This is a genomic window from Pseudomonas sp. RIT-PI-S (assembly GCF_025642975.1).
In the GTDB taxonomy this organism is placed as follows: domain Bacteria; phylum Pseudomonadota; class Gammaproteobacteria; order Pseudomonadales; family Pseudomonadaceae; genus Aquipseudomonas.
In genome coordinates, this window is the sequence record NZ_JANZKJ010000002.1 from 399,075 (window position 1) to 446,126 (window position 47,052).

38 protein-coding genes, 1 tRNA gene and 1 pseudogene (1 of these 40 cut by a window edge) are annotated in these 47,052 nt (G+C 63.0%); 12 read left to right on the forward strand and 28 right to left on the reverse strand.

Going from position 1 to position 47,052, the window contains the following annotated elements:
• The 4 genes and pseudogenes from tcyN to OGL93_RS05855 all read left to right on the forward strand — a co-directional run.
• On the forward strand, positions 1-143 hold the final stretch of the coding sequence (gene tcyN, locus OGL93_RS05840) for an L-cystine ABC transporter ATP-binding protein TcyN (RefSeq protein ID WP_263261441.1). It extends 601 nt beyond the left edge of the window; the window shows 143 of its 744 coding nt (coding positions 602-744); its start codon lies beyond the left edge, outside the window; it ends in the stop codon at positions 141-143.
• Positions 144-679: 536 nt separating this feature from the next.
• Positions 680-1,489: a MetQ/NlpA family ABC transporter substrate-binding protein gene (locus OGL93_RS05845; protein ID WP_263261443.1), complete on the forward strand. Its 810-nt coding sequence runs from the start codon at positions 680-682 to the stop codon at positions 1,487-1,489.
• Positions 1,490-1,585: 96 nt separating this feature from the next.
• Positions 1,586-2,614 (forward strand): annotated as a pseudogene (locus tag OGL93_RS05850) (methionine ABC transporter ATP-binding protein); the annotation flags it as partial.
• Positions 2,604-3,248 (forward strand): methionine ABC transporter permease, encoded by a 645-nt coding sequence (locus tag OGL93_RS05855; RefSeq protein WP_263261448.1) that lies wholly within the window; start codon positions 2,604-2,606, stop codon positions 3,246-3,248. The pseudogene OGL93_RS05850 and the gene OGL93_RS05855, both read left to right, overlap by 11 nt.
• A gap of 95 nt (positions 3,249-3,343) precedes the next feature.
• Here OGL93_RS05855 and OGL93_RS05860 read toward each other — a convergent pair whose 3' ends face one another.
• The 6 genes from OGL93_RS05860 to OGL93_RS05885 form a co-directional block, all read right to left on the reverse strand.
• Positions 3,344-6,385, reverse strand: a complete 3,042-nt coding sequence (locus tag OGL93_RS05860) for an efflux RND transporter permease subunit (protein WP_263261450.1) — start codon at positions 6,383-6,385, stop codon at positions 3,344-3,346.
• Entirely contained in the window at positions 6,382-7,446 is a 1,065-nt protein-coding gene (locus tag OGL93_RS05865; protein WP_263261452.1) for an efflux RND transporter periplasmic adaptor subunit, read from the reverse strand. The genes OGL93_RS05860 and OGL93_RS05865 overlap by 4 nt, the downstream gene beginning before the upstream one ends.
• A complete protein-coding gene (locus OGL93_RS05870; protein WP_263261453.1) occupies positions 7,443-8,516 on the reverse strand; it encodes an efflux RND transporter periplasmic adaptor subunit in 1,074 nt (357 codons plus the stop codon). Before OGL93_RS05870 ends, OGL93_RS05865 begins: the two co-directional genes overlap by 4 nt.
• A 213-nt stretch (positions 8,517-8,729) precedes the next feature.
• Positions 8,730-9,515, reverse strand: a complete 786-nt coding sequence (locus OGL93_RS05875) for a MetQ/NlpA family ABC transporter substrate-binding protein (RefSeq protein WP_263261455.1) — start codon at positions 9,513-9,515, stop codon at positions 8,730-8,732.
• Positions 9,516-9,609: 94 nt separating this feature from the next.
• Positions 9,610-10,557: a sigma 54-interacting transcriptional regulator gene (locus OGL93_RS05880; protein WP_263261456.1), complete on the reverse strand. Its 948-nt coding sequence runs from the start codon at positions 10,555-10,557 to the stop codon at positions 9,610-9,612.
• Positions 10,558-10,591: 34 nt separating this feature from the next.
• Entirely contained in the window at positions 10,592-11,173 is a 582-nt protein-coding gene (locus OGL93_RS05885; RefSeq protein WP_263261457.1) for an alpha/beta hydrolase, read from the reverse strand.
• A 106-nt stretch (positions 11,174-11,279) separates the two neighbouring features.
• Between OGL93_RS05885 and OGL93_RS05890 the strand changes: the two genes are divergently transcribed.
• The gene (locus OGL93_RS05890) at positions 11,280-11,762 is read left to right on the forward strand and encodes an Mpo1-like protein (protein ID WP_263261458.1); all 483 of its coding nucleotides are present in this window, start codon (positions 11,280-11,282) and stop codon (positions 11,760-11,762) included.
• A 106-nt stretch (positions 11,763-11,868) separates the two neighbouring features.
• On the opposite strand, the gene OGL93_RS05895 is transcribed toward OGL93_RS05890, so the two are convergent.
• From OGL93_RS05895 to oscA, 5 genes are all read right to left on the reverse strand, one after another.
• Positions 11,869-12,840, reverse strand: coding sequence for a sulfate ABC transporter ATP-binding protein (locus OGL93_RS05895; protein WP_263261459.1), 972 nt, complete (start codon positions 12,838-12,840; stop codon positions 11,869-11,871).
• Positions 12,841-12,843: 3 nt separating this feature from the next.
• Entirely contained in the window at positions 12,844-13,716 is an 873-nt protein-coding gene (gene cysW, locus OGL93_RS05900; protein ID WP_263261460.1) for a sulfate ABC transporter permease subunit CysW, read from the reverse strand.
• Between the two features lie 11 nt (positions 13,717-13,727).
• The gene (gene cysT, locus OGL93_RS05905) at positions 13,728-14,546 is read right to left on the reverse strand and encodes a sulfate ABC transporter permease subunit CysT (RefSeq protein ID WP_263261461.1); all 819 of its coding nucleotides are present in this window, start codon (positions 14,544-14,546) and stop codon (positions 13,728-13,730) included.
• A gap of 69 nt (positions 14,547-14,615) precedes the next feature.
• A complete protein-coding gene (locus tag OGL93_RS05910; protein WP_263261463.1) occupies positions 14,616-15,626 on the reverse strand; it encodes a sulfate ABC transporter substrate-binding protein in 1,011 nt (336 codons plus the stop codon).
• Positions 15,627-15,759: 133 nt separating this feature from the next.
• Complete coding sequence (gene oscA / locus OGL93_RS05915; protein WP_263261464.1) at positions 15,760-15,942, reverse strand: sulfur starvation response protein OscA; 183 nt, start codon at positions 15,940-15,942, stop codon at positions 15,760-15,762.
• 278 nt (positions 15,943-16,220) lie between these two features.
• On the opposite strand from oscA, the gene desA reads away from it, so the two are divergent.
• Positions 16,221-17,405 (forward strand): delta-9 fatty acid desaturase DesA, encoded by a 1,185-nt coding sequence (gene desA, locus OGL93_RS05920; RefSeq protein ID WP_263261465.1) that lies wholly within the window; start codon positions 16,221-16,223, stop codon positions 17,403-17,405.
• A gap of 151 nt (positions 17,406-17,556) precedes the next feature.
• The gene (locus tag OGL93_RS05925) at positions 17,557-18,549 is read left to right on the forward strand and encodes a sensor domain-containing diguanylate cyclase (protein WP_263261466.1); all 993 of its coding nucleotides are present in this window, start codon (positions 17,557-17,559) and stop codon (positions 18,547-18,549) included.
• Positions 18,550-18,639: 90 nt separating this feature from the next.
• Here OGL93_RS05925 and OGL93_RS05930 read toward each other — a convergent pair whose 3' ends face one another.
• The 3 genes from OGL93_RS05930 to gabD all read right to left on the reverse strand — a co-directional run bounded on the left by OGL93_RS05930 (position 18,640) and on the right by gabD (position 22,805).
• Positions 18,640-19,845 (reverse strand): response regulator, encoded by a 1,206-nt coding sequence (locus OGL93_RS05930; protein ID WP_263261467.1) that lies wholly within the window; start codon positions 19,843-19,845, stop codon positions 18,640-18,642.
• Positions 19,846-19,968: 123 nt separating this feature from the next.
• Complete coding sequence (gene gabT, locus OGL93_RS05935; protein ID WP_263261468.1) at positions 19,969-21,246, reverse strand: 4-aminobutyrate--2-oxoglutarate transaminase; 1,278 nt, start codon at positions 21,244-21,246, stop codon at positions 19,969-19,971.
• A 116-nt stretch (positions 21,247-21,362) separates the two neighbouring features.
• Positions 21,363-22,805 carry an NADP-dependent succinate-semialdehyde dehydrogenase gene (gabD, locus tag OGL93_RS05940; protein WP_263261469.1) on the reverse strand — a complete coding sequence of 481 codons (1,443 nt, stop codon included), beginning with the start codon at positions 22,803-22,805 and terminating at the stop codon, positions 21,363-21,365.
• Positions 22,806-23,150: 345 nt separating this feature from the next.
• On the opposite strand from gabD, the gene OGL93_RS05945 reads away from it, so the two are divergent.
• Both OGL93_RS05945 and OGL93_RS05950 read left to right on the forward strand, forming a co-directional pair.
• Positions 23,151-23,227 (forward strand) — tRNA-Arg (locus OGL93_RS05945).
• Positions 23,228-23,431: 204 nt separating this feature from the next.
• The gene (locus tag OGL93_RS05950; protein WP_346659632.1) at positions 23,432-24,133 is read left to right on the forward strand and encodes a DUF3053 domain-containing protein; all 702 of its coding nucleotides are present in this window, start codon (positions 23,432-23,434) and stop codon (positions 24,131-24,133) included.
• Between the two features lie 78 nt (positions 24,134-24,211).
• On the opposite strand, the gene OGL93_RS05955 is transcribed toward OGL93_RS05950, so the two are convergent.
• Positions 24,212-25,687: a YdgA family protein gene (locus OGL93_RS05955; RefSeq protein ID WP_263261471.1), complete on the reverse strand. Its 1,476-nt coding sequence runs from the start codon at positions 25,685-25,687 to the stop codon at positions 24,212-24,214.
• 224 nt (positions 25,688-25,911) lie between these two features.
• Here OGL93_RS05955 and OGL93_RS05960 point away from each other — a divergent pair, with 224 nt between their 5' ends.
• Positions 25,912-27,924 (forward strand): type I secretion target, encoded by a 2,013-nt coding sequence (locus OGL93_RS05960; RefSeq protein WP_263261472.1) that lies wholly within the window; start codon positions 25,912-25,914, stop codon positions 27,922-27,924.
• A 113-nt stretch (positions 27,925-28,037) separates the two neighbouring features.
• Here the strand turns inward: OGL93_RS05960 and OGL93_RS05965 are convergent, their stop codons facing one another.
• From OGL93_RS05965 to cydP, 6 genes are all read right to left on the reverse strand, one after another.
• The gene (locus OGL93_RS05965; protein WP_263261473.1) at positions 28,038-29,123 is read right to left on the reverse strand and encodes a beta family protein; all 1,086 of its coding nucleotides are present in this window, start codon (positions 29,121-29,123) and stop codon (positions 28,038-28,040) included.
• Positions 29,124-29,260: 137 nt separating this feature from the next.
• On the reverse strand, positions 29,261-29,566 hold the full coding sequence (locus tag OGL93_RS05970) for a cyd operon YbgE family protein (protein ID WP_263261474.1): 306 nt from the start codon (positions 29,564-29,566) through the stop codon (positions 29,261-29,263).
• The gene (cydX, locus tag OGL93_RS05975; protein WP_263261475.1) at positions 29,563-29,673 is read right to left on the reverse strand and encodes a cytochrome bd-I oxidase subunit CydX; all 111 of its coding nucleotides are present in this window, start codon (positions 29,671-29,673) and stop codon (positions 29,563-29,565) included. Before cydX ends, OGL93_RS05970 begins: the two co-directional genes overlap by 4 nt.
• Positions 29,674-29,685: 12 nt before the next feature.
• Positions 29,686-30,828 carry a cytochrome d ubiquinol oxidase subunit II gene (gene cydB, locus OGL93_RS05980; protein ID WP_263261477.1) on the reverse strand — a complete coding sequence of 381 codons (1,143 nt, stop codon included), beginning with the start codon at positions 30,826-30,828 and terminating at the stop codon, positions 29,686-29,688.
• 9 nt (positions 30,829-30,837) lie between these two features.
• Complete coding sequence (locus OGL93_RS05985; RefSeq protein ID WP_263261479.1) at positions 30,838-32,442, reverse strand: cytochrome ubiquinol oxidase subunit I; 1,605 nt, start codon at positions 32,440-32,442, stop codon at positions 30,838-30,840.
• A complete protein-coding gene (cydP, locus tag OGL93_RS05990) occupies positions 32,439-32,636 on the reverse strand; it encodes a cytochrome oxidase putative small subunit CydP (RefSeq protein ID WP_263261480.1) in 198 nt (65 codons plus the stop codon). Before cydP ends, OGL93_RS05985 begins: the two co-directional genes overlap by 4 nt.
• Before the next feature lie 159 nt (positions 32,637-32,795).
• Between cydP and OGL93_RS05995 the strand changes: the two genes are divergently transcribed.
• Positions 32,796-33,902: a GTP-binding DUF697 domain-containing protein gene (locus OGL93_RS05995; RefSeq protein WP_263261481.1), complete on the forward strand. Its 1,107-nt coding sequence runs from the start codon at positions 32,796-32,798 to the stop codon at positions 33,900-33,902.
• Positions 33,886-35,427 carry a GTPase gene (locus OGL93_RS06000; protein WP_263261483.1) on the forward strand — a complete coding sequence of 514 codons (1,542 nt, stop codon included), beginning with the start codon at positions 33,886-33,888 and terminating at the stop codon, positions 35,425-35,427. Before OGL93_RS05995 ends, OGL93_RS06000 begins: the two co-directional genes overlap by 17 nt.
• Before the next feature lie 231 nt (positions 35,428-35,658).
• Here OGL93_RS06000 and OGL93_RS06005 read toward each other — a convergent pair whose 3' ends face one another.
• From OGL93_RS06005 to OGL93_RS06045, 7 genes are all read right to left on the reverse strand, one after another.
• A complete protein-coding gene (locus tag OGL93_RS06005; protein WP_263261484.1) occupies positions 35,659-37,086 on the reverse strand; it encodes an efflux transporter outer membrane subunit in 1,428 nt (475 codons plus the stop codon).
• A complete protein-coding gene (locus tag OGL93_RS06010) occupies positions 37,083-37,982 on the reverse strand; it encodes an HlyD family secretion protein (protein ID WP_263261485.1) in 900 nt (299 codons plus the stop codon). The genes OGL93_RS06005 and OGL93_RS06010 overlap by 4 nt, the downstream gene beginning before the upstream one ends.
• Positions 37,979-38,188: a DUF1656 domain-containing protein gene (locus OGL93_RS06015; protein WP_263261486.1), complete on the reverse strand. Its 210-nt coding sequence runs from the start codon at positions 38,186-38,188 to the stop codon at positions 37,979-37,981. Before OGL93_RS06015 ends, OGL93_RS06010 begins: the two co-directional genes overlap by 4 nt.
• On the reverse strand, positions 38,185-40,266 hold the full coding sequence (locus tag OGL93_RS06020) for an FUSC family protein (RefSeq protein WP_263261513.1): 2,082 nt from the start codon (positions 40,264-40,266) through the stop codon (positions 38,185-38,187). The genes OGL93_RS06015 and OGL93_RS06020 overlap by 4 nt, the downstream gene beginning before the upstream one ends.
• Complete coding sequence (locus OGL93_RS06025) at positions 40,263-40,676, reverse strand: MarR family transcriptional regulator (RefSeq protein WP_263261514.1); 414 nt, start codon at positions 40,674-40,676, stop codon at positions 40,263-40,265. The genes OGL93_RS06020 and OGL93_RS06025 overlap by 4 nt, the downstream gene beginning before the upstream one ends.
• A gap of 762 nt (positions 40,677-41,438) precedes the next feature.
• Complete coding sequence (locus OGL93_RS06030) at positions 41,439-41,777, reverse strand: tryptophan synthase subunit beta (RefSeq protein ID WP_263261515.1); 339 nt, start codon at positions 41,775-41,777, stop codon at positions 41,439-41,441.
• Between the two features lie 112 nt (positions 41,778-41,889).
• Positions 41,890-47,052 (reverse strand): tandem-95 repeat protein (locus OGL93_RS06045; RefSeq protein ID WP_276583423.1); only part of this gene is annotated, 5,163 nt, incomplete at its 5' end.

The window sequence follows — 47,052 nt, forward strand, 5'->3', positions numbered from 1 at the left end:
AAATGGGCTTCGCCAGGGATGTGGCCAACCGGGTGATCTTCTTCGACAAGGGCCGCATCGTTGAACAGGGCGAACCCAAGGCACTGTTCGCCTCGCCGCAGCATGAGCGCACACGGCAGTTTCTGGGGAAGTTCCTGGGCTAGCACGCCCCGCCGCTACAGGTGGGCAAGCCCCCATCGCGGGCAAGCCCAGCTCCTTGCCCTGGGAGCGGCGCCTGCCGCTCCGTAGCAGCACGGCTTGCCGGCGACCCGCCGTTACACGGTGGCAAGCCCATCTCGGAAAGCCCAGCTGCTACCACTGGAAGCAGCCCCTGGCCCCGTAGCAGCACAGCTTGGCGGCAACCCGCCGTTACCCGGTGGCAAGCCCATCTCGGAAAAGCCCAGCTGCTACCACTGGAAGCAGCCCCTGGCCCCGTAGCAGCACAGCTTGGCGGCAACCCGCCGTTACCCGGTGGCAAGCCCATCTCGGAAAGCCCAGCTGCTACCACTGGAAGCAGCGCCTGGCCCCGTAGCCGCACGGCGGCCTGGCGCCAGGAATGGCAAGCCAGCCAAATCGTCTAACCAAAGCAGAAACAGTTATTTCAAAATCTATTTAAGCTCCTTTAGCTTATAACGACCGGACCACCGGACCATCACACGCCTGCCGCCTTCGAGCGGCGTTTATTTTTCGTGAGGACGGTATGGCTCGCTCTTCCCTGTTTACCCCTGTGCGCTTGCTGTTATTGAGCGCTAGCCTGCTGGCCAGCGGCGTTCATGCCGCGGACGCGCCGTTGAAAGTCGGCACCACCGCCGCTTTCGCCATTCCCCTGGAAGCCGCTGTGGCCGAAGCCGACAAGCAAGGGCTGAAGGTCGAGCTGGTGGAATACACCGACTGGATTGCCCCGAACGTTAGCCTCGCGGCCGGCGATATCGACGTGAACTACTTCCAGCACATTCCTTTCCTGGAAAACGCCAAGCAGGCGGCAGGCTTTGACCTGGTGCCCTACGCTCCCGGGATCATCAACAACGTAGGGCTGTACTCGAAGAAATTCAAAAGCTTCAACGACCTGCCCCAAGGCGCTTCGGTGGCGATCGCCAACGACCCGATCAACAGTGGTCGCGGCCTGCAGCTGCTGGCCAAGGCGGGCTTGATCGAGCTCAAACCTGGCGTGGGCTACAAGGCGACCGAGGATGACATCGTCAGCAACCCGAAGAAGCTCAAGATCCTGCAGGTCGAAGCGGTGCAGTTGGTGCGCGCCTATGACGACGCCGACCTGGTGCAGGGCTACCCAGCGTATATCCGCCTGGCCAAGACGTTCGATCCTGAGTCGGCGCTGCTGTTCGACGGCCTGGACCATCCCGAATACGTGATTCAGTTCGTGATCCAGCCGAAGAACAAGAACGACCCACGCCTGGCCAAGTTCATCGACATCTACCAGCACTCGCCGGTGGTCAAGGCGGCCTTGGACAAGTCCTTGGGTACGCTCTACCAACCCGGCTGGAAGGGGTAAACCATGACCGCACCGTCGCTGCGCTTGATTACCGACGCCCCCGCACTGGCTACCTCGCTGCCACTGGCCAGCGATGCCCAACCGCCCGCGCCGCATATCCGCCTGCGCGGGATCAGCAAGGTCTACCAAGGGGCGCAGGGGCCGGTGCAGGCGCTCAGCGACATTGACCTGGACATCCACCGTGGCGAGGTCTTCGGAATCATCGGCCGCAGCGGTGCGGGCAAATCCTCGCTGATACGGATCCTGAACCGGCTGGAGACCCCAACCCAGGGCCAGGTGCTGCTGGACCAGGTCAACCTCGGCGAAGTCAACGAAGACCGGCTGGTGGAACTGCGCCGGGGCATCGGGATGATCTTCCAACACTTCAACCTGATGTCGGCGAAAACCGTCGCGCAGAACGTGGAGCTGCCGCTGAAAGTGGCTGGTGTTTCCCGCGCCATTCGCCAGCGCAAGGTGCGTGAGTTGCTAGCCCTCGTGGGCCTTGAAGGCAAGCACAGCGCCTACCCCGCGCAGCTTTCCGGCGGCCAGAAGCAGCGCGTGGGCATCGCCCGTGCGTTAGTACATGACCCCGCGGTATTGCTCTGCGACGAAGCCACCTCCGCGCTAGACCCCGAAACCACGGCGTCGATCCTGGCGCTGCTGCGCGACATCAACCAGCGCCTACGGCTGACCATCGTGCTGATCACCCACGAAATGGCAGTGATCCGCGAGATCTGCGACCGGGTGGTGGTGCTCGAGCAAGGCCGCATCGTCGAGCAAGGGCCGGTGTGGCAGGTGTTCGGAGACCCTCGCCACGAGGTCAGCCGCACCCTGCTCGCCCCGCTGCAGCATGCTTTGCCCGCCGCCTTGCTAGCGCGCTTGCGCCCGGTGCCGGAAAGCGGTGCGGCCTTGGTGCTGGCGCTGCGCTTCAGTGGGGCCTCGGCCGAAGAACCAGACCTGTCTGGGCTGTTCCACGCCCTGGGCGGCCACGTGCGGCTGCTGCAAGGCGGCATCGAACAGATTCAAGGCCGTGCCTTGGGGCAGTTGGTGATCTCGGTCGCGCAGTCGCCGCTAGAACATTCGCAGTTGATCGAGCGTGCAGGCCGCTGGGCGCAGAACGTGGAGGTGTTGGGTTATGTGGTTTGAACGGTTGCTGCAAGGGGCGCTGGATACCCTGTTGATGGTCGGGCTGTCATCGCTGATCGCCCTGCTGGTGGGCATCCCCATGGCGGTGATCCTGGTGACCAGCGACCGCGGCGGCATCTTCGAGGCGCCGCTGGTGAACCGTCTGCTGGGCGGGTTCGTGAACCTGTTCCGGTCCATCCCCTTCCTAATCCTGATGGTCGCCTTGATCCCCTTCACCCGCTGGATCGTCGGCACTACCTATGGGGTGTGGGCCGCCGTGGTGCCGCTGACCCTGGCGGCCACACCGTTCTTTGCGCGGATCGCCGAAGTGAGCCTGCGCGAGGTCGACCATGGTTTGGTCGAGGCCGCGCAAGCCATGGGTTGCCGGCGCTGGCACATCGTTTGGCACGTGCTGCTGCCCGAAGCGCGGCCGGGCATCGTCGGCGGGTTCACCATCACCTTGGTCACCATGATCAACAGCTCGGCGATGGCCGGCGCGGTGGGCGCTGGCGGCCTGGGCGACATCGCCTACCGCTATGGCTATCAACGCTTCGATACCCAGGTGATGCTGACGGTGATCGTGCTGCTGGTTGCCCTGGTCGGGGTCATTCAGCTGGGCGGCGACAAGCTCGCGCAGCGCTTGAACAAGCGCTAGAGGCTGGACCTTGTTCGCAAGCTTTGCCCACTCCCACCGCGTGTTGCAGGCCACTGCGTCGAGCCCTGTGGGAGTAGGCGCCAGCCTGCGAATAGCTACTCCTTGATCCGGTACCACGCTACATACAACGCCGGCAGGAACAGCAACGTCAGCAGCGTGGCGCTGATGATGCCGCCAATCATGGCGTAGGCCATCGGCCCCCAGAACACTTCACGGGCGATGGGGATCATGCCCAAGCTCGCGGCGGCGGCGGTCAGCAGGATCGGCCGGCGCCGATGCTGGGTCGCCTCCACCACCGCATCCCAAGGCTTGTAACCATCGCGCTCGAAGATGTCGATCTGGGTCACCAGGATCACCGAGTTGCGGATGATGATGCCAATCAGCGCCAGCACTCCAAGGATCGCCACGAAGCCTAGCGGCGTGCCCGTGGGCACCAGCGCCACCACCACCCCGATCAGCCCCAGCGGCGCCACGCTGGCGACCAGGAACATCTTCTGCACGCTATGCAGCTGAATCATCAGGAAAGTCGCCATCAGGAACAGCATCAGCGGCACCACATGCGCGATCGGCCCCTGTGCTTTGCCACTTTCCTCGACAGTACCGCCAGTGGTGACCTTGTAGCCAGGCGGCAGCTCTTGGGAGAACCGGTCGATATCGGGCTTTAGCTGGGCAACCAGGTCCGTGGGCTGCATCTGGTCACGCACGGCGGCCTTGAGCGTCACCGTGGGCAGGCGGTCGCGCCGCCATACCAGCGGCTGCTCCAGCTCGTAGCGCACTGTGGCGAACGACAGCAGCGGGATGGACACGCCACTTGGCGTGACGATCTGCAGGTTTTGCAGGGTGTCTGGCGAGTTGCGTTCAGCGTCTTCGGCGCGGCCGACCACGTTCACCAGGTAGATGTCATCGTTTACCTGGGTGATGGGCGCCCCGGTAACGATGGTATTCATCAGCTTGGCTACGTCTTCGGAAGACAACCCCAGCTGGCGTGCACGGTCTTGCGCGATGTCGATGCGCAGCACCTTGCCCGGCTCGTTCCAGTCGAAAATCATGTCGCCCACATGGGGGTTCTGGTCGAGCAACGTGGCAAGGTCGATGGCATGCCGGCGCACTTCGTCGAGGTCACGCCCGCTGACCCGGTATTGCAGCGGCCGGCCTACCGGCGGGCCCATTTCCAGCGGCTGCACATAGGTGCCAATGCCTACGAAGTCTTTGCGCAGCCGTTCCCGCAGGCGTTCGGCCAGGGCGCCACGTTCTTCCAGGCCCTTGCTGACGATCACCAGCTGGGCGTAGTAGGGGTTTTGCAGTTGCTGGTCCAGCGGCAGGTAAAAGCGGATCGCGCCTTGGCCGATGTAGGTGCTCCAGCGCAGGATGTCTGGGTCGTCCTTGATAATGGCTTCGAGCTTGTCCACGGCGCGGGTGGTTTCATGGATCGATGCGTTCTGCGGCAGGTTCAGGTCCACCAGCAGCTCGGGCCGGTCCGAGGACGGGAAGAACTGGTTCTGCACGAAGCGCATGCAAAACAGCGCCAGGGCGAAGATCAACAGCGTGCCGATGATGGTCAGCCAACGGTGGCGCATGCACGCCACCAAGGCGCCGTTGAAGGCGCGGCCCACGCGCCCAGGCTCCTCCGAATGATGCTTGCCCGCCTTCTCGGTAAGAATGTGCACACCGATGACCGGGGCGAAGAACACCGCCACTACCCAAGACACCAACATGGCAATGGCAATCACCGCGAACAGCGTGAAGGTGTACTCGCCGGCAGAGCTGGCGTTCAGGCCGATGGGGGTGAAGCCTGCCACGGTGACCAGGGTCCCGGTCAGCATGGGGAACGCCGTGGAGGTATAGGCGAAGGTCGCCGCTTTCTCGCGGCTGTCACCCAGCTCCAATCGGGTGACCATCATCTCCACCGTGATCATGGCGTCATCCACCAGCAGGCCGAGGGCGATGATCAATGCACCAAGGGAAATCCGCTGCATGGTGATGCCGCTGTACTCCATGAACACGAAGACCATGGCCAGCACCAGCGGGATCGAACAGGCCACCACGAGCCCGGCGCGGATACCCAGGCTGACGAAGCTCACCACCATCACGATGACCACCGCCTCGAACAGCGCGCTGGTGAACCCGCCGACGGCTTTTTCCACCACCGCCGCCTGGTCGGACACCGTATGCACGCCCACGCCCACGGGCAGTTCGGCGGTCAGTTCGGTCATGCGCCCGTGCAGCGCCTTGCCGAACTCCTGGATGTTGCCACCATCGCGCATCGCCACGGCGAGGCCGATGGCGGGCTGGCCATTGAAGCGGAACAACGGCGCCGGCGGCTCGGCGTAGCCTCGGGTGATGTCTGCCACATCGGCCAGCCGATAGAAACGGTCGTTCACTCGCAGGTTGAGCTCGCGCAGGTCCGCCTCAGAATGAAACTGCCCCGTGGTGCGTACCGAAATGCGCTCAGGGCCGGCTTCGATAACCCCCGCCGGAGTCACCGCGTTCTGCGCTTGCAGTGCCTGTACCACCTGGCGTTGGTCCAGCCCAAGGGCCGCCAGCTTGCGGGTCGAGAAGTTGAGGTAGATGACCTCGTCCTGGGCGCCGATCATCTCTACCTTGCCCAGGTTATCCACCTGGCGGATGCCGGCCCGTACCTGCTCCACGTAGTCGCGCAGCTGGCGCATGCTCAGGCCGTCGGCGGTGAAGGCATAGATGGAGCCGAACACGTCACCGAACTCATCATTGAACGCCGGGCCCTGCAGACCCTGGGGGAAGTCGCCGCGGATGTCGTCGATCTTCTTGCGCACCTCATACCAGATGTGCGGAATGGCCCCGGCCTTGGTGGTATCGCGCAGGTACACGAACACCGTGGACTCGCCCGGGCGCGTGTAGCTCTTGGTGTAGTCCAGGGCATCGAGCTCTTCGAGCTTCTTCTCGATGCGATCGGTGACCTGCTTGAGGGTTTCGTCCTGGGTCGCGCCGGGCCAGCGGGTCTGGATCACCATGGTTTTGATGGTGAATGCAGGGTCTTCCTCGCGGCCCAGCTTCATGTAGGAAAACACGCCCATCAGCAAGGCGACGAACATCAGGTACCAAACGAACGACTGATGCCGCAGTGCCCAGTCCGAGAGGTTGAACTTACTGCCGCTCATTGGCCCTTCCCTTGGTCATTTTTGATCTGCTGCCCCGGTTTGAGGCTGTTGAGCCCGGCCACCACCACACGCTCACCCGGGTGCACGCTGGCGTCGACGATGGCCGTTTCGCTTTTACGCTCAAGCACCTTCACCGGCCTTGGCGCCACGGTGTGCGCCTGCTCGTCGATGACCCACACCCGGGTTTGCCCTTCAGCGTCTTGCAAGGCGCGCAGCGGTAGTTCACCACGCAGCTCAACGCGCCGGCTTACGGCAACGCTGATAGCCGTGCCCAGGCGCAGGCCGGGCGGCGTGTTGGCGAGGCTCAGGCGCACTTGGCGGGTACGGGTGGCGCTGTTGGCCTGGGGCTCGATCTCGCGCAGGGTCGCATGGGTGGCGGCGGTTGGGTCCAGCTGCGCCTGCACATAAAAGTCCAGGCCGGGGGCCAGTTCCTCGACCAGCGAAGCCGGCAGGTCGATCACCGCCTCCTTCACATCCGGCCGCGCCAGGGTGACCACTTCCTGGCCAGCGGCGACTACCTGGCCAGCCTCGGCGCTCAAGGCAGTGACGATCGCATCATGGTCGGCGCGCAGTTCGCTGTAATCGAGCTGGTCGCGTGCCTGGCTGGCGGCAGCCTTGGCCTGCTCAAGCGAGGCACGGGAGGTTTTCAGGTCTGCCGTGGCGCGGTCCAGCTGCGCCGCCGAGCCCACCCCGCGGTCGAACAACTCCTGTTGGCGCCGGCTGTTGGCCTGGGCATTGATCCACTGCGCCTCAACCCGGCTGAGGTCGCCTTCACGCGAGCGCAGCTGGTTCTGTTGATCGGTAGGGTCGAGCACCGCCAGCAAGTCCCCTTGCTTGACCTCGTCGCCTACATCCACCAGGCGGCGAGCGATGCGCCCGCTCACCCGAAAACCCAGAGTGCTTTGGTAGCGGGGTTCGATATTGCCGGCAAACCGGCCCAGCTCTTGCTGATCCACCGCCACCACAGTAGCGGACAGCACCGGGCGTATGGGCTCGGGGGGCGGTGCGTCATCCGAGCAGCCGGCGAGCAATACCAGCGGCAGTGCAAACCAGCGCTTCATTGCCCAGCCTCCTCGGCGACTTCGACCTGCATGTCTGGGTGCAGCAATTGACCACCGGCGATCACCACCCGGTCGCCACTCGCCAGGCCGTCGGTGATCACCACCTTGGCGGTGAGGTACCGCCCCACGGTGACCTTGTGCAGGCTCACCTTGTCGTCCTTGAGCAGCCACACCGCGGGGTCATGCATGTCCTTGGTGAGCGCCGACCAGGGCAGCTCCACCGCTGGCTTGGACGGCGCCGTCAACGATCCGCTGACCACTGACCCCAAGTGCATGCGCGGTGGCAGGGCGGCGAGCGCCACCTTCACCTGCAAGGTGCCGGTTTGCGCAGACACCGTAGGGGTGACTTCGCGCACCTTGCCCTGCACGGTCACACTGGGGTCTTCGAGCAAGCGCACGGTGATGGGGGCATCGCCGGCCGGCTGCACGAACAAGGCTTCGTAGACGTTGAACACGGCGTCGCGCTCACCGTCGCGGGCGAGGCTGAACATCGGCTGGGTCGCCTGCACCACCTGCCCTACTTCAGCCTGGCGGGCGGTGATGACGCCAGCAGCCTCGGCCACCAGATCGGTGTAGCCCAACTGTTCGCGCGCGTTGGCCAGCTGCGCGCGGGCCGCAGCCAGCGCGCTCTGACTGCTGCGCAACGCAGCTTGCGCGGAATCGTATTCGCTGCGGCTGGTGTAGCCCTTGGGCAGCAGCTTGGCCTGGCGGTCGAACGCCGCGCTGGCCTGGCTGACACGAGCCTGCTCAGCGGCGGCGGCAGCGACGGCCGAGTCCACATTGGTTTGCAGGTCTTTCGGGTCCAGCCGGGCCAACACCTGACGCGGGCTGACCCGGTCCCCTACGTCGACCATTCGCTGGATGATCTTGCCCCCCACGCGGAACGAAAGCTGCGTCTGCACCCGTGCCTGGACGTCGCCGGTCACCTCGACCCGTGGGGCGAACTCACTGGCCTGTACGGTTTGCACGCTCACCCGACGCCGCTCGGGCTGCGAGGCAGGCTTTTCGCCACAGCCGCACAGCATCGCCAACAGCACCCAGGCCGTCCCTTTCCTCCACGCGCGTGTCATGCACACTCCCTTTGCACGGAAAAACCAAGGTTGCGACTGTAACCGATTGTGAAGGTTTCGGGGATCAGGACGATGCAGGCGCCATGCTTTGCATGCGCGGGGGAAGTGTTGAGCGCATGCGAAGCATGGCACATACAAGCAAATGTGAAACCAGAAGGGGAAAAGCCGGGAAGACCATTGGAAAAGGGGCGATCGCTCGCCCCTTTTTACACTTTAGAACGCCGGCAATACCGCGCCGTTGTATTTCTTCTCGATGAAAGCCTTCACTTCAGGCGAAGTCAGTGCCTTGGCGAGCTTCTGGATGGCGTCGCTGTCTTTGTTGTCTGGGCGGGCAACCAGGAAGTTCACGTAAGGCGAATCGCTGCCCTCGATAACCAGCGCGTCTTTAGCAGGGTTCAGGCCGGCTTCCAGTGCGTAGTTGGTGTTGATCAGGTCCAGGTCAACTTCGTTCAGCACGCGCGGCAGCATGGCCGATTCCAGCTCCTTGAACTTCAGATGTTTCGGGTTCTCGGCGATGTCCTTGGGCGTGGCCAAGGCGTTTTTCGGGTCCTTCAGGGTGATCAAGCCAGCTTTTTGCAACAGCAGCAGGGCACGGCCGCTGTTGCTGCCCTCGTTCGGCAGGGCCACGGTAGCGCCGTCCTTGAGCTCAGACAGGCTTTTGACTTTCTTCGAGTAACCGCCGAAGGGTTCTACGTGAACGCCGATTACGGTCACCAGATGGGTGCCTTTACCGTCGTTGAAGTTCTTCAGGTACGGTTCGGTCTGGAAGTAGTTGGCATCCAGGCGCTTCTGGTCGACTTGCACGTTGGGCTGCACGTAGTCGGTAAAGACCTTGATCTCCAGGTCCACGCCTTCCTTGGCCAAGGTCGGCTTGATCAGCTCGAGGATTTCGGCGTGAGGAATCGGGGTGGCCGCGACCACCAGTTTTTCGCCAGCGTGAGTGAAGCCAGCAACAGACAGCGCAGCGGCAAATGCCGAAAACAGTAGAGCCTTTTTCATCGGTGATCCTTGTTTATCAATGTGCCAGCACTCTGGCATGCCGAGGACAATACTCAATTGGCTTATGCCAATGAAATACCTTTTTTCTAGTTGCTTATGAATTTTTGTCAGGTTGGTCGGTATAACGGCCAATAAGGGCCAGGGCTGCCTCCTTATCTTCTCCGCTAAGTCCCTCCAGGCACAGCGCCAATTGGCGCTCCAGGGCGGCAAGATGGTTGCTCACGCCTGCCTGGTTCAGATGCTCCGGCAAAATGTCTGCGCCTTCACTGACCAGCAGCGCGAAATGCACCACGTTTTCCAACTCCCGGGTGTTGCCTGGCCAGGCATGGGTGCGCAGCAAGCGGGCCGCAGCTTCGCTGAAGGTCGGCACCGGCAAGCCCAGCCGCTGGCTGTATACGCCAAGGAAGTATTCGGCCAGAGACAGGATGTCACCGGGCCGCTCGCGCAGGGCGGGCAGCTCCAGCCGGCCCTCGTCGAGGTAACGCCACAGCCGCTCGTTGAATTTCCCCGCCGCCACTGCGCGGCTCAAGTCTATGCTCGATGCTGCTACCAGGCGTACGTCCACCGGCGTGGGCTGGGCCGCCCCTAGCCGCACTACCTCATGGTTTTCCAGCGCTTCGAGCAGGGCCGCCTGGATTGGCAAAGGCAGGTCGGCGATTTCATCCAAGTAGAGGGTGCCGCCGTTGGCAGAGCCGAACCAGCCGGCGCGGCTGGCGGCCGAACCGGACCACGCACCGGGCGCATGGCCGAATAGCTCGGCCTGCGCGTAAGTCGGGCTCAGGGCGCCGCAATTGACTGAAACGAACAACCCAGGGCGGTCGCTGGCCTTGTGCAGGTGCCGCGCCAACAGCTCCTTGCCAGTACCCGTTTCGCCGTGGATCAGCACCGGTAAAGCACTAGGCGCCAGGGCCTGCATGCGTTCGCGCAAATGCTGTGAGCGCGGATCGACGAACACCAACGCCTTGGCGCGAATGCTCAAGGGGCTGCGGTCAGCATCAGGAAAGGTCAGCAGCGGCTGGCCTGAGGTGGCACTAAAAGGCATTGTCTACTCCCGCCCCGCCATCGCGAAGGCTGCTTCAGGCCCGGCGCAGCCCGCTTCGCTGCGCCCGGCCTTGCAAGCGATAAAGGTAGGCGAAGCCCTGCTCCCACCGGCGGTGGCCGGACTTCACATTGATATGGCCAGCGCCGGTAAGAATCCCGGCCTCGGCGCCCCAGTCCCGAGCCATTTCCAGCGCGCGGCCCACGCTGGCCGCCGGGTCGTTATCAGAGGCGACCACTTGGCTGGGGAACGGCAGCAGGGCCCGTGGCACCGGGGCGAAGCCGGCAAGCGCGGCGGGGCGATTCGCCCGTTCCACGTCCGCGGGGGCTACCAGCAATGCGCCCTGTACCCGCCGCAGCAGATGCACGGGAGCCTGCCCCGCCCAATGGGCGACGGTAATGCACCCCAGGCTGTGCGCGATGATCACCACAGGCTTGCTGCTTTGAGCAACGGCGCTGTCTAGCGCGGCGATCCAGTCCTCCCGGCTGGGGTTGATCCAGTCGGCCTGTTCCAACCAATGGCTATTGGGCAAGTTGGCATGCCAATGATGCTGCCAATGTTCCGCTGATGAACCTTGCCAGCCAGGGACGATGAGGTATCGAATGGAATCTGTACGCATGATGGCGTCTCCCGCCGCTGTCTGCTTTCATGAGCAAAGTATAGGGATCCGCTTTATGCGCGTTAAGGAATAAGAAGCTATTTGTTAATAACCAGGAACAATAACAATGAAGACCCTGACTCAGCATCTCGCTCAATACGCGGCCTATCACCGAGATACGCGCAATATCTTCACGCACTTCATTGGCATACCGATGATCGTGCTAGCCGTGGCTACCCTGCTATCGCGTCCTAACTGGAGTGGCGTTACACCCGCGCTGCTGCTCACGCTGTTTTCCTGCGTGTTCTATCTGCGCCTGGAGATACGTTTGGGCTTGGTGATGAGCGCGCTGCTGGGCCTGAACCTGTGGTTCGGCTATGCCATGGCTGCCTTGCCAACCGCTGCCTGGTTAAGCGTGGGGCTGGGCCTGTTCGCAGTTGGCTGGATCATCCAGTTCGTGGGCCATCATTACGAAGGCCGAAAACCTGCCTTTGTCGACGATATCAGCGGGCTGATCATCGGCCCGCTGTTCGTGGTGGTGGAAGCCGGGTTCCTTCTGGGGTGGCGCCCAGAACTCAAGCGCCAGATGGAAGGGGCGGCAAGCGCCTGAGGCAAGTGACCTGTGGGGGCGGGCGAAGCTTGCGAACTGTGCCTTCAGGTTCGCAAGCCTGCGCCCGCTCCCACGAGCCTCTGCATAACGGCCATCCGGGCGTCGGCTACAAACCCTTGGGCTTGAAGAACAGCGTATCGCCCTTGCTCAGCCCGGCCAGGCTGTCGTGGTCCTTTACCACTTCGGCCTCGATCAACTCCTCCTGGCCGTCGACCTTCAGGGTTACCCGAGTGGTTGCGCCTAGCGGACGAATGTCGCGCACCTGCGCGGCGTGATGAGCTTCCACCTCAGCCCTGGAAAGCGACACTTCATGCGGGCGGAACTGCAGCGGCTGATCGCCACCCAGGTGCAGGCGGTTGGAGTCCCCAAGGAAGTGGTACACGAAATCACTAGCCGGGCGTTCGTATACCTCGCCCGGTGAGCCGATCTGCTCGATTACACCTTTGTTCATCACCACGATGCGGTCCGCCACTTCCATGGCCTCTTCCTGGTCGTGGGTCACGAACACCGACGTCAGGTTGATCTCCTCGTGCAAGCGCGCCAGCCAACGGCGCAGCTCTTTGCGCACTTTGGCGTCGAGAGCACCGAAGGGCTCGTCCAGCAGCAGTACCTTGGGCTCGACCGCCAGCGCGCGGGCCAAGGCAATACGCTGGCGCTGACCACCGCTCAGTTGCTCGGGATAGCGGTCGGCGAGCCAGTCCAGCTGGACCATGTTCAACAGCTCGTGCACCTTCTCGGCGATGACCGCTTCACTGGGGCGCTGGTCCTTGGCTTTCATCCGCAGGCCAAAGGCGACGTTGTCGAACACGCTCATATGACGGAACAACGCATAGTGCTGGAACACGAAGCCGACATTGCGATCCCGCACGTCATGCCCGGAGACGTCTTCGCCATGGAACACGATGCTGCCCTGGTCTGGGGTTTCCAGGCCAGCGATGATCCGCAGCAGGGTGGTCTTGCCACAGCCAGACGGGCCGAGCAGAGCGACCAGCTCGCCGCTACGGATGTCCAGGTCGATGCTGTTCAGCGCCTGGAACTGGTTGAAACGCTTGCTGACGTTACGCACTTCGATCGACATGAGTTATTCCTCCGCGGCGCTATGGCGCAGGCGGTCAAGACGGCTTTCGCTCCACTGCTTGAGCAGCAGAATGAACAAGGCAAGGGCCAGCAGCAGGCTGGCCACGCTGAAGGCAGCAACGTGGTTGTATTCGTTGTAGAGAATTTCCACGTGCAGCGGCAGGGTGTTGGTCACGCCGCGGATGTGCCCGGACACCACCGACACCGCGCCGAACTCGCCCATGGCGCGCGCTGTGCACAACACCACGCCGTAGGTAAGGCCCCATTTGATGTTGGGCAGCGTCACGTGCCAGAACATCTGCCAACCGTTGGCGCCGAGCAAACGCGCGGCTTCTTCTTCCTGGGTGCCCTGCTCTTGCATCAGCGGAATCAATTCCCGCGCCACGAAGGGCACGGTGACGAAAATCGTCGCCAATACGATGCCCGGCAAGGCGAAAACGATCTGCACATCATGATCGGACAGCCACGGCCCCAGCAGGCCACGCGCACCGAACATCAGCACATACACCAACCCTGCGATCACCGGCGACACCGAGAACGGCAGGTCGATCAGGGTGATCAGCAGGCTTTTGCCGCGGAACTCATATTTACTGGCGCACCAGGCAGCGCTCACGCCAAACACCAGGTTCAGCGGCACCGAAATCGCTACCGCCAACACGGTGAGCTTCAGCGCGCTGAGCGCGTCGGGCTCCAGGATGGCGCTGAAGAAGGTACCGAGGCCGGCCTTCAGCGCCTGCGACACCACGATGTATAGCGGCAGCAACAGGAACAAGGCGAAGATGATCCACGCCAAGGTAATCAGCACCCGACGGGCTATCGGGTTGCCGCGCCGCGCTGCATTGGCGGCCTGCGCGGCCGAAAGGGTCGAACTGGACATGGCGCGTTCCTTCAAGGGGTTTCGATACGGCGCTGCAGCAGGTTGATCAGCAGCAGCAGAATGAAGGACACCACCAGCATCAACACGCCGATGGCCGTTGCCCCGGCATAGTCGTATTGGTCCAGTTTCACCATGATCAGCAATGGCAGGATTTCAGTTTTCATCGGCATGTTACCGGCGATGAATATCACCGACCCGTACTCGCCCACGCCCCGAGCGAAGGCCAGGGCGAAGCCGGTCAACCAGGCCGGGAGCAAGGCCGGCGCGAGGATATGCCGGAACACCTGCCACGGCCGCGCACCAAGGCACGCGGCAGCCTCTTCCACTTCCCGAGGAATATCCGCGAGCACCGGCTGCACTGTGCGCACCACGAAGGGCAGGGTCACGAAGGTCAATGCCAACGTAATGCCCAGCGGGGTATAGGCGATCTTGATGCCCAGCTCGGCGGCGAACTGGCCCACCAGCCCGGCCGGGGTGTAAAGCGCGGTGAGCGCGATGCCGGCCACGGCAGTGGGTAACGCGAACGGCAGGTCGATCATCGCGTCGATGATGCGGCGCCCCGGGAAGCTGTAGCGCACCAGCACCCAGGCCAGCAGGGTGCCGATCACGCCATTGAGCACTGCGGCATAAAGCGCCGTGCCGAAGCTCAGCTTGAGGGCGGCCAGCACCCGCGGAGCGCTGACGATCGCCCAGAGCTGCTCGGCGCTGAGCTGGGCGGCGTTGATGAACATAGCTGCAAGAGGTATCAGCACGATCAGGCTGAGGTACACCAGGGTGTAGCCCAGCGTCAGCCCGAAGCCGGGTATGACGGGGGAGATACGGCGCGACATATGTGTCCTTGTTTGAACGAACGGAGCCCGGGAGTAACCCGGGCCCTTTTCTTGCCAGTGCCTGACGCGTTATTGGGGCTGGTAAATCTGGTCGAACACCCCGCCATCGTTGAAGAACTTAGGCTGGGCAGTTTTCCAGCCGCCGAAGTCTTTGTCGATAGTCACCAGGTTCAGCTTAGGGAAGCTCGCTTCGTATTTCTTCGCCACTGCCGCATCGCGTGGGCGGTAGAAGTTTTTCGCGGCGATTTCCTGGCCGGCCGGGCTGTACAAGTGCTGCAAGTACGCCGTGGCGATTTCGGCGTTGCCTTTCTTCTCGGCGTTTTTGTCCACCACGGCTACCGGTGGCTCGGCGAGGATCGACAGCGAAGGCACGACGATATCGAACTTGTCGGCGCCGCCGTCTTCTTTGAGCGCCAGGTGCGCTTCGTTTTCCCACGCCAGCAGCACGTCGCCCTGGCCGTTGTTCACGAAGGTGATGGTCGAGCCACGAGCACCGGTATCCAGCACAGGAACGTGCTTGTACAGGTCCTTCACGTAGGCCTTGGCCTTGGCTTCATCACCATTGTTGGCCTTCAGGCCATACGCGTAGGCGGCAAGGAAGTTCCAGCGGGCGCCGCCCGAGGTTTTCGGGTTGGGGGTGATCACTGAAACGCCTTCCTTGACCAGGTCGCCCCAGTCCTTGATGCCCTTGGGGTTACCCTTGCGCACCAAAAACACAATGGTAGAGGTGTAAGGCGTGCTGGCCTCGGGCAGGCGCTTCTGCCAATCGGTAGGCAGCAATTTGCCCAGGTTGGCGATTTCGTCGATGTCGCCAGCCAGCGCAAGCGTTACCACATCTGCCCTCAGGCCATCGATCACGGAACGGCCTTGCTTGCCGGACCCACCATGGGATTGCTGGATCTTCACCGTATCGTCGGGGTGGGCCTGCTTCCAGAAGCTAGTGAACTCCGCGTTGTAATCTTGGTACAGCTCACGGGTAGGGTCGTAGGAAACGTTCAGCAGCTCGTAATCCTTGGCGACGGCGGAGCCTGCGAATAAAGCGGCAGTGATCGCGGCCAGCGCAAAACGGCGGGTGGACATGGTAATGCTCCTGATGGCGGCTTTTTCTATGTTGGCGTTTTTCTTATGGCGCGCTGGCGCTGCACGTCTCGTCTACGCGAGGCTGCATGGTCCTGCTGGCGCCCTCCGGAAGACCGGTCGGGAAAGCAATAACTTAGTTGGGCTTGGAGCCAGTGCTCTGCAAGCGAAACTTTTCCTTGCGCTCGATCTGTACGACCTGGGCGTTATGAACGGTGATTTCCACCGCGCCGAAACGCAGGTCGCGCAAAGCGCTCTGGATTTCCCGAAGAATCGCGGTTTCGTCCTGTCCGTCGACACTACGCAGCGGTGCGCTCATGGTTTTGCTCCTATGGAATCGGTTGCCCAGCGCAGTGCCAGGCTTGGGCCCACTATAAGAGCGCCGTTTTATTCTCAAAAATAATATTTGTGAATGTTTATAGCTTTAAAAGGCATAAGCGGTGAGCATCACCGCTCGTCTAAATAAACACATTTGCTTACCAATAAACGCCGTAAGCGAGGCCGTCTGGGCGGGAAATTCTTGTCCTATGTTTGCATGCACCGGCATTCTCGATAGATTCGTCGCAACGCTCCAGCACCCCCCGAGGCTTCTCGTCCATGTGGTACAACGGTTTGCTCGACTTCACGGCCTGGCAGGTAGTGGCCGCCACCCTATTGATGACGCACGTGACCATCGTCGCCGTGACGGTCTATCTGCATCGTTACTCCGCCCACCGCTCTCTCGAACTCAACGGCGCACTCAAGCATTTCTTCCGCTTTTGGCTATGGCTCACCACTGGGCAGAACACACGGGAATGGACAGCCATTCATCGTAAGCACCACGCCAAATGCGAAACCGCCGACGACCCCCACAGCCCGGTGATCAAGGGGCTGGGAACGGTCATGCGCACCGGCGCCGAGCTTTACCGCGAGGAGGCTAAAAACGCCGAAACGCTGCGTATCTATGGCAAGAACTGCCCGGAAGACTGGATTGAGCGCAACCTGTACAGCCGATTCACCATGGGCGGTATCGTGCTGATGGCAGTGCTGGATCTCCTGCTATTCGGGATCATCGGGATCACCGTATGGGCAGTGCAGATGATCTGGATACCCTTCTGGGCCGCCGGAGTGGTGAACGGCCTGGGGCATGCCGTGGGCTATCGCAATTTCGAGTGCCGCGACGCTGCTACTAACCTGGTGCCCTGGGGCATCCTGATCGGCGGCGAAGAGCTGCACAACAATCACCATACGTACCCCAATTCGGCCAAGCTCTCCGTGCGCAAATGGGAATTCGACATGGGCTGGCTGTGGATTCGCCTGTTCAGCGCCCTGCGCCTGGCAAAGGTGAACCGCATAGCGCCCATCGCTCACCGCATTCCGGGCAAAGGTTCGATGGACATGGACACGGCCATGGCGATCCTCAACAATCGCTTCCAGATCATGGCGCAGTACCGCAAACACGTGATTGGCCCACTGGTCAAACAGGAGCTTGCCAGAGTCGACCATTCCCTTCGCCACCGTTTGCGACGGGCCAAGCGGTTGCTCGCGCGGGAGCCGAGCCTGCTCAACGAGCGCAACCATGCGCGAATCAACACCATGTTGGAAACCAGCCAGGCGCTGAAGGTGATCTATGAAAAACGCCTGGCCCTGCAACTGATCTGGGCGCGCACCAGCTCCAACGGTCACGACATGCTGGCGGCCATGAAAGAGTGGGTGCACGAGGCCGAAGCCAGCGGCATTCAGTCCTTGCGTGATTTCGCCGACAGCCTGAAAACCTACTCCCTGCGGCCAGCTACTGCTTGACGCCAACTGCCTGGCGCAGCCTTCGCAGGGTGCGCCAAAGGGAACTTTGACCACTAAATTGGATCTGAGGCACATACTCGCTGGTTCAGCGGGCCATATCATGGCCACCTGTCGGTGGGCCAACCCTCGCCGTGTTCCAAAAGAAGCCGTGATGATGGCCAACACACATGCTCCCTCCACACCGCTCGAGCAAATCCCTGAAGCTGCCGAAACGCTGCTGGCGCTGATGCACGCCCAGGGCGAAGTAGCACGCCTGAAGGAACGCGAAGAGCTGTTCAGTGCCTTGCTGGTCAGCGTGAATGCCGTACTTTGGGCGTTCGATTGGGAAACCCAGCAAATGATCTACGTCAGCCCGGCCTACGAGCGCATATTCGGCCGCTCCGCGGGGCTGCTGCTGGCTGACTACAACGAATGGCGAGACAGTATCTACCCCGACGACCTGGACTACGCCGAGCGCAGCTTGGCCGAGGTGCTGGAAAAAGGCTCCATCGAAGACCGGGAATACCGGATCATCCGGGCCGACGGGCAGATCCGCTGGCTTAGCGACAAGTGCTTCATCAGTCATCGGCCTGAATCCGGCCAGCGCGTGATCGTGGTAGGCATCGCCGAAGACATCACCGAAAAGAAGCACCTCGAAGGCGAGCTGCAGCGGCTTGCCACCACCGATGTGCTTACCCAGAGCAGCAACCGCCGGCACTTTTTCGAGTGTGCGCATCGCGAATTCGAGCAGTCCCGGCTCAATGACACGCCCATGGCATTCCTGCTGCTGGACATCGATGACTTCAAGATGATCAACGATACCTACGGCCACCAGGATGGCGACCTGGTGCTGCAGCGCATTGCCGAGAGCGGCAAAGCGGCGCTGCGCCGTGGCGACCTGTTCGGGCGTATCGGTGGTGAGGAATTCGCCGCGGTGTTCCCGGGCTGCGCGCCAGACATGGCGCGGCAGATCGCCGAACGGCTGCAACGCGAGGTGCAGCGCCTGAGCTTCAGCAGCAATGGCAAGACCTACGGCATCACCGTGAGCCAGGGCCTGACCAATCTCAAGGTCGAAGACGAAGCGCTGGATAACCTCTATTCGCGCGCGGATGCGGCCATGTACCAGGCCAAGCGGCAGGGGAAGAACCAGATCATTATGTCCTGAGCGGCTCACGCCGCCTGCCCCGTAGCAGCTGGGCTTGCCTGCGACCTGTACCGCCACCGATCTAGGCCCCATCGCAGCCAAGGCCAGCCGCTACAGGTTCTCCCGCAGGGCCATGAGGGTAACTTTCGAGACCCCCAACAAACGCGCCGCTTTGCTTTCCACTACCGCCTGAATGTCCTCCTCCGCTGGCAGCATCGCCAGCTGCCCCGCCAGATTCATGACCAACGCCGGTTTGCCATAAACCCCCGCCAGGGAATAGACCGAGGCAATCAGCTCCCGCAGGTCCAGGGGCAGGCGCCAGCGGGTACGTAGTGCGGAACCGTAATTAGCGCCGAAGCGCTTCACTAAAGGGTCTATCTGCTCGTCCTCAAGCTTGCCCGCCGCCAATTTCCATTCGTGCAAAGTGCGCAACAGCGCAAGCTCGCCCAAGCGATGAAGCAGGCCGGCGCAATAGCACAGCTCCTGATCGATACCTTGCTGCCGAGCCAGGGTGCGCGCCAGTTCGGCGGTTTGCAGGGAGAGCTTCCAATAGGCCTGCGCATGTTCGGCCAGCGCCGGGTCATCCAAGCGGGCACTGCGCTTGAGCGCCAGGCCAAGGATCAGGTTCATGCTCTGGGTAGCACCTAGCCGTGTAAGGGCTTGCATGAGCGTGTTGACCGCCCCTTCCCGGTGCCGTGCGGCGCTGTTGGCGGCGGCCAGCAAAACGGCCGTCACCTGCGGGTCGGTACGGATGTCTTCTTCAAGCAGGCGCAGGTTGAGAGTGCGTGCCTTGAGGCTGCGCACCACGGCGTCATGCACTTCGTTCATCACCGGTGCCCCATCAGTGGCTTCCCGGCGGGTTTCCAGGAAACCGTTAAGGTCGATGTGCGGCATAACCGGCGGCACTTCACAGAACACCTCCTCGCCGCCTTCGAGCAACAAGGCGCTCAGGCGCTCGCGCAGTGCTTCGAAATTGACCGGTTTGGTGAGATAGGCGGTGGGCGCAAGAGGCACCGCCTCGCGAACGCTGGTGCTGTCGCCACGGCTGCTGAGCAGGATGAACGGCAGGCCGGGTGCTATGGTCCCGCGGCGGACCTGCCGCAACAACTCCAGGCCGTCAGTGCCTGGAAGCTCGCGGCTGGCGATGATGAGGTCGTGAGGCTGGTCCAACGCCAGCAACGCCTGCTTGCCATCCTCGGCAACCTCGACCTTGGCGTCGCAACGCACGCTGAGCAACAGCTGGGTCAGCAGGTCCCGGCTCCAGGGGTCCGCTTCGGCAATCAATATCCGGGGCACCGCATTTGACGTTCCAGTCATGCAGGCGCTCTCCACAGGCGCAACTACGGCGCGCCCCTTAGAGATATATAGGCCGCCCCGGGAGGATCTCCAAGTAAAAAACCCGCCTTTTGGCGGGTTCTTCACAGCAGACACACCAGGCGATTACAGCTCGGCGAAGCACTCTTCGAGAATGGCCAGGCCTTTCTCCAGTTGCTCGTCCGGCGAGGTGAGCGGCACCAGGATGCGCAGCACGTTGCCGTAGGTCCCGCAGGACAGCAGGATCAGGCCTTTTTCGCGCGCCTTTGCGACCACTTGAGCGACCGCAGGGGCATTCGGCTTATGGCTATCGCCGCCTTCGAACAACTCGACCGCGATCATCGCGCCGAGGCCGCGCACATCACCGATCACCGGGTACTTAGCCTGGATGGCGCGCAGCCGCGAGGTCAGGCGCTCAGCCACATCCTGGCAGCGCTGCAGCAGCTTCTCTTCCTCGAACACATCCATCACCGCCAGCGCAGCGGCACAGCCCAGCGGGCTACCGGCGTAGGTGCCACCCAGGCCACCCGGGGCAATGGAATCCATGATTTCAGCCTTGCCGCACACGCCAGCGAGCGGGAAGCCGCCAGCAATGGACTTGGCGAAGGTGGTCAGGTCTGGCACCACGCCCATTTGCTCCATGGCGAAGAAGGTGCCGGTACGGCCAGCGCCAGTCTGCACTTCGTCGGCGATCAACAAAATGCCGTGCTGGTCGCAGAGGGCGCGCAGGCGCTTCATGAAGTCCTTGGGCGCTACATAGAAGCCGCCTTCGCCTTGAACGGGCTCGATGATGATCGCGGCGATGTCACGTGGCTCGGCATCGTTCTTGAAGATCCGCTCGATGCTGGCGATGGAATCATCCACGCTCACGCCGTGCAGTTCGCACGGGAACTGGGCGCGGAATACGCCGCCGGGCATCAGGCCCATGCCGGCAGAGTAAGGCACGACCTTGCCGGTCAAGCCCAAGGTCATCATGGTACGGCCGTGGTAGGCGCCGGTGAAGGCGATTACCCCGGCACGGCCAGTAGCCGCGCGGGCGATCTTCACGGCGTTTTCCACCGCTTCGGAGCCGGTGGTGACCAGCAGGGTTTTCTTGGCGAAATCGCCAGGCACCTTGGCGTTGATTTTTTCGCACAGCTCAACGTAGGGCTCGTAAGCCAGCACCTGGAAGCAGGTGTGGGTCAGCTTGCGCAGTTGCGCTTCGACCGCGGCAACGATCTTCGGATGCAGATGGCCGGTGTTGAGCACTGCGATACCGCCGGCGAAGTCAATGAACTCGCGGCCTTCCACGTCGGTGACGGTGGCGTTTTTCGCGTGGTCGGCGAAGATCGGGTGGATCTGGCCCACACCACGGGGAACAGCGGCCATGCGCCGCTGCATCAGGGATTCGTTGGTCTTGCTCATGAAAGCTCCATTGGCCGCTCATCGACGGCGCTGATCAGGTAGGGCGCTTCGACGCTAGGCAGCATGCGATGATCGACTGCCCAGCGGTACCCAGTGCCCAGTGTGACTGCCGGCGATTAAACGCTCAGGCAGAGGTATTTGATTTCCAGGTAGTCTTCGATGCCGTACTTGGAGCCTTCGCGGCCCAGGCCGGACGCCTTCACGCCACCAAACGGCGCTACTTCGTTAGAGATCAACCCGGTGTTGATACCCACCATGCCGTACTCCAGCGCCTCGGCCACGCGGAACACACGGCTCAGGTCCTTGGCGTAGAAGTAAGAGGCCAGGCCGAACTCGGTGTCGTTGGCGGCGGCGATCACTTCAGCTTCGTCTTTGAAGCGGAACAGCGGCGCCAGCGGGCCGAAGGTTTCTTCCTTGGCCACGGCCGCATTCGCTGGAACGTTCAGCAGCACGGTGGGCTGGAAGAAATTGCCTTCGATCTGCTCGCCACCGGTCAACACGGTGGCGCCTTTGCTCAGCGCGTCGGCGATGTGTTCCTTGACCTTGGCCACGGCTTTTTCGTCGATCATCGGGCCAGTGGTCGTGCCCTCTTCCAGGCCGTTACCGATCTTGAGCTTGGCCACGGCGGCCTTGAGCTTCTCGGCGAAGGCGTCGTAAACGCCGTCTTGCACATAGATACGGTTGGCGCAAACGCAGGTTTGGCCGTTGTTGCGGTATTTGGAAATCATCGCGCCGTCGACGGCCTTATCCAGGTCGGCGTCGTCGAACACGATGAAGGGCGCGTTGCCGCCCAGTTCCAGGGACACCTTTTTGATGTCCGCGGCGCATTCGGCCATCAGCTGACGGCCGATGTCGGTAGAGCCGGTGAACGACAGCTTGCGCACGGTCGGGTTGCTGGTCAGCTCGCTGCCCACTTCGCCAGCGCTGCCGGTGACTACGTTGAATACGCCTTTAGGGATGCCGGCACGCTCAGCCAGTTCGGCGAGGGCCAGTGCGGAATACGGCGTCTGCGAGGCAGGCTTGAGCACCATGGTGCAACCGGCGGCCAGGGCAGGGCCCGCCTTACGGGTGATCATCGCGGCCGGGAAGTTCCACGGGGTGATGGCCGCGGTCACGCCAATCGGCTGCTTGAGCACGATCAGGCGCTTGTCGGGCTGGTGGCCCGGGATCACGTCGCCATATACGCGCTTGGCTTCCTCGGCGAACCACTCCAGGAAAGAGGCGGCATAGGCGATCTCGCCCTTGGCTTCGGCCAGCGGCTTGCCTTGCTCGAGCGTCATCAGGCGGCCCAGGTCATCCTGGTTTTCCAGCATCAGCTCATACCAACGGCGCAGCTTGGCCGCGCGCTCCTTGGCGGTCAGCGCGCGCCAGGCCGGCAAGGCGCGGTCGGCGGCTTCGATGGCGCGGCGGGTTTCGGCCTTGCCCATCTTTGGCACGCTACCGAGGATTTCGCCAGTGGCCGGATTGTTGACCTTGAGGGTCTGGCCACTGTCCGCGTCCGCCCAGGCGCCATCTACGTAGGCCTGCTGGCGGAACAGTTGAGCGTCTTTGAGCTGCATGTCGGCTCCCTAAGCTGGCCCCGCGTTGGCGAAGCCTGAGGTTGACTGAAGGTTGCCCATAGGCTGGGCGTTTGAAATCTCAAACGCATCCTAGGATCTGGGGCGGAAAAGGACAATAGCTGTTCGAAAAAAAGAACATTCCGTTGTGCAGCATCGCTCGGGCAGGCCCCTTCGCGCAGGTGCTGTGCCATGCACGCGCCAGGGCTGACCGTACGCAGCCAGCATTTCGATCATGACGTCAGCCCTTGGGAAGCTGCTGTTTATAAGACCGTACGCCCTCGGAAACGATGCGCAGCTTGTCAGGATAGACGGCCACCCCCGACATGGGTATCATGGCGCCCGCTTGCACTCGTAGCTCAGCTGGATAGAGTACTGCCCTCCGAAGGCAGGGGTCGTGGGTTCGAATCCCGCCGAGTGCGCCATCTTCCTGTTTCACCCTTCCCCAAGATCAGCTTAGCCCTCCCCCTCCCTGGTGGGTTCTCTCCTGCACGCCCTCCTTTTGATCGCACATCACGGCTACGTGAACCTATTTGGATCCATGCAGCAGAAACGATAAAATTGCCGCCCCCTGCACTAGGGCCCCTATGCAGATGGGCCTATATTTTCGTTCCAGGAGCTCCATAGACATGAATGTCTCGTTTCGCCCTCATTGGCTGCTTGCCCTTTCGCTCCCTCTGCTGCTCATTGCCTGCGGCAACAAAGAACCTGAACAGCGCGCCGCCTTCACGCAGTTTTTGCAAACTCGCATCGTGGACAAACCCGGGGTCCACGTGCCCAAGTTAACGCCGGATGAGGCCAAGGCCTTTGGCGACTACACCACCCACTATGCGGTGATTACCGACTTCAACGGCGCGATGGACGCTGCCGTGAAGCCCCTGGGCAGCCTGCTGCAGAAAGGGGCTGTGCATTCGCTCAGCGATGTGATTACACGCCGTGACGACATGAAGGCCGTACAAAGCGGTGTGGATGACATGAGCGCTCAACTCAAACAGCAGCAGGCTAAAACCGACAGCGCTCACGCTCAGCTCAAGCAGCCGGATGATTTGAAGGCGGTATACGACAAAGCCTACGAGCGGACCGTCACCCTACCGGCCAATACCTTTTTGGAAGTGCTGCCACAAATCAGAAAAACCTTGGATAGCAGCCTGAAAGTGGCCGATTACCTAAGTGCACATAAAGCGCAGATCGACATCAATGGCCCGCGGATGGCAGTGCAAGATCCTAAGGTGCAAGCAGAGTTGAACGGCCTGCTACAAGATCTGAACGCCAAGGCCCAAATCGTTCAGCAGGCTCAGGGCCGCCTACAATCGGTGATACTCGGGCGCTAAAAGCTTCACGCCTAGGTATGGAGCCGGCCAGTGCTCTCCCGGGAAACACCATTGGGAGGGCACCGGCCGACTCCCCGCTTAGCCCTGCCCCAGGGCACTCATCACGAACGCCGCGAACTGTTCTACGGTCATCTTCTGGCCGTTGAAGTCCACCATGCCGCCTTCATAACGCAGCGATGTCGAAATGTCTTCGCCCTCCAGCTTCGCCAAGCCTTGCAGGGTGGCCAGGGTGGCGACCATATCAGCGGCGCCGTTGGCATTTTGAGCCAAGGCGGCAACGTCGGTTTGCCCTTCGAGCTGGGCCTTGAGCGTTGCCAGATCGCGAATGGTGCCTTTGGCCAAGACCAGCTTGGCATCCAGGCGGGTGAGGATCTGGCTGGCAAGCTGTGCGGGCGCCATGGCGGTATCGGCCGGCTTGGCAAGGTCCAGCGCGACGCTCAGGTGGCTTTCGCCATTCGTGGTCTTGAACCCCAGCGGCTGCAATTCGATGTGGGGATGGCCGTCCAAAAGGCGGCCGAGAAGGACCTGTACTTCGGCCTGCTGATCAGGGGTCAGCTGGGGCTCTAAAGGCGCCTGTGCTTGAGCAGCGGCTTGGGCCTGGGGCGCCATTACCTTTTGGTAAAAGGTCATCAGATCCCGGGTTGCGGCGATATCCAGGCTATCGAAGTACCAGCGCATTTGCGCACTGCCGATTGCCTTATCACCAATGCTTGCCTGTTCGAAGCGGTAATCAACCGAACCCTTGAGCTTGCCCTCCAGTTCTTCGAGGTTGCCCAGCATCGCTGGCTTGTGCAGCTCAAACGTCTGTCGGCCGGAGCCGGCAAACCGCCAGCTCTCAGCCTGGAGCTGGTTGTTGCCCAGATAAAAGCCAGATGTGCCCTTAACGCCGCCCGTGTGAATGCTCAAACCTTGCACTTGCATGGTCAGGGGCGCCGGAGTATCGATGGCGGTGTATTCAATGCTGCCTACCTGGGCGTCCAGCTCCATTCTCTTGCCGTCTTGGGTGCCCTTGATGGTCCCCTCCAACCCGGAGAATTGCAGGGCGCCCTGCTCGCCGTGCCACAGGCCGGGCAATACGCGAAGCTGGCTGTCCAGGCCACCCCCGTAGCTGGCGGACGAACGTATCTCCATGGGTGACTGGCCAGCTGGCATACCGAGCCATTGCACAAGCTGCGGGCTGCTCGCCACAGCGATGTCTGAGGCGGCGATCACTGGCAGCAGCTTCAGCTGCTTGAGCCGCGACCAGGGGAATGGCCCATGCTCGATGTTAGCGAGCGCTTCCACTTGGACGGCTTGGCCACCGTTGAGCTCCGGGCTCTGAAGGGTGGTGACGTAGTGCGCAGTACTGCTGAACAGGCGACGTTCGAAGCTGGTCAGCTCAAGCTCGGCGGTGGCCGGGTAGCCCGTGAGCGAGGTCTTGAGCTGCTGGTTGGCTTCCACCACCTGCTGGCGTAACACAGGCTCGATCTGGGTGCCGGTGTACCACGCCACACCGGTGCTGGCAGCGGCAACGACGGCTACGGCGCCAATGGCGAATGAGAGGGCTTTGCTCATGGGTGAAACTGCTCCTTGCAAGAAAGGCGCAGAGCTTTTCATGAAACCGCGGCAAAGGCACGGCCGATGTGTGAATTAGACCCCGTTCGCATAGGGGTTCGAAAACGAATGGGCCAGCCCGACGCTAGCGCCCGACCAAACATCCGGCGCCTTGGCCCATTCCCGGCTACGTTTTCAGGCATTCACATAAAGCCCCCTTAACGGGCCCGCCCCTGGAGAACGCCATGCCCTTTTCTTCTGCCCCCGCCGCCATCACGGCCCGCACCGGCAAAACCGTTATCGATATCAGCACCTTGAACGACTCCAGCCACAGCGTTGCAGTCCTGGCCGCTGGGAGCATCCGGATGGTGGGGCTGACGTCCGATGGCGACAGCGCCGACTACGCCACGGTGCAGCTCACCGCCACCGGGCAACTGGACTTCAATTACAGCCAGGATGGAATCAGCCGGCTGCCAGCCGGCATCGCACCTGGCGAGAGCAATGACCTGACGGCGCAGGCGTACGGGAACATCCTGGCCAGCCGCATCGTTTATGACAGCGGCAGCTACAACCTCAGCATTCTTTCCGTGAGCGGCAACCCCAACGGCCGGCCGTACGAATTGGCGGCCGTGGCAATCGACGCCGAAGACTCACCGCCGTCGCATACCAGCGTGCAAGCGCTGGTTAACGGCACCCTGCTGGCCAGCGCCAGCAGCGACACCACCCTCAGCCTGGTGCATTTTTTCGGTAACGGCGTACTGGATCACACCTTTGGCGACAACGGCATCGCGACTTTCGCCTTGCCCCCGGGCGTGCGCTTCGATGGCCATACGCCACTCACCCTGCAGGAGGACGGCAAGCTGTTGCTGGCGGGCTACAGCTATACCGAGACAGGCGCGGACTTCAGCGTGACGCGCTATAACGCGGACGGCACCCTGGATAGCACGTTCGCACACAACGGCACCGCGGCATTCGACGTAGCCACGGGGGATGATTTCGCTCGGGCCGTGGCCGTGCAGGCCGATGGCAAGCTGTTGATCGCCGGCACCAGCGATAGCGGCGGCGGAAACTACGACTTCAGCGTGATTCGGCTGAACGCCGACGGTAGCCTGGATTCCACCTTCGGAAACAATGGCAGGGCCACCTTCGACTTCGAAGGCGCGCGCGATGCCGCGCAAACCATTACCGTGCTGGAAAACGGCAAAATCCTGCTCACCGGCGCGGCGTTCAACAGTGCCGACAACGCGGCATTCGCGGCCCTCCAGCTCAATGCCGATGGCACCTTGGACACAGCCTTCGGCGACCTCGCCGATGGCTCGCATCATCTGGACGGCCGCAACAGCGACAACCTGATGGTGGGGGCCGCCGCCAACGACATCATCTCCGGGCTGGGCGGCAAAGACCTGCTAGACGGTGGCGCAGGCCGCGATCAACTCAGTGGGGGCGTGCATGCAGACGTGTTCCGCTTTTCCGACCGGGATGACAGCTACCGCACCAACACCGACAGCTTCAGCGATCGCATCCTGGATTTCGACCCCAACCAGGATCGGCTCGACCTGTCAGCCCTGGGTTTCTCGGGGTTGGGCAATGGTTATGGCGGCACGCTGGCCGTGCAGGTTGACGCCCGCCACACCCATACCTATTTGAAGAGCTTCGAGGCCGACGCCAACGGCCATCGTTTCGAGCTGGTGCTCGATGGAAACCTGGCTAGCCAACTTAACGCCAGCGCCGTCCTGTTCGGCCCCGAGCGCCAGGCTGGCAGCAGCGAAACGGATCGGTTGTATGCCAGCAACGCGACGAGCGAACTGCTCGGCGACGGCGGTGATGATCGCCTGTATGGCGGCTTGGGTAATGACATCCTCGACGGCGGCACCGGCCGCGACATCCTGACCAGCTCGGCTGGCGCCGATACCTACCGCTTCACGGCGATGCAGGACAGCTACCGGGATGCCAGCCATAGCTTCAGCGACCGCATCATGGACTTCGACGTGTTCGCCGACCACATCGACGTCTCGGCACTGGGCTTTACCCGGCTGGGCGATGGCCACAACGGCACCCTGGCCGTCACCGTCAGCACCACCGGTGCCAGCACCTACCTTAAAAGCTACGACGCCAACGCCGACGGCGAACGCTTCCAGCTAACCCTGGCGGGGGACCTCAGCCATACCCTTACCAACGCGATGTTTGTGTTTGCGCAGCCGGAGGTGGCGGTTGCAGAGGTAGAGCTGGTGGGCGTGGCCCACGAGAGTACGCACTGAGAAAGGCGTACGCAGTGCTATTGACAGGCTAGTGCCTACATACAAGTGGGTCAGAGGCGATGCTGCTCGGATTCAGTTACGGCCGAACGGCCTAATCAATGTCCGGGCCTACCTCACAACGCATGAAAATTCGCCAACTCCAGCACCACCCGGGTGAGGTGGTGATTATTGCCCACGGCCGTGAACGTAGAGGCGCTTCCCGTGGAAGCGCCCAGCTCCGCGCATTGGTAGAGGTAGTCGTCGCCCCAGGAGAAGCATTCGCCGTCGAACTGCCCTGAGCCCAGCACGCGCTGGCATAGGAGTCGGTATTGTTCCCGCCCATCGCGTTTTACCTCGGTGCCCTGCATCAGCAGCCAACCATCGGCCACGGTGTATTCGATCCGGGCGGGCACATCGTTGAGCCGAGGATCGAGCAGCCCGGTTTGTGGGTGGGCAATGGTGTAGTCGCCGAATGCCGGCCGCCGCTCGCGGGCTTCCAGGCGCTTGAGCAGCAGCTTGTAGGCCAGCCATTCATAGCGGCGCACCACGCCGCTTGAGCACACATCTTCAGGGGTAACCTGCGCCGGAAATGACGTGCCTATCAGCGTAAGGCTGCGCCAGCGTGCCAGCTGCGGTGTCTGTGCCAGCAGTGCTCGCGCGTGCCCGGCCTGGGCCGTGGCGCTGCGGGCGATGTGCTGGCTGAAGTCGATGACCAGATCGACCTGAGCCGGGGCAAGGCCCATGTACGCCAGCAAAGCGCCTACCTGGGTGGCCAGCGCGGGATGGTCGAAGTCCTCGCTGATCAAACGCAGGCATAGCCCGCGGCCATCCCGGCGCACGATACGCGCGGTCGCCGCCTGGTACTGGTAGTGCCGGGTAAGGCCGGTTACTGGCAGTGCCATGCAGCCCGCCTGCGCCGCAAGCTCCAGCAAGCGTTCAAAATGATGTGTGCCGTCGGCGCAAAGTGCATCCGGCGGCAGATAGCAGGAGTCGACAAAGCACGGCAGGCTGCCCCAAGTCGCCATCAGGCGGCGCCCAAACAGGCTGATGTGCTCGTCGATGCTCTTCTGTGGCCGCTCGTGTTCGTAATCCCAGGCTTCGGCCGGTATCTCGAGCAAGGGCGTAATGCGTTCGCGCAGCGCATCGCTCATGCGGGCGAGGGCCAGATATTCCCCTTGGCGCCACTTAAGCACCGGTACGTACTGGCGGTGATCGAACATGCCCCGTCCTTTCCTTGCGAATTCAGCCGGACTATACGGTTCGATGCCGCTGCGCCTAAACAAGGCATAGGCTTAAGTTTCCGTAGGAAAGATGACCCATCCCCCGGAAAACCTTGCCGCGGAGGCTGACGCTCCGGCTATAGGCCGGGGCGTAAGTTTGCCCACACAAGTGCATAGCCAAGCCCCATCAGCACCCACGCTAGCAGCGGGCTGAGCAGCCAGCGCCAGGCCGGAGCACGAGGATCGAAGCCCACACCATGAACGAAACCGGCGCTGATGCCCCACATGGCTAGGGCGAGCAGGCCATGGCTATAACGGCCATCGGCGCCCACCAGGGCCAGCGGGTGCAGCAATACGATCAGGCTCAGAGGTGCCGCCAGGATCAGCGACAAGGCGCGGCTGGGCGCTGCGCCCAGGCCGCGTGCCACCACCCCGGCGCTCATCCTTGGGTTTCCTCGTCGAGGCAGCCGGCGCCCTCTAGCCAGAGCGCGTTGATGATGCCAAAGCTGCAGGCCAGCAAGACCCCGAGAATCCAGGCGAAATACCACATGTTAAGGCTCCTTCAGTAAAGGCCGTGGGGGTTGCGGTCGATATGCGCCGGGGTCACCTTGCCCCAGAGCTTCCAGTAGCACCACAGCGTGTAGGCCAGGATGGTCGGCACAAAGATGGCCGCGGCGACGGTCATGATGCCCAGGGTGGTACGGCTTGATACCGCGTCCCACACGGTCAGGCTGGACGCCGGGTCCAGGCTCGATGGCATCACGAAGGGGAAGAGCGCGAAGCCCGCGGTGCACAGCGTGCCGACGATGGCGAGGGCACTGCCAAGGAAGGCCATGGCAGGGCGGCCCAAGGCGGCCGAAACCATCGCCAGCAGCGCGCCCAGCACGCCCACCAGCGGCGCGACGGCCGTGTAGGGGTACAGGCGATAGTTGGCCATCCAGCCAGGGTTACCGGGCTGCACTGACTTAGCCAGCGGGTTGATGGCCGCGCCCAGGTCCAGGCCGCCGCCGAGCACTAAACCTTGTATGCCACCAACCGCCAGCCAGGCACCCGCACCTACGAACGCCACCAGGTACAGCAGCCCAAAGCCGATCACCGCGCGGCGGGCGCGCTCGGCGAGCACCCCGTTGGTACGCAGCATCAGCCAGCTGCCACCATGTGCGGCGAGCATCGCCAGGCTGACAACCCCGGCGAGCAGGCCGAAGGGGCTCAACAGTTGCCAGAAGGTCCCCTCGTAGCTGGCGCGGAGGGTATCGTCGAAGCGGAATGGTACGCCCAGCAACAAGTTACCGAAGGCGACCCCGAACACCAGCGAAGGCACCAGCGCCCCGACCCACAGGCCCCAGTCCCAGCTCTGGCGCCAACGCTTGTCCTCGACCTTGCTGCGGTAGTCAAAACCGACCGGGCGCACGAACAGCGCGAACAACACCAGCAACAGCGCCCAATAAAAGCCCGAGAAGGCTGCCGAATACACCAGTGGCCAGGCTGCGAACAGCGCCCCGCCCGCGGTGATCAGCCACACCTGGTTGCCGTCCCAGTGCGGCGCGATGGCGTTGATCACCACGCGCCGCTCGCGATCGTCGCGGCCCACCAGCGGCAACAGCAGCATTGCACCGAGGTCGAACCCGTCGGCGACCGCGAAGCCGATCAGCAACACCCCCACAAGCACCCACCACAACACTTTCAGCGATTCATAGTCGAACATGTTCGGTCCTCAGGCCAGGGTCGTTGCGCGCGGTTGAGCAGGCAGTGCTGGCGCAGCGCTCGCCGCCTCGCGTTCGAAGTGATAACGGCCGGTGTGCAGGCTGCTCGGGCCCAGGCGGGCGAATTTGATCATCAGGTACATTTCGATCACCAACAGCACCGTGTAGAACGCCACCAGTGCCAGCAGCGAACCCCCCACGTCTGCCGTCGTCAGGCTGGAAGCCGAAAGGTGAGTGGGCAGCACTTCGCCGATGGACCACGGCTGGCGGCCATGCTCGGCTACATACCAGCCGGTTTGCGTGGCGATCCAGGGCAGCGGCAGGCTGAACAACCCCCATTTGAGCAACCAGCGCTTGCGGTGCTCGACCTTACGCGTGGAGGCCCAGAAGGCGCAGATGAACAGCGCGAGCATCAGCACGCCGCTCAGCACCATCATGCGGAAGGTCCAGAAGATCGATGCCACTCCAGGAATAGAATCGAGCGCGGCCTGCTTCACTTGCTCGTCGCTGGCGTCCACTACCTTGTCGGTGTATTTCTTCAGCAACAGGCCATAGCCCAGGTCGCCACGGACCGCATCGAAGGCGGCGCGGGTGGCGTCGCTGTGGTCACCGCCGCGCAGCTTGCCGAGCAGTTCGTAGGCGATCATGCCGTTGCGAATACGCTCTTCGTGCTCGACCACCAGGTCCTTGATGCCGGTCACGGGTTTATCCAGCGAGCGCGTGGCGATGATCCCCATCACGTAAGGGATCTTCACCGCATAGTCGGTGCGTTGCTGCGCCTGGTTGGGCAGGCCGAACAACGTAAAGGCGGCCGGTGCCGGTTCGGTTTCCCATTCGGCCTCGATAGCGGCCAGCTTGGTTTTCTGCACGTCGCCGATCTCATAGCCAGACTCGTCACCCAGCACGATCACCGACAGGATGGACGCCATGCCGAAGGCAGACGCAATGGCGAACGAGCGGCGGGCGAAGGCGACATCCCGGCCTTTGAGCAGATAGAAGCTGGAGATCGCCAGCACGAACACCGCACCGGTGACGTAGCCGGAGGCCACGGTATGCACAAACTTCACTTGGGCCACAGGGTTGAATACCAGTGCCGAGAAGCTGCTCAGCTCCATGCGCATGGTTTCGTAATTGAACTCGGCCCCTACCGGGTTCTGCATCCAGCCGTTAGCGATCAGAATCCACAGCGCCGACAGGTTCGAGCCCAGGGCGACCAGCCAGGTCACGGCCAAGTGCTGGCGGCGCGAGAGGCGGTCCCAGCCAAAGAAGAACAGGCCGATGAAGGTGGACTCGAGGAAAAACGCCATCAGCCCTTCGATGGCCAGAGGCGCGCCGAAGATGTCGCCCACGTAGTGGCTGTAGTAAGCCCAGTTGGTACCGAACTGGAACTCCATGGTCAGCCCTGTGGTGACCCCCAAGGCGAAGTTGATGCCGAACAACTTGCCCCAGAACTGGGTCATGTCCTTGTAGACCTGCTTGCCGGTCATGACATAGACCGACTCCATGATGGCCAGCAGGAAGGTCATGCCCAGCGTGAGCGGGACGAACAGGAAGTGATACAGCGCCGTCATGGCGAACTGTAGTCGAGACAGGTCGACAACCGATTCGGTAATCATGGGTGAGGTTTCTCAGGTGAGGCGGGAACAGAGCCGAGCAAGTGCTGGCCGACCTTGGCGCTATCGTCCTTGACGGGGTCCGGCGCGTGGAACCACAACGCGCGGATACCTAAAAGCAAGACCAGCTTGAGCAGCACGATCACGGCGATTTCCTTTGCCAATGGCTTGTTGAGAAAATCGAAGTGCGCGGGCATGGTCGATACTCCTGGGGGTGCTGGCATTTTGCTTAACCGCGTTTTGGAGATGTTGATCTGTGTCAATTTGCGTTAGGGCGCTGCTGCGGCAGGGTGCCGCACCAGGACTTTTTCTCAGCACGATGGGACTAACTTGAACGCCCGACCGGAAGCCCAACCATGAGCCTGCTCGACCGCGTTTACCGAAAGCTCAACCCCGAAGCCAACCCGGCGTTGGAAACCGCCTTCCAGCGCAGCGCCGAGCAACTGCCAACCCTGTGGTTGCTAGGGAAGACCGGCGCGGGCAAATCTTCGCTGGTTCGCGCCCTCACCGGCCTGGACCGGGTGGAAGTCGGCGCCGGGTTTCGCCCCTGCACCATGACCTCCTCGCGCTACCTCTACCCCACCGATACCCCGCTGATGGCCTTCATGGACACGCGCGGCCTGGCAGAGGCGGACTACAACCCCGAGGAGGACCTGGCCAATTGCGAGCAGAACAGCCATGCGCTGATCCTGGTGATGAAGGCCGAAGACCCAGAGCAGTCGCAGGTGCTGGCCGCGCTGAAGCAGATCCGCCGCTCGGGGAAAATCCGCGAAATCTTGCTGGTGCATACAGGTGTGTTGCAGCTCAGCGACCCGGCGGAGCGTGCGCGTTGCATCGCTCTCAACCAGCAGCAGGTGGAACAGACCTGGGGCAAGGTCGAAAGCGTGGCGGTGGATTTTCTTGGCGCGGATGGCCAGCCCTATGGCGTCCAGGCGTTGACCGAAAAACTGGGCGCGCGCCTGCCGATCATCACTGAGCTGTTCGATGACCAGGGCCACGCGGATGTGGAAGAGCGCAACTTCCAACGCCTGAAAAAAGAAGTGATGTGGTACGCCGGCGCCGCTGGCGCGGCCGACGCCCTGCCCGCCGTGGGTTTGGTGGCGGTGCCCACGGTGCAGTTGAAAATGCTCCACAGCTTGGCCAACCAATATGGGCTGAGCTACAACCGCCGCCTGCTGGCGGAATTCGCCGCAGCCCTGGGCACCGGTTTTGGCGTGCAATACGCCTCGCGGCTGGGTTTGCGCCAGCTGGTGAAGCTCATACCCGTGGTAGGGCAAACGGTCGGTGGTGCCTCCGCGGCGGTGGCCAGCTATGGCTTCACTTATGCCCTCGGGCGCGCGGCCTGCATATATTTCTATCGGCTGTCGCGGGGCGAACCGATTACCGCCGCCGAGTTGCAAGCGCTATATAAGCAGGCCTTCGAACACATTCTTCCGGTAGCACGCCATGAAAAGAACCTTTAGCGGCCTGGCGGCCCTTACCCGGCTGTCCGACCGGGTCATGCCCTATGCCCTGCTCTCGGTGGTGCTGCCAGTGCTGGTACTGGCTGGCTTCGGGCTGTATGCGGTGCTGCGTTATGGCTACATCCTGCACCTGATCCTGACCCTGCTGGCGTGCACTCTGTTGACCAGCCTCGGGTTGTTGATCGCCCGAAAGCGCTTTAGCCAGCGGGTCGGGCCCGCCGTGCAGGAGGCACTGGAAGCGACCCCACGCACCCCCGACTATTGGCGCGCCAAGGACCGTGAGGTGCAGCAGGCGCTGATTCCGGAGCTCTGTGAGCTGGTAGCCACAGACTTTCCCTGGCAGGCCCTGCCGCAAACAGGCCTGGCGGTGGTGAGGTTGGTCGCCGCGCGCTATGACGAGCGCTCCAGCCGGGCGCACTGGGCCTTTACCGCGCCGGAGCTGCTGGCCATCGTCGAGCAGGTGAGCCGGCGCTACCGCCGCGTGCTCAAGGCGCATGTGCCAGGGGTGGAGCACCTTCGGTTGTCCACCTTGCTGAGCCTCAACGAGCAGGTAGAACGCTACGGCCCATTGGCGCGCAAGGTGTTCAACCTGTACCGCGCCGCGCGGCTGATCTCGCCCCAAGGCCTGGTGGCCGAGGCGCTCACGCAGATTCGCGGAGAAGTATTCAGCGGCCTGAGCGACGAACTGCAGAACCGCTTGAAATACCTGTTGCTGATGGAAGTACTGCGCGCGGCCATCGACCTCTACGGCGGGCATTTCCGCCTGGATGACGACCAGCTGCAAAAGGCCCGGGTGACCACCCGCGATGACCAACGCAAGGCGCCGCCGCTGGACCCCGTGCGCATTTGCCTGCTGGGCCAGGTGGGCGCGGGCAAGTCCTCGCTGATCAACGCCCTCACCGGCAGCCTCAACGCCGAAGTCAGTGCCCTGCCCGCCACCGACGGCGCGGCGGTATATGAGTACGCGATCGAAGGGGCGCCTAACATCCGCCTGGTCGACCTGCCGGGGCTGGATGGCAGCGAGGACGTGGACACCCTGGTGTTCAAGGAGGTGCGCGAGTGCGACCTGCTGTTGTGGGCCTTGAAGACCAACCAGCCGGCGCGGGCGCTGGACCGCCAGTTCCGGGAAAAGCTCAAGCTGTGGTTCGCCCGCCCGGAAAACCTCGAGCATGAACCGCCGGCCATTCTGGCGGTGCTGACCCAGGCCGACCGCCTGCTTCCCGGTGGCAGCTGGCCGGCGGACTTTACCTTTGGCGATGGCAGCAAGGCCGCCCGCGCGGTGCAGGAGGCCGCTGCCTACAACAGCCAATTGCTGGACCTGCCCGAGCTGGTGGCAATCGCCTTACCACCCGGGCAAAGCGCGTTCGGCCTGGCCGAACTGCAACAGCGCCTGCAAGCGTTGTATGCCAAGGCCGTTAACGTGCAGCTCAACCGTCGCCGACGAGAAGCCGGCGAGTTCTCCATCAGCCGCGAGATGGAACGCATCAAGCGCGGCGCCAAGGGTGTGTTCAGCTTGTTGCGATAAAGCCCTGCACCTAGAGATCCCGTAGCAGCTGGGTTTGCCCGCGATGGCGTCGGTACCGTGTAGCGCCTGGTCGCCGGCAAGCCGTGCTGCTACGTGAGACAGACGCTTCGCGGCGTCGCCTACATACCTGGAGATCCCATAGCAGCTAGGCTTGCCCGGGACGGCCGCCGGCATCGTGTCACGGCCGGTCGCCAGCAGCTGTGTGCTACGGAAGGCACGCGAGACAACCTATTACTGTTCCCCTTGGGCCTCCCACCCCCCGCCCAGCGCCAGGAACAGGTCGATCTGCTGCATGGCTACCTGAGTGTTGGCCTCGGCCAGCTGGGCGCGGGCGCTGGTGTAGGTGCGGGTGGCTTGCAGGTCTTCGAGGAACGACTGGCGCCCGGCAAGGTAGAACTGGTGGGACTGGTCGGCCGCTTCATGGGCGGAGCGTTCGGCCTCGGCAAGGGCGTCGCGGCGGGCCAGCGCGGCGGAGTAGCTCGCCAGGCTGGTTTGTGCTTCGCGCACCGCATTGAGAACCGTGCCATCGAACCCCGCCAGCGCGCCCTGGGTAGCAGCTTCTGCCTCACGAATGCGCGCGCGGGCGCCATTGGTAGGCAGCGTCCAGCTGATCATGGGGCCGAAGCCCCAACGGTTGGTGGAGGGGTCGCCCAGGTCTTCCAGCAGGCCAACGGTGCCTACCGTCGCGCCAATACGAATATCCGGATAAAGCTGGCCGGTGGCGACGCCGATGCGCGCGGTGGCCGCGGCCAATTGACGTTCAGCGCGGCGGATGTCTGGGCGGCGCTTGAGCAGGCTGGCGCCATCGCCTACCGGCAACAACTGGGCAATGTGCGGCAGCTCGGCGCAGTCCCCTACCCCCGCCGGCAGTTGGTCAAGCGGCCGCGCCAGCAGCATCGACAGCCGATAGAGCCCTGCGGCTCGCGCCGCCTGGTAGCGTGGCAGCTCAGCCCGCAACGACTTGAATTGCGTCTGGGTGCGGGTCACCTGGGTCTCGTCGCCACGGCCGGCGTCACGCAAGCGCTGTGCGAGGTTCACACCCTGCTGTTGCAGGTCCAGCGAGTGCAGGGCGATGTCGCGCTCTTCGTTGGCGGCGCACACTTGGGTGTAGGCCCTCACCACATCAGCGACCACGGTGATGCGGGCGGTGTCGGCCGCGGCCTGGGCGGCATCGGTGTTGGCGTTGGCCGCTTCCACCCCGCGCTTGAGCGTGCCCCACAGGTCGAACTGGTAAGAGGTTTTGATCTGCGCCCCGCCTACGTTCGCCACCGGCACCTTCTCCGTCAGCAAGAAAGCCTGACCCGACTCCTGCAAGCGCTGCGCTTCGGCACTGGCGCTGGCGCTAAAGCCGCCCTCGGCTTCGGCCTGTTCGGTCTGGTAGCGGGCCCGAGCAATGTTGGCGGCGGCCACGCGCAGGTCTGTGTTGGAGGCCAGTGCTTCACGTACCAGTTGGTCCAGGCGGGGGTCGTGGTACAGCTGCCACCAGTTGCCCGGCACCGGCGCCGACACCACGTTAGGGTTGTCGCTGGCGAGCGTGCCTTGCAGGTCTGGCCGCTTCAGCGCGGCGGCCCCGGGCACGTGGTAATCCGGCCCGACGGCCTGGCAGGCCGCGAGGCTGGCCAATGCGGCCAGCGCCAGCGTACGCAAAGCCATGCTCATTGCGCCGCCCCTTGCTGGCCGGCCACCGGTGCGTCGTCGAGCAACGACACCGTGGCGGTACGCCCGGCGATCATGCGAAAGTCCGCCGGCACTTGATCGAAGGCGATCCGCACGGGAATTCGCTGCGCCAGGCGCACCCAGCTGAACGCAGGGTTTACGTTAGGCAGCAGGTTGCTACCGCTGCTGCGGTCGCGGTCTTCGATGCCGGCAGAAATGCTCTGCACGCGCCCGCTCAGGTGCAGGGGGTCGCCCATCACGCGAATGTCCACGGCCTGGCCGATGCGGATGTGCGACAGCTTGGTCTCTTCGAAATAGCCGTCGATATGGTACGAATCGCCATCGACCACCGACAGCACCGGGTGGCCGGCGCTGACGAATTCATGCTCGCGCGGGGCGCGGTCGTTCACATAGCCATTCACCGGGCTGCGGATTACCGAGCGGTCCAGGTTGAGCTGGGCGGCATCCACCGCAACCTGAGCCTCCAGCACGGCAGCCTGGGCACGGGTTTCGCGAGACTGGCTTTCCTCCAGTTGCTCCTTGGCCACCAGGTTCCCCAAGCCGCGGTTACGTTTGCTTTCGCGTTGTGCCTGGGCCAGGGTTTCCTTGCGGTCCGCGAGGCCCGCCTGCGCCTGGCGCAGGGCCAGGCGGAAGCGATCCTGGTCAATGGTGAAGAGCACGTCGCCACGCTTTACCCACTGGTTGTCATGCACCGGCACTTGCTCGATCAAGCCCGATACATCCGGAGCGATCTGCACGATATCGGCGCGGATGTGCCCGTCGCGGGTCCAGGGGGCGAACATGTAATACATCACCATGCGCCACACGAGCACCACGGCAAGCGCCACCACGATCAGGGTCAACAGCAGGCGGCCAAAGGTCAGCAAAGGTTTTTTCATGTCATCAGGCTTCGGCAGATTACGTCCACCGCGCTGAGCAGCACGGTGTAAAGGGCGATGTTGAACAGTGCCCGGTGCCACACCAGGCGGTAGAAGTGCAGCCGGTTGAGCACGGCATGCACGGCAAGAAACAGGACATAGGCGATTGCCATGATCCCGAGCAGCGTAGGCAGGAAAATCCCGCCGATATCCAGTTCACCGATCACAGCGGTGCTCCATCGATCCCATAAGGCGGCAGCTCCTCGACGATTTCCCCTTCGATCACGACCTGGGTCCCGGGCAACAACGCTAGGCGCAGGCCACTCAGGGCCAGCAGCAAGTGGGGGCAAGCTTCAGCGTTCAGGCAGGTGTTCAAGGCACGGCGTGCGCGGTCCATGCTTTTGAGGGCGTTCATGGGCGGGGGCAACCGTTCGCCGGCTTTGAGGCAGGCAGCAAAGTACGCGGCCACCTCTTCGACCACCTGGCGCAGCAGCGTTTGCGCGTTGGCATCCACGCGGCGGGCATAGGCCAGGAGGTCCAGCAGGTTCAGCGCCACGCGCACATCGCGCAGGGCGCCGCCGGTATCTTGCCCTGCCTGGCCCAGGCGCGGCAGCAGCTGCATCAGCCGGTCCAGCAGGTGCACTGCCATTTGCCGATGCTCTTGGAGGGTGCCGGGCTCGCCCAGGCGAGTGATGTCTTGCCAGCCGAAGCGGGTGAGCCGCCGTGCCGCCGCCTCGGTGCCGAAGGGCCGCACCACGAGGGTCCAACAGAACGCGAACAGCAGCCCGGCGGGGCCTGCCAGGTTGCCGTTGATGAACGTCATGAAGTCCGCGTCGTACTGGCTCTGGATGCTGATAAACGTGGAGCTGTTGACGATGGTCAGCAAGGTCCCCAGGTAGAACTTCGGCTGTACCGTGAGTGCGCCGATCCAGATGAACGGCACGGCAAACGCCAGCACCAGCATGGCGAAGTCATGCAGGTTGGGCAGCACCAGAAACAGGTACAGCCCAGACAACACCACTGACACGGATGTCCAGAAGAAGAACCGATAGATCTGCGGGGCAGGATCGTCCATGGCGGCGAAGAAGCTGCAAGACACCGCCGCCAGGATGACCGCGCTGGCACCGTCGGCCCAGCCGGTCAGTATCCAGATCGCCGAGGCGGCCATGATCGCGGTCACTGAAGACATGGCCGAATACAGCATCAGCCCGCGGTCGAAGAAAGGCGTTAGCCGGCCCAGCCGCCAGTGCCGATATACAGCCTTCCAAGGCTCGCGTTGCTCGTCTCGGATGGCCACATGCAGCGTGCGGCAGTCCTGCCAGAGGTCGACCCACTCCTCCAGCCGGTACAAGGCATTGGCCAGCAGCAAGGGGTGCCGCTCGCCCATGGCCTCGGTGGAAGGGCGCAGCTGGTCGATATGGTGATGCAGGGCCTGCCAGGCTGCTTCGCTCGGCGCCTTAGCACTGTTTTGCAGCCACCGGCGAGCGTGCTCCAGCACCGGAGCCAGGCGTGCTGACAGCTCCGGCGTGCGGCGTTCCAGCGCGACCAGGGCGTCGTCCAGCGCATCGATGGTCGGCAACAGGTGAATCATCCGCCCACGTAGCTCTTTGCGGTTGCGCACGCTCTGTGGGGTGGCGCCTTCATGGGGCAGCTGGCCGATCATCTGCTCCAGGGAATTGAAAGTCACCACCATGGAGGCTCGCAGCGGGCCGACTTCCTCGGCACTGACGGCGCGCGAAAGATAGCGCAGGCTGTAGTCGTCGGCCTCGGCAAACCATTTATCCAGCGCGCCAGCCACTACCGGGGCGAGGCGGCGCGGCCAGAAGATGGCGCCCACGATCGCCGCGCACACGATGCCGATAAAGATCTCTTGGGTCCGCGCCGAGGCCACATCGAAGACTGCGGTAGGGTTGTCCACCACGGGCAAGGCAATCATCGGCATGGTGTAGCCCGCCAGCATCAGCGCATAAAAGTTAGCGGTGCGCAGGTGCAGAGAGAGGAATAACAGCGTGCCGGTCCAGAGCGCGACCACGATGGCCAGCAGCACCGGCGCCTGCACGAACAACGGCACCAACAGCACGGCGGCACTGGCCCCCAGCAGGGTGCCGAGGAAGCGGTACACGGCCTTGGAGCTGGTGGGGCCAACGTAGGGGCTGGAGACGATATATACCGTCGCCATCGCCCAGTACGGCCTGGGCATTTCCAGCTTCAAGGCGACGTACAGCGCCAGCATGGAGGCGGTAAAGGTACGTACGCCGTACCACCAATCCTGGGCAGGCGGGAGGTCGCTGAAAAAGCCTTTCAGGAAGCCCATACGGCCGACCCCTGCCCCGCGTCTTCGAACGCCCGTACCACCCGCAGCGCCGCTTCCAGGTCGGCCGCGTCAACGTTCTTCAGCACGTCGCGGCGCAACCGCACCAGCTCGCCTTCGATCGCTTCGGCCAGCTCGCGGCCCTTGGCGGTAAGGCTCAATGCTTTGGCTCGGCGGTCGGTGGCGTCCTCGGTACGTTGCACATAGCCCTGCGCGCACAGCTGGTCGAGCAGCCGCACCAGCGACGGGCTCTCTAAACCTGCAGCGTGGGCCACAGTGACCTGGCGCACACCGTCACCCAAGCGCACGATCACCAGCAACGGCACCGCGCAGGCTTCGGAGATACCGTAGTTGGCCAAAGTGGTCTGGCAGATACGCCGCCAATGCCGGGCGGCGGCGACCATGCCGCTGCTGATATTGAGCTGGAGCTTGTCGAGGTTGTTCACAGGCGCCGTCTATTTGATAGGTTGCTAACTATCAATATTCGATCAAGGCGGCTTTGTAGTCAATAGTTACAAATGGGTGGAGTGATCGATGGTGGCGGGGAAGGGCGTGCCCGCAACCCTGGAACCTACGGGTTGGCGAACCAGCGGCGCAGGGTTCGCAGGCTGGCGCCAGCTCCTACATGCCAAAGCTGTAGCCGTTGGGCTTTGCCCGCGACCAGACGCAGCTCCGTGTAGCGCCTGTCGCTGGCAAGCTGCGTTGTTACGGGTTAGCGAACCAGTGGCGCGGGGGTTCGCAGGCTGGCGCCAGCTCCTACATGCCAAAGCCGTAACAGCCGGGTTGCCCGCGATCAGACGCAGCTCCGTTTAGCGCCTGTCGCTGGCAGGCTGCGTTGTTACGGGTTAGCGACCAGTGGCGCAGGGTTCGCAGGCTGGCGCCAGCTCCTACGCGCCAAAGCCGTAGCAGCCGGGCTTGCCCGCGATTGGACGCAGCTCCGTGTAGCGCCTGTCGCTGGCAGGCTGCGTTGCTAGGGGTTGGCGACCAGTGGCGCAGGGTTCGCAGGCTGGCGCCAGCTCCTACGCGCCAAAGCCGTAACAGCCGGGCTTTGCCCGCGACCAGACGCAGCTCCGTTTAGCGCCTGTCGCCGGCAGGCTGCTACGGGTTGGCGCTTGCGGGCAGCCCTGGAATCTCCGACACGTTGCGCGGAGGATAAAAAAAAGGGCTCAGATGAGCCCGGTTTCTTCGTCGTTGATCAGCCGGCTAAGGCCGCCCAAGGCTTCACGTGCCTGGGTGCGGTCTATCAGCTTGGCCTGGGCGGCCGGTGGCAGGTCGGTGATGCGGATCACCCCTTTGCTGGTGAGCAGCTGAATCAGGTCGTCGAGTACCCGAACCATGTCCAGGTCGCTTTGTTGCAACTGCTTGAGGCTGACCTCTACGGCCTCGCTGCTGAACCAAGCCTGGATGTCCAGGTGGTCGGCGGCCAGGGTCTCGGTGTAACCGGCAAACTCCGTCGGCTGCACGCGCATCAGGCGGCCTTCGGCATTGCGCTCGACATAAAACATCTGTGCATCCTCGTATTCAGCGTGGCCTTGGGCGTGGCCGCTAGCATAGGCCATCGCCCTGCTACCCAGCTACCGCTGCCCAGCGAGCGTGAACTCACTGGGCAGCGCCTGATCAGGCGTGATCCACCTTGATATGGGCGTCGGCGCCAGCCACCAGGCTCTTGAGCGCATCGTAGCCAATGCCCGTGACCTTGATGGTGGTGTCTGCCGCCGCGGCGTTGGTAGCAGCCGACGCCGTGGAGCTGAGCTTGCCGGCACTGCTGACCATCAGGGTCGCAGAGCCATCGCTGGCGGTGCCGACCTGCAGGTACTGGGTGAGGTCACTGCCATGGCCCGACAACAGGTCGCTGAGGTCGATCACGTCGCCCTCTTTGGTGTTGAAGTCGGTGATGGTGTCTGTGCCGGTGTCGCCCTTGACCCACATGAAGGTATCAGCGCCCGCGCCACCGGTGAGGGTGTCGTTGCCGGTACCGCCCACCAGGATGTCGTTGCCCGCCCCGCCGTTGAGGGTGTCGTTACCACCCTGGCCGAAGAGGATGTCGTTGCCATCACCGCCCAGCAGGCTGTCGTTGCCGCCCGAACCCGTGCCGGTCAGCTTGGCGATATCTGCCACGTGCTCGGTGATGTACTGGTGCAGCGCCGAGTCGGTCACGCTGGTGACCTTGGTGGTGGTTGCCACGTAGGCGCGCAGTGCTTCCACGCCTTCGTTGCTGTTACCGGTGAGGCTGATCGCATCGCCGAACAGGATGTCGTTGCCGGTGCCGCCGGAGATGGTGTCATCACCGGCCGCGATAGCCACGTTATGGCCCAGGATTGCCTTGGCCAGGTCCGCTGGATCGACGTTGGCCTGGACTTTCCCGTCGGTGTCGTAAGGCACCAGCTTGGCGGCGGTGATCGAGGACTTCACGCCGATCGCATCCACGGTGCTCAGGCTGCTGAGCAGTTTGAATGCATCAGTGCCGTTGGTGGTGGCCGTCGAGGTAGAGCCACCGCTGGCAGCGCTGCTGTCGGTGGTGGACACCTCATAGGTGCCATCGCCTTGGGCGTGAATGGTGCCAAGGACCTTGGAGGTCCAGCCCGTCCAGAGGCTGTACGTCCAGCTGTACACCTTGCCGGAGGTGTCGATCAGCGTGCGGGTGGTGCCATCGATCACGGCGGTCACTGCCTTGCCGGAATTGATGGTGTAGGTGTTGACGTTCACCACATCGTCCAGCGAGTAGGTTTTGCCTCCAGTGGTGTAGAGCGTCGGGTCTGTGCTTTCGCTCTTCTGGTAAGTGTTCGGCTCGCCGTCGGTAATGAAGTACGTCAGGTTGGTGGCGTTGGTGTTGCTGGTCGCCGTGGAGCTTTCGAACCAGTTGGCGGTGGTTTTGAACGCGTCCTCGTAGTTGGTGGTGCCACCGGAGGTCATGGAGTTCAGAACCGCGGTCAACTTGGACAGCGCGTCGCTATCGGCGAGGTTGACCGACACGGACTTCTGCACGTTGGTATCGAAGTCCACCAAGAACACATTCACGGTACCCGCGCCACTGCTGACCGCGCTGGCCTGCAGAGACTTGAATGCCGAAGTCAGCGAGTCTACGGCCTTGGACACACCGTCGCTGCCCATGCTGTCCGAGCTGTCGACGATGAACGCGATGTTGTAGTTCTGGCCCTTGACCAGTTGGGTGCCCGATACGTCGCCGACGATGATGTCGTGGCCGGTGGTGCCGGTTACGGTGTCGGTGCCGGCCTTGCCATCCTGGTGCGCGTAAACACCCGGGGTGACGGTGATCGGTAAGCTGCTGGTGAGGGTCGCTGTGGAGGTGGAGTTCGCCTCTTTGGACACCGTGGTCACGGTCAGCGTGTCGGTACCGTTGTGGTAGGCCGCCGGGGTGTAGGTCAGGTTGCTGACGGTCCACTGGCTCACATCCACTTCGGTCACGCTGGCAGTAGCGGTGAAGCTGTGGCCGTTGCCGTCGGACAGGGTCGCGCCCACCGGGATGCTGCTGATCTTGGTGACCGTGGCGGTTTCCGAACCATCGGTGTCGGTGGCTGCGGCGACCAGCTTGAAGGTGGTCGAACCATTCTCGGCCGCGGTGGTGCTGCCGCTGACGGTCAGGGTCGGCGTGTCGGCCACCGGCGTGACCGTGATATCCACGCTGGAGCTGTTGCTGTAGGCGCTGCCGTCGGAAACCTTGTAGGTCAGGCTGACTACGCCGGAAGCGTCCTGGTACGGGACGTACTTGAGCTTGCCGGCTTCGATAACCGACTGTGCGATCACCAGCGTGGCGTTTGCGGTCAGCGTCACCCATGTGGTGCCGTTGAGGTATTGCAGGCTGCCCTGGTTGGCCGCAGGTGCGGTGATCTGCACGGTCATGCTGCTGGCAGGGCTGTCTACGTCCGACACGTTGAAGTTGGCCCACTTGAGCACAACGCCGGTGTCTTCGGCGGTAGTGGCAGTACCTACGCCAGCCACAGGTGCGTCGTTCACCGCCGCAACGTTGATGGTCGCGTTCGCCGTGGTGCTGCTGGTGGCGCCCTGGTTGTCGGTGGCGGTGTAGCTAACGCTGGTGCTGCCGTTCCAGTTCGCGTTTGGCACGAAGTACAGGCTGGCGCCGTTACCGCTGGCGGTAATGGTGTCGCCGACATGCACAACGCTGGTGGGGTCGTTGGCGTTAAGCAGCAGTACGCCGTTGGCCGGCAGCGACGTAACGGTGAAGTGGTGAACGCTGCCGTCCACGTCCGTGCCGCTCAGCGCTACGCGGATAGTCGTGTCTTCGTTGCCGACGGCAACGCTGTTGACTACGGTCGGCGCATCGTTGACCGAGGCCACGTTGATGGTGGCGGTCGCTGAGGTGCTGCTGGTGGCGCCTTGGTTGTCGGTGGCGGTGTAGCCAACGCTGGTGCTGCCGTTCCAGTTCGCGTTTGGCACGAAGTACAGGCTGGCGCCGTTACCGCTGGCGGTAATGGTGTCGCCGACATGCACAATGCTGGTGGGGTCGTTGGCGTTAAGCAGCAGTACGCCGTTGGTCGGCAGCGACGTAACGGTGAAGTGGTGAACGCTGCCGTCCACGTCCGTGCCGCTCAACGCCACGCGGATAGTCGTGTCTTCGTCGCCGCTGGCGGTGCTGTTGGCAACCACTGGCGCATCGTTGACTGGCATCACATGGACCACGCCACTGACAGCGACGGAGTTGGTGCCGCCATCGTTGACCACCACGGTGTATGTACGGTCCGCCGGGCTTGGGTCTTCGCTGGTATTAGCGAAGGTGATCGACTTGATCGCGGCCACATAGTTGGCCAGCGACGAAGTGCCGCTCAGGGTCACGGTGATCTTGCCGCTGACGCTGGTGTCCACGGTGGCGGTGATGCCGCTTGGCAAGGTCCCGGCCTTGAGCACGTCTGCGGCTTGAGCGTTGCTCAAGGTGACGGTCGCGCTCTTGAGCGTGGTGTTGTCCGCATCGGTGATGCTCAGTTGCTTGACCAGCGCAGTGGCAGGGTCGTTCTCGGTGTAGGTCAGGTCTGCGGTGTTGCCCGGGGCCGGGGTGAGGTTCACCACCGGTGCGTCATTGACCGCATCTACCGTTACGGTGAGGTTGCCGGTGACTACTTCAGCCTTGGCCACGCCCTGTTCGGTGGCTGTCGCAGTCACGGTAAGGGTGAAGCTGCCGTTGTAGTTGGCTGGGGTATTGATGCTCAGCTTGGACAGGTCCAGGCCGTCGATCACTACCGAGCCGCTGCTGCCGAAGACGATGGTCTTGATGCCGTCGGTCAGCGTGGTACCGGCTGGCGCGCCACTGAGGGTGGTGACGTGGGTCTCCGAGCCGTCAGTGGTGTCACCGTAGGTCACGCTGATCGGCGCCAGCTTGATAGCGGTGTCTTCCAGCCCATGATTCAGGCTGCTGGCAGTGTAGTAACCCTCGCCGTTGCTGCCGTGCAGGGCGGAAACGTTCAGGCCGGCATTGGTCATGTCCTGCACGCTGCCGAAGGTCACCAGGCTACCCAGCGAGGTGCTTACGCCATTCACCAGCAGGGCCACGTTGTAGTTACCCGGGCCGCTCTGGTTGTAGTGGTACAGGTCGATGGTGTAGTAGCCGGTATCGGTCGGCGTGAAGCTGGTACTGCTTACCGCGCCGCTCTTGGTGCCATAGCTGGCGGTCGCGACGGTGGTGCCACCGAGGGTAATCGCCAGGCTGTCGTCGCCGCTGCCGCTGAAGCTGTAGGTTTTGCCGGCTTCCAGGTAAATCAGCCCGCTGAGCTTGGTGGCGGTACCTGCGGCAACATCGCCGTTGCTGCTCATGGAGGTCACGCCATGAACCGTTGGGTTGACTACGGCTGCCTGGCCGACCGTGCTGATCAGCGCGGAGGTAGCAGCGCCGTTGCCGTTGGTCCCAAGCGCATCCTTGGACAGCGTGGTCCAGGTGTCCTTGTTCAGCCCGGTTGAGGTGATCGCCGACGAACCCACTGTTACCACCGGAATATCCACGACCGGGGTGACGGTGATGTTTAGGGTGCTGGTGGAGCCGGTGTTGGTGGTGTACGTCACCTCCGGCACCTGGCCTGCCCAATCGGCTTTCGGGGTGAAGGTGTAGCTGCCATCGGCGCCCACATTCAGTTTGCCAATGCCCAGGTCCACGTCCGTGCCAGTGGCGTAGGCCTTGCCACCAACACTGATGGAGCTGACGCTCAAAGCATTGTCTACGTCGATGTCGTTGCTCAGCAGGTTACCGGTAGCAACGCCGTCTTCCTTGACAGTGGCGGTATCGGCGCCGAGTACGCTCGGGTCGTCAACCGCGGTGACGGTGATCTGCCCGCTGGCCACGACCGAAGTCTTGGCACTGCCCGCTACGCCGCCGATGCCGGTGTCGGTCACTTCAAGGGTGAAGCTGCGCGGCGTGGTGCTCGGGTTATCGCCTTGGGCCTGGAAGCGAATCGAATTGATCACTGCCTCATAAGTGCTGCGGTCGGCGACGCCGTCCAGGTTCACGGTCACGGTGCCGTTGGCGAAGCTGGTAGTGTAGTGGATGCCATTGACCGTGCCGCTGGTGGCCAATGCACCGCTGACCAAGGTCGAAGTGAACTGGTCACCGGCTTGCAGGTTCGACAAGGTCAGCTTGGCGCTTTGCAGCGTGCTGTTGTCTTCGTCGGCGATGGCAAGGCCGGTCACCATGGGAACCGGGTTGCCGTTTTCGGTGTAGTTATTGCCGGCCAGAGTCACTTCTGGCGCGTCGTTCACCAAGGTCACGGTCGGCGTGGCGCTGCCTGGAACCGGCGTGGTGCCGTCGGTGGCCACCAA

Coding starts and splice junctions, on each gene's coding strand:
- OGL93_RS05845 (WP_263261443.1), top strand. CDS start 680: ATGGCTCGCTCTTCCCTGTTTACCCCTGTGCGCTTGCTGTTATTGAGC.
- OGL93_RS05855 (WP_263261448.1), top strand. CDS start 2,604: ATGTGGTTTGAACGGTTGCTGCAAGGGGCGCTGGATACCCTGTTGATG.
- OGL93_RS05860 (WP_263261450.1), bottom strand. CDS start 6,385: ATGAGCGGCAGTAAGTTCAACCTCTCGGACTGGGCACTGCGGCATCAG.
- OGL93_RS05865 (WP_263261452.1), bottom strand. CDS start 7,446: ATGAAGCGCTGGTTTGCACTGCCGCTGGTATTGCTCGCCGGCTGCTCG.
- OGL93_RS05870 (WP_263261453.1), bottom strand. CDS start 8,516: ATGACACGCGCGTGGAGGAAAGGGACGGCCTGGGTGCTGTTGGCGATG.
- OGL93_RS05875 (WP_263261455.1), bottom strand. CDS start 9,515: ATGAAAAAGGCTCTACTGTTTTCGGCATTTGCCGCTGCGCTGTCTGTT.
- OGL93_RS05880 (WP_263261456.1), bottom strand. CDS start 10,557: ATGCCTTTTAGTGCCACCTCAGGCCAGCCGCTGCTGACCTTTCCTGAT.
- OGL93_RS05885 (WP_263261457.1), bottom strand. CDS start 11,173: ATGCGTACAGATTCCATTCGATACCTCATCGTCCCTGGCTGGCAAGGT.
- OGL93_RS05890 (WP_263261458.1), top strand. CDS start 11,280: ATGAAGACCCTGACTCAGCATCTCGCTCAATACGCGGCCTATCACCGA.
- OGL93_RS05895 (WP_263261459.1), bottom strand. CDS start 12,840: ATGTCGATCGAAGTGCGTAACGTCAGCAAGCGTTTCAACCAGTTCCAG.
- cysW (WP_263261460.1), bottom strand. CDS start 13,716: ATGTCCAGTTCGACCCTTTCGGCCGCGCAGGCCGCCAATGCAGCGCGG.
- cysT (WP_263261461.1), bottom strand. CDS start 14,546: ATGTCGCGCCGTATCTCCCCCGTCATACCCGGCTTCGGGCTGACGCTG.
- OGL93_RS05910 (WP_263261463.1), bottom strand. CDS start 15,626: ATGTCCACCCGCCGTTTTGCGCTGGCCGCGATCACTGCCGCTTTATTC.
- oscA (WP_263261464.1), bottom strand. CDS start 15,942: ATGAGCGCACCGCTGCGTAGTGTCGACGGACAGGACGAAACCGCGATT.
- desA (WP_263261465.1), top strand. CDS start 16,221: ATGTGGTACAACGGTTTGCTCGACTTCACGGCCTGGCAGGTAGTGGCC.
- OGL93_RS05925 (WP_263261466.1), top strand. CDS start 17,557: ATGATGGCCAACACACATGCTCCCTCCACACCGCTCGAGCAAATCCCT.
- OGL93_RS05930 (WP_263261467.1), bottom strand. CDS start 19,845: ATGACTGGAACGTCAAATGCGGTGCCCCGGATATTGATTGCCGAAGCG.
- gabT (WP_263261468.1), bottom strand. CDS start 21,246: ATGAGCAAGACCAACGAATCCCTGATGCAGCGGCGCATGGCCGCTGTT.
- gabD (WP_263261469.1), bottom strand. CDS start 22,805: ATGCAGCTCAAAGACGCTCAACTGTTCCGCCAGCAGGCCTACGTAGAT.
- OGL93_RS05950 (WP_346659632.1), top strand. CDS start 23,432: ATGAATGTCTCGTTTCGCCCTCATTGGCTGCTTGCCCTTTCGCTCCCT.
- OGL93_RS05955 (WP_263261471.1), bottom strand. CDS start 25,687: ATGAGCAAAGCCCTCTCATTCGCCATTGGCGCCGTAGCCGTCGTTGCC.
- OGL93_RS05960 (WP_263261472.1), top strand. CDS start 25,912: ATGCCCTTTTCTTCTGCCCCCGCCGCCATCACGGCCCGCACCGGCAAA.
- OGL93_RS05965 (WP_263261473.1), bottom strand. CDS start 29,123: ATGTTCGATCACCGCCAGTACGTACCGGTGCTTAAGTGGCGCCAAGGG.
- OGL93_RS05970 (WP_263261474.1), bottom strand. CDS start 29,566: ATGAGCGCCGGGGTGGTGGCACGCGGCCTGGGCGCAGCGCCCAGCCGC.
- cydX (WP_263261475.1), bottom strand. CDS start 29,673: ATGTGGTATTTCGCCTGGATTCTCGGGGTCTTGCTGGCCTGCAGCTTT.
- cydB (WP_263261477.1), bottom strand. CDS start 30,828: ATGTTCGACTATGAATCGCTGAAAGTGTTGTGGTGGGTGCTTGTGGGG.
- OGL93_RS05985 (WP_263261479.1), bottom strand. CDS start 32,442: ATGATTACCGAATCGGTTGTCGACCTGTCTCGACTACAGTTCGCCATG.
- cydP (WP_263261480.1), bottom strand. CDS start 32,636: ATGCCCGCGCACTTCGATTTTCTCAACAAGCCATTGGCAAAGGAAATC.
- OGL93_RS05995 (WP_263261481.1), top strand. CDS start 32,796: ATGAGCCTGCTCGACCGCGTTTACCGAAAGCTCAACCCCGAAGCCAAC.
- OGL93_RS06000 (WP_263261483.1), top strand. CDS start 33,886: ATGAAAAGAACCTTTAGCGGCCTGGCGGCCCTTACCCGGCTGTCCGAC.
- OGL93_RS06005 (WP_263261484.1), bottom strand. CDS start 37,086: ATGAGCATGGCTTTGCGTACGCTGGCGCTGGCCGCATTGGCCAGCCTC.
- OGL93_RS06010 (WP_263261485.1), bottom strand. CDS start 37,982: ATGAAAAAACCTTTGCTGACCTTTGGCCGCCTGCTGTTGACCCTGATC.
- OGL93_RS06025 (WP_263261514.1), bottom strand. CDS start 40,676: ATGGTCGCCGCCGCCCGGCATTGGCGGCGTATCTGCCAGACCACTTTG.
- OGL93_RS06030 (WP_263261515.1), bottom strand. CDS start 41,777: ATGTTTTATGTCGAGCGCAATGCCGAAGGCCGCCTGATGCGCGTGCAG.